At 42.6% G+C, this 57,671-nt stretch carries 52 protein-coding genes (1 of these 52 only partly in view); 29 read left to right on the forward strand and 23 right to left on the reverse strand.

What is annotated here, in order from left to right; translation table 11 throughout:
* Positions 1–1,874, forward strand: partial view of a poly-gamma-glutamate synthase PgsB gene (locus HUZ36_RS12015; RefSeq protein ID WP_176032967.1) — the 3' portion only. 2,191 nt of this gene lie to the left of the window's left edge; only the last 1,874 of its 4,065 coding nucleotides appear in the window; the start codon falls outside the window, past its left edge; its stop codon occupies positions 1,872–1,874.
* A gap of 15 nt (positions 1,875–1,889) precedes the next feature.
* Here the strand turns inward: HUZ36_RS12015 and HUZ36_RS12020 are convergent, their stop codons facing one another.
* Positions 1,890–2,069: a hypothetical protein gene (locus HUZ36_RS12020; protein WP_128732058.1), complete on the reverse strand. Its 180-nt coding sequence runs from the start codon at positions 2,067–2,069 to the stop codon at positions 1,890–1,892.
* Between the two features lie 149 nt (positions 2,070–2,218).
* Between HUZ36_RS12020 and HUZ36_RS12025 the strand changes: the two genes are divergently transcribed.
* Positions 2,219–3,280 (forward strand): NAD(P)H-dependent flavin oxidoreductase, encoded by a 1,062-nt coding sequence (locus HUZ36_RS12025; protein WP_286037147.1) that lies wholly within the window; start codon positions 2,219–2,221, stop codon positions 3,278–3,280.
* A 133-nt stretch (positions 3,281–3,413) separates the two neighbouring features.
* Complete coding sequence (locus HUZ36_RS12030) at positions 3,414–4,430, forward strand: UDP-N-acetylglucosamine 2-epimerase (RefSeq protein WP_176032969.1); 1,017 nt, start codon at positions 3,414–3,416, stop codon at positions 4,428–4,430.
* Positions 4,431–4,608: 178 nt separating this feature from the next.
* Here HUZ36_RS12030 and HUZ36_RS12035 read toward each other — a convergent pair whose 3' ends face one another.
* Both HUZ36_RS12035 and HUZ36_RS12040 read right to left on the reverse strand, forming a co-directional pair.
* Positions 4,609–4,767, reverse strand: coding sequence for a hypothetical protein (locus HUZ36_RS12035; protein WP_167508223.1), 159 nt, complete (start codon positions 4,765–4,767; stop codon positions 4,609–4,611).
* Between the two features lie 223 nt (positions 4,768–4,990).
* Positions 4,991–5,158: a hypothetical protein gene (locus tag HUZ36_RS12040; RefSeq protein WP_167508224.1), complete on the reverse strand. Its 168-nt coding sequence runs from the start codon at positions 5,156–5,158 to the stop codon at positions 4,991–4,993.
* A gap of 327 nt (positions 5,159–5,485) precedes the next feature.
* On the opposite strand from HUZ36_RS12040, the gene HUZ36_RS12045 reads away from it, so the two are divergent.
* Positions 5,486–8,035, forward strand: a complete 2,550-nt coding sequence (locus HUZ36_RS12045) for an Ig-like domain-containing protein (protein WP_176032970.1) — start codon at positions 5,486–5,488, stop codon at positions 8,033–8,035.
* A gap of 336 nt (positions 8,036–8,371) precedes the next feature.
* Here the strand turns inward: HUZ36_RS12045 and HUZ36_RS12050 are convergent, their stop codons facing one another.
* On the reverse strand, positions 8,372–9,277 hold the full coding sequence (locus tag HUZ36_RS12050) for a LysR family transcriptional regulator (RefSeq protein WP_176032971.1): 906 nt from the start codon (positions 9,275–9,277) through the stop codon (positions 8,372–8,374).
* A gap of 91 nt (positions 9,278–9,368) precedes the next feature.
* Here HUZ36_RS12050 and HUZ36_RS12055 point away from each other — a divergent pair, with 91 nt between their 5' ends.
* Together HUZ36_RS12055 and HUZ36_RS12060 are read left to right on the forward strand one after the other, a co-directional pair.
* Positions 9,369–10,139: an NAD(P)H-dependent oxidoreductase gene (locus HUZ36_RS12055; RefSeq protein WP_128732602.1), complete on the forward strand. Its 771-nt coding sequence runs from the start codon at positions 9,369–9,371 to the stop codon at positions 10,137–10,139.
* A 58-nt stretch (positions 10,140–10,197) separates the two neighbouring features.
* Positions 10,198–11,136: a hypothetical protein gene (locus tag HUZ36_RS12060; RefSeq protein ID WP_252095367.1), complete on the forward strand. Its 939-nt coding sequence runs from the start codon at positions 10,198–10,200 to the stop codon at positions 11,134–11,136.
* Positions 11,137–11,143: 7 nt separating this feature from the next.
* On the opposite strand, the gene HUZ36_RS12065 is transcribed toward HUZ36_RS12060, so the two are convergent.
* Positions 11,144–12,250: a helix-turn-helix domain-containing protein gene (locus HUZ36_RS12065; RefSeq protein WP_368659797.1), complete on the reverse strand. Its 1,107-nt coding sequence runs from the start codon at positions 12,248–12,250 to the stop codon at positions 11,144–11,146.
* Between the two features lie 176 nt (positions 12,251–12,426).
* On the opposite strand from HUZ36_RS12065, the gene HUZ36_RS12070 reads away from it, so the two are divergent.
* The 3 genes from HUZ36_RS12070 to HUZ36_RS12080 all read left to right on the forward strand — a co-directional run bounded on the left by HUZ36_RS12070 (position 12,427) and on the right by HUZ36_RS12080 (position 15,157).
* Positions 12,427–13,260 (forward strand): DUF2306 domain-containing protein, encoded by an 834-nt coding sequence (locus HUZ36_RS12070; protein WP_176032973.1) that lies wholly within the window; start codon positions 12,427–12,429, stop codon positions 13,258–13,260.
* Between the two features lie 30 nt (positions 13,261–13,290).
* Positions 13,291–13,860, forward strand: a complete 570-nt coding sequence (locus HUZ36_RS12075; protein WP_176032974.1) for a hypothetical protein — start codon at positions 13,291–13,293, stop codon at positions 13,858–13,860.
* 121 nt (positions 13,861–13,981) lie between these two features.
* Entirely contained in the window at positions 13,982–15,157 is a 1,176-nt protein-coding gene (locus HUZ36_RS12080; protein WP_176032975.1) for an alpha/beta hydrolase-fold protein, read from the forward strand.
* On the opposite strand, the gene HUZ36_RS12085 is transcribed toward HUZ36_RS12080, so the two are convergent.
* Positions 15,149–16,015, reverse strand: a complete 867-nt coding sequence (locus tag HUZ36_RS12085; protein WP_128732596.1) for an alpha/beta hydrolase — start codon at positions 16,013–16,015, stop codon at positions 15,149–15,151. The two genes, HUZ36_RS12080 and HUZ36_RS12085, sit on opposite strands and share 9 nt — an antisense overlap.
* Positions 16,016–16,301: 286 nt before the next feature.
* On the opposite strand from HUZ36_RS12085, the gene HUZ36_RS12090 reads away from it, so the two are divergent.
* Positions 16,302–16,541 (forward strand): hypothetical protein, encoded by a 240-nt coding sequence (locus HUZ36_RS12090; RefSeq protein ID WP_252095361.1) that lies wholly within the window; start codon positions 16,302–16,304, stop codon positions 16,539–16,541.
* 264 nt (positions 16,542–16,805) lie between these two features.
* Here HUZ36_RS12090 and HUZ36_RS12095 read toward each other — a convergent pair whose 3' ends face one another.
* The 5 genes from HUZ36_RS12095 to HUZ36_RS12115 form a co-directional block, all read right to left on the reverse strand.
* Positions 16,806–17,717, reverse strand: coding sequence for an endonuclease/exonuclease/phosphatase family protein (locus HUZ36_RS12095; protein WP_176032976.1), 912 nt, complete (start codon positions 17,715–17,717; stop codon positions 16,806–16,808).
* A 12-nt stretch (positions 17,718–17,729) separates the two neighbouring features.
* On the reverse strand, positions 17,730–18,362 hold the full coding sequence (locus HUZ36_RS12100) for a DUF1826 domain-containing protein (RefSeq protein ID WP_128732290.1): 633 nt from the start codon (positions 18,360–18,362) through the stop codon (positions 17,730–17,732).
* 25 nt (positions 18,363–18,387) lie between these two features.
* Complete coding sequence (locus HUZ36_RS12105; RefSeq protein WP_176032977.1) at positions 18,388–18,771, reverse strand: MerC domain-containing protein; 384 nt, start codon at positions 18,769–18,771, stop codon at positions 18,388–18,390.
* Positions 18,772–18,915: 144 nt separating this feature from the next.
* Entirely contained in the window at positions 18,916–19,452 is a 537-nt protein-coding gene (locus HUZ36_RS12110; RefSeq protein WP_176032978.1) for an AAA family ATPase, read from the reverse strand.
* Between the two features lie 437 nt (positions 19,453–19,889).
* Positions 19,890–20,258: a hypothetical protein gene (locus HUZ36_RS12115; protein WP_176032979.1), complete on the reverse strand. Its 369-nt coding sequence runs from the start codon at positions 20,256–20,258 to the stop codon at positions 19,890–19,892.
* Positions 20,259–20,443: 185 nt separating this feature from the next.
* Here HUZ36_RS12115 and blaDIM point away from each other — a divergent pair, with 185 nt between their 5' ends.
* Positions 20,444–21,169, forward strand: coding sequence for a DIM/SIM/IMP family subclass B1 metallo-beta-lactamase (gene blaDIM, locus HUZ36_RS12120; protein ID WP_176032980.1), 726 nt, complete (start codon positions 20,444–20,446; stop codon positions 21,167–21,169).
* 63 nt (positions 21,170–21,232) lie between these two features.
* Here blaDIM and HUZ36_RS12125 read toward each other — a convergent pair whose 3' ends face one another.
* The 3 genes from HUZ36_RS12125 to HUZ36_RS12135 form a co-directional block, all read right to left on the reverse strand.
* A complete protein-coding gene (locus HUZ36_RS12125) occupies positions 21,233–22,081 on the reverse strand; it encodes a DUF3859 domain-containing protein (RefSeq protein ID WP_176032981.1) in 849 nt (282 codons plus the stop codon).
* A gap of 413 nt (positions 22,082–22,494) precedes the next feature.
* Positions 22,495–22,977, reverse strand: coding sequence for a YbaK/EbsC family protein (locus HUZ36_RS12130; protein WP_176032982.1), 483 nt, complete (start codon positions 22,975–22,977; stop codon positions 22,495–22,497).
* A 244-nt stretch (positions 22,978–23,221) separates the two neighbouring features.
* The gene (locus HUZ36_RS12135) at positions 23,222–24,361 is read right to left on the reverse strand and encodes an EAL domain-containing protein (protein WP_176032983.1); all 1,140 of its coding nucleotides are present in this window, start codon (positions 24,359–24,361) and stop codon (positions 23,222–23,224) included.
* A gap of 130 nt (positions 24,362–24,491) precedes the next feature.
* Between HUZ36_RS12135 and HUZ36_RS12140 the strand changes: the two genes are divergently transcribed.
* Positions 24,492–25,799 (forward strand): ABC1 kinase family protein, encoded by a 1,308-nt coding sequence (locus tag HUZ36_RS12140; RefSeq protein WP_252095357.1) that lies wholly within the window; start codon positions 24,492–24,494, stop codon positions 25,797–25,799.
* A gap of 452 nt (positions 25,800–26,251) precedes the next feature.
* Here HUZ36_RS12140 and HUZ36_RS12145 read toward each other — a convergent pair whose 3' ends face one another.
* Both HUZ36_RS12145 and HUZ36_RS12150 read right to left on the reverse strand, forming a co-directional pair.
* On the reverse strand, positions 26,252–26,779 hold the full coding sequence (locus HUZ36_RS12145; protein WP_368659798.1) for a cytochrome b: 528 nt from the start codon (positions 26,777–26,779) through the stop codon (positions 26,252–26,254).
* A complete protein-coding gene (locus HUZ36_RS12150; protein ID WP_176032984.1) occupies positions 26,772–27,782 on the reverse strand; it encodes a catalase family peroxidase in 1,011 nt (336 codons plus the stop codon). Before HUZ36_RS12150 ends, HUZ36_RS12145 begins: the two co-directional genes overlap by 8 nt.
* A 203-nt stretch (positions 27,783–27,985) precedes the next feature.
* On the opposite strand from HUZ36_RS12150, the gene HUZ36_RS12155 reads away from it, so the two are divergent.
* From HUZ36_RS12155 to HUZ36_RS12195, 9 genes are all read left to right on the forward strand, one after another.
* Positions 27,986–28,660, forward strand: a complete 675-nt coding sequence (locus HUZ36_RS12155) for a response regulator transcription factor (protein ID WP_128732282.1) — start codon at positions 27,986–27,988, stop codon at positions 28,658–28,660.
* Position 28,661: 1 nt separating this feature from the next.
* On the forward strand, positions 28,662–30,038 hold the full coding sequence (locus tag HUZ36_RS12160; protein ID WP_176032985.1) for a sensor histidine kinase: 1,377 nt from the start codon (positions 28,662–28,664) through the stop codon (positions 30,036–30,038).
* Positions 30,039–30,165: 127 nt separating this feature from the next.
* Entirely contained in the window at positions 30,166–31,959 is a 1,794-nt protein-coding gene (locus HUZ36_RS12165; RefSeq protein ID WP_176032986.1) for a DUF1800 domain-containing protein, read from the forward strand.
* A gap of 11 nt (positions 31,960–31,970) precedes the next feature.
* A complete protein-coding gene (locus tag HUZ36_RS12170; protein ID WP_176032987.1) occupies positions 31,971–33,326 on the forward strand; it encodes a DUF1501 domain-containing protein in 1,356 nt (451 codons plus the stop codon).
* A 210-nt stretch (positions 33,327–33,536) separates the two neighbouring features.
* A complete protein-coding gene (locus tag HUZ36_RS12175; RefSeq protein ID WP_176032988.1) occupies positions 33,537–34,958 on the forward strand; it encodes a DEAD/DEAH box helicase in 1,422 nt (473 codons plus the stop codon).
* Between the two features lie 354 nt (positions 34,959–35,312).
* Complete coding sequence (locus HUZ36_RS21760; RefSeq protein ID WP_254879548.1) at positions 35,313–35,750, forward strand: fascin domain-containing protein; 438 nt, start codon at positions 35,313–35,315, stop codon at positions 35,748–35,750.
* Between the two features lie 99 nt (positions 35,751–35,849).
* Entirely contained in the window at positions 35,850–37,238 is a 1,389-nt protein-coding gene (dbpA, locus tag HUZ36_RS12185) for an ATP-dependent RNA helicase DbpA (RefSeq protein ID WP_125252236.1), read from the forward strand.
* 381 nt (positions 37,239–37,619) lie between these two features.
* Entirely contained in the window at positions 37,620–38,252 is a 633-nt protein-coding gene (locus HUZ36_RS12190) for an SDR family oxidoreductase (protein WP_176032989.1), read from the forward strand.
* Between the two features lie 370 nt (positions 38,253–38,622).
* On the forward strand, positions 38,623–38,793 hold the full coding sequence (locus HUZ36_RS12195) for a hypothetical protein (RefSeq protein ID WP_010370673.1): 171 nt from the start codon (positions 38,623–38,625) through the stop codon (positions 38,791–38,793).
* A gap of 78 nt (positions 38,794–38,871) precedes the next feature.
* Here HUZ36_RS12195 and HUZ36_RS12200 read toward each other — a convergent pair whose 3' ends face one another.
* The 4 genes from HUZ36_RS12200 to HUZ36_RS12215 form a co-directional block, all read right to left on the reverse strand.
* Entirely contained in the window at positions 38,872–39,120 is a 249-nt protein-coding gene (locus HUZ36_RS12200) for a DUF3297 family protein (protein WP_010370670.1), read from the reverse strand.
* Between the two features lie 103 nt (positions 39,121–39,223).
* Positions 39,224–40,210, reverse strand: coding sequence for an acrylyl-CoA reductase (NADPH) (gene acuI, locus HUZ36_RS12205; protein WP_176032990.1), 987 nt, complete (start codon positions 40,208–40,210; stop codon positions 39,224–39,226).
* Positions 40,211–40,286: 76 nt separating this feature from the next.
* Positions 40,287–40,925, reverse strand: coding sequence for an acrylate utilization transcriptional regulator AcuR (gene acuR, locus HUZ36_RS12210; protein ID WP_176032991.1), 639 nt, complete (start codon positions 40,923–40,925; stop codon positions 40,287–40,289).
* A 422-nt stretch (positions 40,926–41,347) separates the two neighbouring features.
* Positions 41,348–42,448 (reverse strand): TRAP transporter substrate-binding protein, encoded by a 1,101-nt coding sequence (locus HUZ36_RS12215; RefSeq protein WP_176032992.1) that lies wholly within the window; start codon positions 42,446–42,448, stop codon positions 41,348–41,350.
* A gap of 357 nt (positions 42,449–42,805) precedes the next feature.
* On the opposite strand from HUZ36_RS12215, the gene HUZ36_RS12220 reads away from it, so the two are divergent.
* The 6 genes from HUZ36_RS12220 (at position 42,806) to HUZ36_RS12245 (ending at position 50,418) form a co-directional block, all read left to right on the forward strand.
* The gene (locus tag HUZ36_RS12220; protein WP_176033015.1) at positions 42,806–44,296 is read left to right on the forward strand and encodes a cytochrome c peroxidase; all 1,491 of its coding nucleotides are present in this window, start codon (positions 42,806–42,808) and stop codon (positions 44,294–44,296) included.
* A gap of 20 nt (positions 44,297–44,316) precedes the next feature.
* The gene (locus tag HUZ36_RS12225; protein WP_176032993.1) at positions 44,317–45,780 is read left to right on the forward strand and encodes an ATP-binding protein; all 1,464 of its coding nucleotides are present in this window, start codon (positions 44,317–44,319) and stop codon (positions 45,778–45,780) included.
* A gap of 12 nt (positions 45,781–45,792) precedes the next feature.
* A complete protein-coding gene (locus HUZ36_RS12230; RefSeq protein WP_176032994.1) occupies positions 45,793–46,500 on the forward strand; it encodes a response regulator in 708 nt (235 codons plus the stop codon).
* Between the two features lie 337 nt (positions 46,501–46,837).
* Entirely contained in the window at positions 46,838–47,920 is a 1,083-nt protein-coding gene (locus HUZ36_RS12235) for an MBL fold metallo-hydrolase (RefSeq protein WP_176032995.1), read from the forward strand.
* Between the two features lie 128 nt (positions 47,921–48,048).
* On the forward strand, positions 48,049–48,279 hold the full coding sequence (locus HUZ36_RS12240) for a hypothetical protein (RefSeq protein ID WP_125250387.1): 231 nt from the start codon (positions 48,049–48,051) through the stop codon (positions 48,277–48,279).
* A 753-nt stretch (positions 48,280–49,032) separates the two neighbouring features.
* Positions 49,033–50,418: a hypothetical protein gene (locus HUZ36_RS12245; protein WP_147391055.1), complete on the forward strand. Its 1,386-nt coding sequence runs from the start codon at positions 49,033–49,035 to the stop codon at positions 50,416–50,418.
* Positions 50,419–50,548: 130 nt separating this feature from the next.
* Here the strand turns inward: HUZ36_RS12245 and HUZ36_RS12250 are convergent, their stop codons facing one another.
* The 3 genes from HUZ36_RS12250 to HUZ36_RS12260 all read right to left on the reverse strand — a co-directional run bounded on the left by HUZ36_RS12250 (position 50,549) and on the right by HUZ36_RS12260 (position 54,181).
* Entirely contained in the window at positions 50,549–50,797 is a 249-nt protein-coding gene (locus HUZ36_RS12250) for a hypothetical protein (protein ID WP_128732669.1), read from the reverse strand.
* 236 nt (positions 50,798–51,033) lie between these two features.
* Complete coding sequence (locus tag HUZ36_RS12255; RefSeq protein WP_176032996.1) at positions 51,034–53,352, reverse strand: TonB-dependent receptor; 2,319 nt, start codon at positions 53,350–53,352, stop codon at positions 51,034–51,036.
* Between the two features lie 247 nt (positions 53,353–53,599).
* Positions 53,600–54,181, reverse strand: a complete 582-nt coding sequence (locus HUZ36_RS12260) for a carbohydrate binding domain-containing protein (RefSeq protein ID WP_147391057.1) — start codon at positions 54,179–54,181, stop codon at positions 53,600–53,602.
* Positions 54,182–54,497: 316 nt separating this feature from the next.
* Here HUZ36_RS12260 and HUZ36_RS12265 point away from each other — a divergent pair, with 316 nt between their 5' ends.
* Entirely contained in the window at positions 54,498–55,508 is a 1,011-nt protein-coding gene (locus HUZ36_RS12265; protein WP_217704667.1) for a nucleoside hydrolase, read from the forward strand.
* A gap of 452 nt (positions 55,509–55,960) precedes the next feature.
* A complete protein-coding gene (locus tag HUZ36_RS12270) occupies positions 55,961–57,658 on the forward strand; it encodes a hypothetical protein (protein ID WP_176032998.1) in 1,698 nt (565 codons plus the stop codon).
* Positions 57,659–57,671 lie beyond the last annotated feature (13 nt).

The raw sequence follows: 57,671 nt of genomic DNA on the forward strand, positions 1-57,671 counted from the left end.
TATCAATCGGTGGCTGGGGGACTCGAGGAAAATCAGGTACAGAACGCCTTAAATCGGCACTTTTTAGCAGTATGGCGCTTAAAGTTGTCAGTAAAACAACTGGCTGTGAAGCCATGCTCATCTATTCCAAAATATCTGGTGAGCAATATGAAATCCCGCTCTTTCGACCTTTTGATAAAGCCAGTATTTGGGAGCAAGCCGATGTGCTGCACTTTGCCAAACAAGTCAAAGCAGACATTTTCTTATGGGAATGTATGGGATTAACACCGAGATACGTAAAAATTCTTGTGCGATGGATGAAAGACAATTTTGCCACCATTACCAATGCTTACCCAGATCATGAGGATATTTTGGGGCCAACTGGACTAGATGTGGCCAAAGAAATGTCGGCATTTCTTGGCTACAATACCCAAGTTTTTACCTCTGAGCAGAACATGGCATCAGTGCTCAATTTGGCGGCAGAACAAAAGAATACCTCTTTGATCCAAAACCACTGGGGGGATGGCTACCAAATCACCGCCGATATTCTTGCAAAATATCCCTATGTTGAACATCCTGACAACATCGCGTTGGTTTGTAAAATGGCGCAGTACATAGGCATCAATAAGGATTATGTGTACAAAGAAACCGCATCACGAGTTATTCCTGATGTGGGAGTATTACAACAGTTTACTCCCGCAAAATATGGCCACGTTAGCCAGACCTTCATTAATAGTATGTCGGCGAATGAAAAACTGGCAACCATCGAAAATTGGAAACGCTTAAATATTGTAGAACAAGGAAAAAACGGCCAAGTTATTGCCCTTATCAACAATAGAAACGATAGGGTTGCTCGCTCTCAGGTGTTTGCAAATATTCTTGCCAATGACTTACACATTGATCAGATTGTCATTATCGGTACAAATATTGATGGCTTCTTTAAATATTTTCTGACCGCGCTAGAAAATCTGTTAGAAAACATTTTTGTCAATAATGATAAACAAGCTCTGTATGCCCTACTTACACGTTTCAACCTCATCCAATCACCACAAACGTTAAGTGATTTAATTGAAAAGTTTGCCCCCAAGTGCAGTGACATATCACCCTCTGAGATTTCCGCTTTGAAGGCCAAGTTAGACTTAGAAACGCAGAATCATTATTTGCTGTTTAAGAAGATTGAAGCAAACGAGTTGGCCCAGTCGCTCTTAGCATGTGAAGATCTCACCACACAAAAACCGCTTGCCCATGACATCGCGCAGCAATTAGCAACCCGCAAATGTACTTTAGTTCAGAACAGTGATATTAAACCAGATAGCTTGAACCAAATCATTGCTCAACTCGCCTTACCTCAAACACACCAAATTATCGTTGGTATGCAAAATATTAAAGGGGCGGGTTTGGGGTATGTATACATGTGGCAAAAATGGCATCTGTTCCATCAGCATTGTGAACGCTTAACTCACCATAATATTACTCAAGCCGAATTTAGACATGGACTGAGTCGAATTTTACTGCAAGAGGAGCTGAGCGTGCTTGAGTGCCAGTACTTAGCGGAACATGTGGACATTCTGGCAAATCTACCAAATGCGCAAAGTGAATATAGCCAAGCCGAATTGAGTCAAATAAAAAGCAAACTTGCACAACAGCAATTACGTCTTGAAGAGCATAATGATACTCGTGAGCGCTCTGCAATATCACACTTTTTAAGTAAGCTTCTTGAATCGTTTTTAGATGCAGGAGCAGCAGTCAAACGAAAAAAAATTGCAGTGCAGATCTACAAAGATATTGCAGACTTTCGGATCACCATTGAAAAAGCGACTACTATTTTAAATGAGCTCAATCGCTCACAAAAGCCTGGCTGGCTAAAGCTACAGAACATCAAGCGTCGTAAATAGCGGTATTACAAAACATTACTCAACCAGCAGCATATATATAAACTTGATGACCAAGGTTACCATCAATAGCGGAAATACATATTTGCTGTATTTCTGCATTTTATCCAGCCCCATACGTTGCTGATGCTTCTCTAATAAAGGCACTAAAATCACTAAGGCTACGATTAAACACACTAATAGTACTATAACGTTCATCATCCCTCCGAGCCAAAAATTAACCATAAAAACGCAAAGTATTCAGGCAATATAACAGTATTACTCCTCAAAGTTTCAACAAGAGAGTATCTGCATGTTCACTTTACAGCAAATTCCAGCTATGCTCACCAACACATCAGACCAGTAGAATAAGAAAAATGAAAACCGCTATTACCGAATTATTTGCCATTGAAAAACCTATTATATTACCAGGAATGAGCTGGATTTCAGTACCCGAATTAGTTGCGGCAGTAAGTAATGCTGGTGGCTTAGGCATTCTGGCGACGGGCCCTCTCAGTCAAGACGAAACGCGTCAAGCTATCAAGAAAATACGCACACTCACCGATAAACCATTTGGTATTGGTGTTACCTTAATGATGCCCGGAGCAAAAGAAAACGCAAAAATCGCGCTCGAAGAACAAGTGCCTGTTATTAACTTTTCTCTCGGTAAAGGAGACTGGATAGTGCAAGCTGCTAAGCAGTATGGAGGGAAAGTTATTGCCACTGTGGTAACCCAAAAGCATGCTCTTGCGGCGCAAAAATCTGGGGTGGATGCCTTGCTTGTGACGGGACACGAAGCAGCAGCACATGGTGGTGCTGTGACTTCTCTGTGTCTTGTACCAAGTATCGTCGATATTGTTGACATTCCTGTTGTCGCTGCTGGTGGATTTGCTGATGGCAGAGGCTTAGTCGCTGCACTGGCTTTGGGTGCAAGTGGTGTAGCAATGGGCTCCCGCTTCGCAACATCCAAAGAAAGTCCGTTACACCAACATGTTAAAAATACAGTTGTGGAAAAAGATGTAGAGCAAACAATTTACTCAAAAAACTTTGATGGATTGTATGCTCGAGTAATGAAAACGCCCATGGCAGAAAAGGCAACGCGTCGCCCTATGCACTTTCTCGTCGCAGTAATGAAGTCATTTAAAGCGGCAAAAATGGTCGACATGCCACTTTGGAAACTACTCTTAGGTTTACTGTCTCAGTTCGACAAAATCAAATTGCTTTCGCTGTTTGGCGCGGCCACAGAAAAGCTTGAAGCAGCAACAATCCATGGTGACTTAGAGCACGGTGTGCAATTCATTGGTCAATCTCAAGGTCTAATACGAGAGATTGAGTCGGTACAGATACTCATGGATAAAATTATGCTAGAAGCAGCTCAAGTAGGGTTAGAAACACACCAGCGTTTTACAAGGACACCCGAGGTAAAGTAAGACCAAAGTCGAGCGTGAATGTAACGTGATTTCAAGTACGGTGGCTCTGTCAAAACTTTGTAATAAAGTGATAAAAACGGTATCATCAGCGGCGAAACTGCATTAATCAATTGATCTTTTAAAGTGACTTCCGATGCCTAAACACTACCTTTTTTATGTTGAACAGCCATATAGCTTTGCTATCTTGAGACCACTACAAGATGCGATCCGAGCAAATGGTGCAATCGTGAAGTGGTTTTTAAAAGGCCAAGAGGTGGCATCAAGTTCACTGCGTGATGATGAGCTTGAGCTCACTACTGTAGAAGCTGTAAAAGCGTTTAATCCAAGGGCGGTGTTTGTACCAGGCAACGTTGTACCTGACTTTTTCCCAGGGGCAAAAGTACAAGTCTTCCATGGTTTGGAGTACAAAAAGAAAGGGCATTTTGGGATCCGGGGCTTTTTTGATTTATATTGCACCCATGGTCCACTAACGACCAAACCGTTTGAAGCATTAGCGAAAAAACATGGCTACTTTTCTGTCATCGAAACCGGCTGGCCAAAACTTGACCCGTATTTTGATTACACCAAGTGTAATAACGAAAAGCCAGTATTACTTTACGCGCCAACATTCTCCCCAAATTTGAGCTCGTTAGAGGCACTATACGAACAGGTTAAGCAGCTTGCCAAATCTGGTGACTACAAAATCCAACTCAAGTTTCACCCAAAAACAAAAACGCAATGGCAAGAGTTATATACCCAACTTGAAGCCATCGATGATTTTGAAATTGCGGGTGATGATAACTTGATCCCACTTATCCAACAGGCAGATGTCGTAATTTCAGATACCTCAAGTGCGGTTGATGAATCTTTGTTAATAGGCAAACCTGTGATCACCTTTAACAATCATCAACCTCAAGACGCACTGATCAATATCACTGATCCACAGCAACTACCCGCTGCGGTAAAGCAAGCACTAACCCTATCAGACACGCAAAAGGCGCGGATCGAACAATATATCTTACAAGTTCATCCTTATCGTGACGGGCAAAGTGCTAATCGTGTGCTTGCAGCTACAGAAGCGGTTATTGATACAGGCTTAAAACGCAAACCCTTGAATTTGATTAGACGTTATAAAATACGTAAATCCTTAAATTATATGAAAATGAGTTAATCAAAGCGCTGAATAAGGAATCGGCTGGATATTGAGAGATATTCAACCCACTTGGCGGCTAAAACTGGCTGCTAGAAAGATATTAGTTATCTACAACTCAGGTTAATGAGGTATTCACCTTTATTTTTACCATCAAAAAAAGCTCACAGAGTGAGCTTTTTGTTATAAAAGCGAGCTATTAGCACTCACATTGCCAATATCTATTGCCTGTTTCAGACATTGGTGGGCGACAACGAAAACCACTCACACCACCTGCAACATTAGGGGTTTGCTGTTGTGGTAAATCCTGCTGTTTGTCTAATTGTTTTAACGCTGTTTTTTTAAATTTAAGTTTCATTTTCTTGTCCTTGATTTGTTATTTAAATTAATTGTGTTAGTGATTAAAAGATCTAATACCAATCATCTTAATTAAATGACCTATTTTGAGGCGAGGGGATCTTGTCGATAACATGGCAAAAACTTTTCTATTTAGTTGTTCTAAATCATAAGTTTTTACCGCAGTTAACGTCAGGTTTCTCCCCTCAGATTGAGCACGTGTTAAAACTAATTGGTATTACTCACTAACAACGACAATGGGCAAAATCACCCGTTAATGTTTCTGTTAAACGGCACGGGATCCTCGTATTTGGTTCAGCTCCCCCACCTACATTAGGGGTTTGCTGCAAGGGCAATACTTGCTGCTTCTCGTTAAGCTGCTTCAGCGATGATTTTTTTAATTTTAACTGCATAATCATTTCCTTGAAATAAGAGTTTAGTGTTTTGATTTTGTCATCAACTCTAACTTGTCACACAATCGATAAACATTCAACAAAAAAACAACAACAATAAAGAGAAAAATCATAAAAATTACAAAATTACCAATAGATATGCTTTAAACCTGAATGGACGATACGGCAAAAAATAACTAAAACATTGTTTTAAAAAGGTATAAAGCATTGTGGTGATATCACTACATTTAGCTCAGCACCTCTCACCCACCATATTGATTAACTATTTTTTTACCTATATGCTGTTACCGTTTTGCTTATAAAACATACAACATGTAAGGATTTAATATGAAACCAACTTCTATTCTTCAATTAGTATGGACGAGTAGTTTGTTGACCATTGCAGGCCAAGCTGCTGCATATGATTGCAGTACGTTAGCTAATTGGTCACAACAGCAGGTCTACAAAAAAGGCGCACTTGTTCAAACTCAAAACCAAGCATTTGAGGCCAAGTGGTATAGTCAAAACGAAGACCCGACGACATACTCAGGCCCCTATGATGTTTGGAAAAATCTCGGTATATGTAGCTCAGGTCAAGATCATCCACCAAGCATTACACTCACAAGCCCTAATGATGGCGCTGTGCTGGGTGAAAATGACAGCGCTGTTTTATCGGCAGATGCAAGTGATATCGATGGTGATTTATCTTATGTGGAATTTTTGGTCGATGGACAGAGTATTGCAGTTGATAATACCCCGCCTTTTCAAGCAACATGGCGCGCAGCACTGGGTGAACATAGTGTGAGTGCGATTGCGACAGACGCTCAAGGGCACTCCACAACTTCTCGTTCAGCAACCATTTCTGTCAAGACCAACGGTACAAACCTGCCTCCGGCGGTATCGGTAAACACCCCAACTAATGGCCAACAATTTTATCAAAACGACATAGTAAATATTGATGTTGCGGCTGAAGACACCGATGGCAGTATTACAGAAGTTATCATCAGTGCGAATAGCCAAACGATTTCAACCTTAACAGCTCCCCCATTCCAAGTTCAGTGGCAAGCGTTGCCGCTTGGTATTACTCAGCTCAATGTTAAAGTTAGGGATAACCAAGGACTTATCAGCGAAGCAAGTGTAGCGATTGAAGTGCTAAGCAAAACCGCAGGTGGTTGCCAAGGATTAAGATCCTATCGTGCTGGACAAAGTTATCGTGCTGGTGAGCTTGTCGCACACAATAATCACAAATACCGCTGTGATGTTTCAGGCTGGTGTAGTTCTAATGCGCTGTGGGCTTATGAACCTGGTACAGGCCAACATTGGCGTGATGCTTGGAGTGATTTAGGACTCTGCGCTATCGCACCGAACGTCACATTTACGACTCCCGACAATAATAGCACGGTGCTAATTAACACTCCGACAACTATATCCATCAATGCACAAGACCCCGATGGCAGCATCATTAATTTATCACTTTATGCTGACAACAGTCTGCTTTCGAGAGTGAGCCAACCCAGCTTAAACTATGAGTTTACACCTACAGCGGCCACGCCTGTGCTCCTAACAGCAAAAGCGATGGACAATGAAAACAACCAAAGTGAAGAAACCATTACTATTAATGTCACTGATCAGCCTATTGCAGTTGATCTATTGGCCCCCACTAGCGGTAGCCAGCTTACGCTTGGTAACTCAACCCAGTTAATTGCTCAAGCTACTGCTTTTGTAGGACAAGTAACACAAGTTCAATTTTATGCTGATGGTGTATTGCTCAATACTGACACCTCTGCGCCTTTTAAATATACTTATTCCCCCACGTCCATAGGCGCAAAAACCCTTCATGTAACAGCCACTAATGACAGCAACGAGCAGGTATCAAGCAGCGGTGTTACGCTTAAGGTTATTGATAAACCGATTGGGAAAAAACACAAGCTCATTGGTTACTGGCACAACTTTGTCAATCCAGCAGGCTGCCCCATTCCCCTTGATCAGATGTCACAGGCTTGGGATGTCATTGATATCGCTTTTGCAGAAAATGACAGAAGCTCAAATGGTACGGTACATTTTAAACCATTTGAAAAGGATATTCGCTCTAACTGCCCTCCTATCGATCCGGCTAAATTTAAGACAGATATGCAAGCACTACAGGCCCAAGGCAAAATTTTTGTATTAAGCCTAGGTGGAGCTGAAGGAACGATTACACTAAACACCGACGCGGATGAGGCAGCATTTGTGCGTAGCTTAACCGACATCATTCAGGAATGGGGATTTGATGGTTTGGATATTGATTTAGAAAGTGGCTCTAACCTCGTGCATGGGTCTCAGATCCAAGCAAGACTACCACGCGCAATCAAACAAATTGAACAAAATATTGGTGGCAACATGGTGCTAACCATGGCTCCGGAGCACCCTTATGTTCACGGCGGGATGATTGCCTACTCAGGTATTTGGGGAGCGTATATTCCTCTTATCAATGAGTTACGAGATACCTTAGATTTACTTCATGTCCAGCTTTACAATAATGGTGGATTACCTAACCCCTACGAGCCTGGCAGTGCGCCTGAAGGCTCGGTCAATATGATGGTGGCACATGCCAAAATGTTAATCGAGGGCTTTGACCTTGCTGATGGTAGCCGCTTTGCGCCGTTACGGGACGACCAAGTTGCAATAGGACTGCCTTCAGGACCACAATCCGCCAATTCAGGACAAGCACCTATCGGGAACATAATCAATGCCCTAGATTGCTTAACCAAAGGAGTAGACTGCGGAACGATTCAGCCGAGCAGAGCGTATCCAAACTTCGGTGGTGTCATGACTTGGTCAATCAACTGGGATAAATATGATGGCTACAACTTTTCTCGCCCGATTGGCGATAAATTAACGCAGATGGAGCAGCAATAACCGACATCAAAGCGATATAACATCTACTATGAGAGCCTAAGCAATGAGTATCACTTTTTTGTTTAGGCTTTTTTAGTTCGGTATGCATTCTCCTGAGCTTTGGGTATTTAGCCTAAACTATATGTGGATAGTTTGGTAAAAATGATACGCTGTAATGGATTTCACTCCTACCCCCTCCGCTCGATTAAAGACTCTGCTAACACAGTCAATTATTTTGGTCTCTTACTCCGCATCAAGCTTGGCTGGCACTGCAAGTTGTTGTTGAAGAAGACAGATATTACGATAACGATGGTGAGCTCCACAACAATGGGCAAAACGCTAAGCAAGGCTAACTAATTAAAAAACCTCAGCCATAGTCTGACTTATAAACGCTCGCAGCCAACGAAGTGCTGGATATTGGTGCTGCACTTCGTGCCATACCATTGCGACATCAAAAGTACAGTCTGGTATGGGATTGTCAACGATCGTAAAATCAGCTCCGAGCTTTGATGCCTGACGAGCTGGGATGAGCGCAACTAAGTCTGTATTTTTTACCAGTTCTGGAACCAATAAAAACGAGGGGACTGACGTCATTACCTGTCTCGATTTACCATATTGCTGCAAGATTGAGTCAACGAATGTAGAGGTGCTACTCCCTTCAAAAGAGACCACAATGTGTTCAAGCTTCACATAATCTGCAATTGTTATTTTTGGCTTTAGCTGCGGATGGAGCTTCCTGCCAATCAACACGTACTTCTCTTGATATAAGATTTTAAATCTTAACCAATCAGGCCCGCATTCCGGCGACATTAATGCCAAGTCAAGTTCTGAGTTTTGCAGCTGGACTGCAAGCGTTGCTATTTTCAAATGGCAAAGCACGACCTTGATATTAGGTGCCGCAACTTTTAAACGCTGTATCACCTTTGCCATCACCATCAGCTGTATATAGTCTGTACATGCCACTTTAAAAGTTAAATTGGCCGTTTCAGGGGTAAAATCTTGATGCTCTACTAACACATTACTCACTAGCTTCATCGCGGTGCGAAGTTCCGGCAGCAAAGCAATCGCTTTGGCAGTTGGTAGCATGCCTTTATGAATAGGGACTAATAACTGATCATCAAATAATCCTCGTAGCCGACTTAACTGAGTACTTACTGCTGGTTGGCTGAGGTTCAGCCTATCTGCCGCTTTGGTCACATTGCACTCTTCCAGTAGCACCACCAAAGTCTGAAGCAGATTTAAGTCCATCTTTTTACTATCCATTTAATTTATACCTTGAGTAAAAATATTCAATTTTATTTATAGCAAGATTACAGAGATAGTAACAACTCCTATTCGTTACAGAGTACTTATCATGACTAAATCCGCACTAGTGATATCGGCACATCCAGAGCCGACTTCCTTAACTCAGACACTCGCCAAGACAAGCGTCGAAACCTTAACGCGTATGGGCTTGCAAGTTCAAACTTCAAATCTATACCAAATGGACTGGAAGGCAGTAATTGATGCAACCGACTTCCCGCAAGATGACTCACAAGCACCACTTGCGATTATTGCAGCGTCTGGCAAAGCATATTACTCAAACACCCTAACCGAAGACGTTATTCAAGAGCAGCAAAAATTGTTGGCTGCCGACTTGGTTATTTTTCACTTTCCGCTTTGGTGGTACAGCGTGCCCGCCATACTCAAAGGCTGGTTCGATAGAGTCTATGCCTATGGCTTTGCTTACGGCTATCAAAACAAAGGAAACCAATTGCGCTACGGCGAGGGAATTTTACAGGGAAAACGAGCATTAATTTGTGTAACTACAGGTGGTGGCTATGAGGATTACTCACCTTTAGGGATAAACGGCACAATGGACGAATTACTATTCCCAATAACGCACGGGACTTTGTTTTTCCCAGGTATGGACGTTCTACAAAACCATGTTATTTTCGACGCCAAAGGCGAGCCTAATCAACGTATAGCTGATGAAGTTACCAGTTGGTCAAAGCGCTTAACACACGTATTTCGTGAAAAGCCAATCCCTTACCGAAAACAAAATAGTGGCGATTATATCAACGGCCAAATGCTAAAATCCGAAGTCGCGATGGGAAAGTCGGGTATTGCTGCACATATTGCTTAATCGAGGTGTTATCAGCTATGTTTATAGGATGTAGCTGATAATCAATGAGTATTGTAATTTGCAAAACATCTGGATTGCCTTTTTTGGCGTTGTGCTGCTCACAGCTTGTACCCGAGTCAATAGCTGCGAGCTTGCAGTACTTGATGGTAATGTCGTGCTCAATTCCTCAAAGGTGCAGCCTAAATGTCGTTTTAAACAAGATCAAACCGGCCAGTTGTCTGCTGCGGCTAAGTTCACCTCTGCGCTAACTCATCAAACGCCAAACGTTAAAATAAATCGGCTATCACAGAATCAAGCTCTGCAATCATGCAACATCGACGCTACACAAGATAGTTTGACGTGTACATTTAATGGCAAAAGCGACCATTTCACACTAACTAACACCGTTAAGCAGGGGAAAATCGCATCAACAAGCTGGCAGGATGATGACTATGTTTACCTTGGCTGGATGACTAAGGCTGAGGTATTAATGGGCTATATTGCGTTTGGCACACTTAACAAACGCAGCGCGCCCTTTTTCATTCCCGCCTCCCAGTTTTGCCAGTATGGTCTAAGCTCGTATATTATTGACCTTGGTAAAAGCGACTCACTATGCCAAAACCACGAAGGGTTTTGGTCTCACAGCCGTTTGCTCCCCCTACCCCAGCCCTGCAAACAACCACAGCAAATGATCCAAGATAAAGGTGGAATTTGGGCACTGGAGTTTATCGAAAGTAGCTATCAATGGCGGATCTGTAGATACAACGATAACGCAGGTAGCCTGTTAGCCGCATACGAGTACAGTATAGATTTAAAGGCAACACTGGCTCGGTATGGCTTACAGCCCAGTGATTACACCCAACTTACTTTTTTAACCAATGGCGATACTAACGCCATTGCGAATGCGGTAGAAATAGATAACGTTTTTCCGGTCAGTGATATTACACCAAATCTTGACCCGCAGACGATAGAATTGCCTATTCAGCAACTACAATACAAACTGACCAAGCTAGATTAATTGCCACTTACTCTTGTGCTTCACGTAACACTTGCATGTGGTTAGTTTGTTTTCTAAATTGATTTGGCGTGGTACCCGTGGTGATTTTAAATGCTCTAGTAAATGGTCCAACCGACGCAAAACCACTTTCCAGTCCAACAACAAGTACCGGCCAATGTTGTTTAGTGGGGTCTTGTAACAACACCTTAGCATGCTCAACTCTTAACTCATTGACCAATTGATTGAAATTTCGCGCCTGTAAGTTTTGTCGTATCACTCGGCTTATCTTATATTCCGGTTGATTAAATTGCTGAGCTAAATCAGCAACCTTTAACCCTTCTTTGAGGTATCCTTTTTGCGTAATAAGAAAGTGTTCGACCTGCTGCTGAAGTTCACTATCACCCTCGGCTTGCGTTGACTCACTTGATCTAGCGTACCTTACGGATGTTATTGTACGTTGAGATGAAAATCGCCAATACAGTAACACTTGCGCTGTCAATATGATGAGGATAGCTGCGCTTGTCACTGCCCATTCTTGAACCTCACGATTATCGGCAAAGCGATTTTCGGCCAATTTGGTGCCTGCGACACAAATAAAATAAGCGCATAAAAACAGCACTCTTTGTGCTTTTTCTGGCCCTTGAGACTGGGAGAATCCTCGACACCCTTCCCAAAATGCCAACATGAGCACACTAGATGACAACAATAGGGTAAGCTCATACGCCGCACTGTTAAGCCACTCCACGAATCCGCCAGTATTCATGTGTAACTGGCTGTCGATAAACAAATAGCCTTGTCGCCACACAACCAAAGCAGCAATGGCAGCTGCAAACACAATATGTCTCTGTAAAATGGCATTTTTTTCTCTAAATAATGCCCGAGCAAGCAACCAGAACCCATTACAGGTCACACAAGCACCAATGCCAATTAAATACTGATAACCATTTAAGGAATCTTGAGTTAGTTTTTTGGTCGTAGCCAGTGCTATTGAACCGCACACTAAAGCAAAGAGTAAATGTGCTGCTTTTTTTTCTTTTACAAAGAGCTGAGCAACAACCAAAGTACAACATAGGCTAAGCAGAAGTAGATAGTAATTTTCAATAGTCATGGTGATTGAAAGAATATTGATAGACACAGAAACTCTAACAGTCACACCAAAAGCATTCAAATTAACTTTGTAAGTAAACTTAACACCACCATTTTCAAAGTTTGGCCAACTTTCTTTGCTTTGATTTTCAAAATCAAAGCGACGAGATCGAAAAACCTTGTCATTTTATATATCAAATTTATTGATTTATAAGGATAAGTATTTTGTCTTCCCTCAACTTGACCAATTCAACAGGAGTTTCCTTAAACCCCTTTAGCGTATTGAATGGTGCTGCAAAGAGCTGGGTATGTGTTGCATTACTCGGGCAATGGATGTTTGCTGTTTACATCTTAAGCCTATATGCCATCCCGCTCATCACAGGGCTCACAGAGCAAAGTGCAGCTGCTTCACCTGCGAGTGGACACACGAAAAATGCCAAGGTATTTTTTAGCCATGTTTTACCCGCTGTGATTTTGGCCACCAGCGGCTTATTACAGCTTATTCCTACGGTACGAAAACACTTTCCACGCTTTCACCGCTACAACGGAAGAGTATTTTTTATTCTCGGTATTTCGGGCGCACTCACCGGGTTATACCTCACTTGGGTAACCGGCCTTAGGCTAAGCGATGTTGGTGCCATTGGTATCACACTCAACGGTATATTAATTCCCATTGCGATATTTTTTGCTTGGCGTACAGCCATACAAAAAAATATCGCTACACATCAACGCTATGCCGTACATAGTTTTTTCTTGGTTAATGGGGTGTGGACGTTTCGCCTTTATTTGTTTGGTTGGTACATGGTCAACCAAGGCTTCAATGGCAATACCGCAACCTTAGATGGCCCCGTCGATATATTTATTTCGTTTGCCTGCTATCTGCTACCAATGACACTCGCTGAACTCTACTTTTGGGCAAAACGCCAAACCAAAGCTAGCGCACCGGTGTGGATAATCGCGGTGATGATGAGCTTAGGTTTTGTGATCACCGCGATAGGCGTTTGCGCGGCCGCTGTCATGATGTGGTGGCCACGCATTTCAGCGGTCTTTTTTAGTTAAATTACAGTTTAATTAGTTAGGAGTAGAAACATGCTTTTAGTCAAAGCGAACAAAATCAACAAAGGCCTAATTACATCGGCAATCTTACTCGTGATATCAACGCTGATGTGGCAACATTTAAATGGCGGAATAGTGAGTCACTACTTACTTCAAAGAGCAGATCTTCCAGCAGTATCTAACGCATGGGGAATTATCATAATTCCCGCATTAGCTTGGCTTACTGCACTGCGGCTTCATAAAGCAAGTGGCACAGAGAGCATTAAAAAAACAGCCCCCGTAGTTATTCCTACTGAGTTTTTGGTCGCATTCCTTGTGATGTTAATCTTTAGCTTGTTGCAATCAGCCCTTTGGGAGTTCGGTTACCAAAGCCTCACCATGTATACAGCCTTAGGACTATTGATAGCTGGGTTATTTTATCCAATCTACCGCACAGAATGCATATTGGGACACGTAGTCGGTGCTAGTTTTACCTTTGGTTATGTTATTCCACTAATTGGCATTTTAGTGATGGCAATCGTTTCAGTGTTTTCTCTTTTTTGCTTAAAACCTATCTTTTCTAAACTACTAGAGAAGACGCAAGCACCAATAAGAATGGAGTAATAGTGACCTTGGAAAGCTCAAGACAAAACAAATAACCCCTAAGCGCCGCTATATAACTCGTTCCTTGTCGTTTTGACTCGTGTTAAATTAGCGATGACTGTTAAGAAAGGAACGAGCGGTTATGCAAACTAAGTTAGTTACTCACATTGTTATCGTGGCTATTTTTACATTGCTGTCAATTGGTAGCGCTGTTGCTAATAACTCAGCAGATCCGAACTCGACACTGCAGCTTTCGTCCGCTTATTTTTTGCAAAAAAGAACGGTTCATATCGTCCTGCCACCAAGCTATGAGCAAGGCAATACAAGCTATCCAGTGTTATATCTAACTGATGGTCAGAGCAATCTTGAACATACCGCTTCAGCGGCTCGCTTCTTGGCACAACAACATAAAATACCGGAACTTATCATTGTTGCGGTCGAAACCAACGAACACCGCACTCGAGATCTGACCCCATCTTATCGCAAAGGCAGCCTTGCGGTACTGGGACATTTTGCAGGTTCAACACGGCAGCAAAATCCGGGCGGTGCAGAAATGCTACTGCAATTTATCGACAAAGAACTCATCCCTTATGTAGACAAGCATTATCGAACATCAGGCTATCGCGCGTTAGCAGGACACTCATTTGGCGGGCTGTTTGCAACCTATGCGCTACTTGAGAAACCCGATTTATTTAATGGTGTGATGTTGGCAAGTCCAAGCCTCTGGTGGGATAAAGAGCGATTATTAAATGACTTACTGGCAAAAGCGTTAATCAACAAGTGTATCTACATCAGCATGGCAGACGAAAGTGCAATCATAACGCAGCCTTTTCAACGTCTTAATGATGCTTGGCGAAAGCCAAATGGAATTGACTTCAAAGCGCAGCACTTTAGCGGCGAAACCCATATGAGCGTCGTCTACCCGAGCTACTATCATGGTTTGCAGCACCTCTTTAACCATTATCAGCCATCCTTGAAAGTAGCGGCTGCCAGTGTCACTCAGCTGGAAAAGCATGTCGCCATCGCTAAGTCACTATATGGACTCAAGGCTTACCCCTACGACGCACTGACTTCGCTAGGGTATACCGCCCTATTCGAACGTAACTTCACAGCGGCCATCAACCTATTTAGCTTTGTGAGCCAGCACAACTCAGAATCCCTCAATGCACTGCAACAATTGGCAATGGCTTATCAGCAAAAAGGAGATAAGCCATCGCTACTAAAGACCTACCAAGCCATGCTTAAGCTTGAAGGGCTAAGTGAACGCGAACAAAAGCATTTATTCAATGAAATCAAATCATTGCAACACTTACATTAACTGATTTTTTCTAAAGTGATGATATTCACTTAACGCAAGTGGCACTGAAACCACAGGGTTTTGTGAGTGCCCTGCGCCCTCGCTAATGCTGTGCCCCCATCGCACATTAGCAGGCGCATGCTGTTCAAGTGCATCTAATAAGCCGTGAAATGAACCCGTAATGATGTCATTCTCAGCACCGCCAATGGAGAGATAAATATACTTAGGTTTGCTTTGAATATTGGCTAGGCTTTTTGCAAATTCTCTTACGACAACGGAGTCGTCGTACCACGCCGCAGGACTAAAAGCAAAGTAGCCATCAAAAAGCGTAGGTTTAGTCACCATGGTATAAAGTACAAAACTTCCACCGGCAGAGAATCCGCTTAAGATACGATTGTCATTAATTGAGTAGTTCTTTTCCAGATAAGGTAAAAGTTCGGTTTCAATGAACCGCAAAAACCTATCTGCACGACCAAAAATGGCAGGATCATTGTCACTCTCTGGACGGGCCTCAATCGCAACATCTTGTCGAGCATAAGGCGGCACTAAGTCGCGGTTGCGGGTCTGCGTCCAAAATTGATTGGGAATAGACACTAAAATGGCATCTTCTACCTTACCTTGTTCGGCAAGGCTGCTTAATACCTCATCCCAACGGGCGAGATTAAAGTTGCCGTCGGTGCGAATAATGAGTGGATAACTATGTGCCTTGTCATATCCTTTTGGGAGGCGAATAAAGACCTTGCGATCTTCATTAAGCACTTCTGAAGACAACACTACATCAACATAATCTGAAGTGTAATAAGACTGATACTGGGTAAACGTCCAACCAGCGGCGGCGATGACAATTAAACCTAAGAGGGAAAATAGATATCGTTTCATAAAACTTCCTGTCATTATTTTTATTATTATGGGTAATGTTACTCAAAGCCTGACTTATCCTACATTATACTGTCAAGAAACAACATAGCCTGTGGTTTTGATAATGAAGAAGACCAAGTTAACGCAAAAGATAGGCCATATGCTAATTCAAACTAGGCGTTCTACCCAAATCCAGCTCACATGGAGAAGCGCAAAGAGCTCTTTGCAGAAGGAGTGACACTAGACTTGGAGCTTATTTGCTTTCCCTGAGTGGAAAGCGACGCTAAGTCCTAGCTATGAGAATGATATGTTCAGATTTGGCGCTTCTACCAGCTATGTTGGCATGCAAAAACGTAAAGAAAATTATGACGCATCTTTCGCTATACCATTTAAGACGCCGACTATGATTTATACCGACTTAACGGCGTCTTATTTCTACAGTGACACTCTGCGTTTTAACCTTGGTGCGAATAACGTTCTTGATAAGAAACTACTTGGGAACCGACGGTGGCTTGTTCGATACGATAGGTCGAACCTATTTTGCTAACCTAAACTGGACGTTCTAATGCACTAGCATAGCTTGTGCAAAGTACGCTATCTACAGTAAATTGGCGCGCACAGATAATACTGTGCTCGCCTTTTTATACCAATTTGCTTAATTAAGTGGTCTATTTTGAGGCGAGAAAATCTTGTCGATAACTAGGCAAAAATTTTGCTATTTAGTTGTTCTAAATGAGAAATTTTTAACGCTGTTAGCGTCAGGTTTACTCCTTCAAATTGAGCAAGTATTAAGTCAAATTGGTATTATGTTTTATTGCACACGCATCGACACTGAAATAGCACAGTGATCACTTAGCATTTTGTCCTCTTGCATATCAGCAAAAAAATGCACGTTCGGTTCAATAGCAACTGAGCTTGCCAGCGCCTTGCTCACTAGAATATGGTCAATAGGCACAGGGTAACGCGGATGACAGCCCTGTAGAGGTTTTGTCACATTGACCAGCGGAGCTTGTTCTAGAGTTTGGTTATCAATCAGTTTTCGCCAAAAGACGTTACCGTCCTGACTCAAGCGGTGGTTAAAATCCCCCAGCACTACATACTGCTCGTCAGCATGCGCTTGGATCCATGATTTCAGCACTGGTAGTTGCTGAGCCAATAACTGACACGCTGGCCTATCAGAGTCTTGATAATCGGAGACAAAACAGCCGCTTTTGAGATGGACATTGAGTACTGATACTTCACCAGTTTGAGTCTGTAAAGTGACTTCTAGTCCATGCCTTAAACCTTCAACTCCCATCGCTAACGGCCCAAAGCTCTCTACATTGCTAAGTGCTATTTCTTTTTTTATTGCAAAAGCGGTTTTTTGTTGCGTCGATGTGTAACTACTTCCTCTACAGTCATACGTACGGCTATTTTCTCTCGCCGATAATACCAGCTGCCACTTTTGTGCAGGAAAAATTTGCTCCAAAGCAGCTACCGAATCTACTTCTTGGAGCGCAATAACGTCAGCATCTAAACCATCAGCATATTGGCGTAGCGCCAATATTTCGTCCTGACTTCTTGGTCTACACCCTGAACTTGCAGGGTAAGCTAAATGTTCAATATTCCACGACGCTATTTTGAGCGGTGCAACTGAAGTTGACCCCTCTTCTGTTGAGCTGCACCCAGCAACCGTTATCGAAGCGCTAAACGCGAGCAGTAATGCTTTTAGTGTTGTTGTCATAATTAACCTAGTTTATGCAATAAAATCTAACGTTAGCAGTAGTCTTTTCTGATGATTTGCCGTTTTAGGAGAGCGGTGTACTAGACCCTTGCCTTCATTTCCAGCCCACCGTTCCCCCTTTAAAAGCGCCACATCACCACATTCTAAAGACCTGACTGTTACATTAGAGTCAATGATCAGCCTGTCATTCTCTCTTTTAACTAAGTTATTATCAAGCCATTCGCTGCCAAGTCCAGCCAAAGTCGTGACCAATCTTACTGGTACTTTATCGACATGGAATTTAGGACACATCGCAGAATGTAAAGTTTTAAGTCGTAACCCAACCACGGTTAAGTCAAATAGACAACTAAACATGTCAACTATGCCGGTAATATAAACTAGAATCTCATCATCTATATGTAATCGACTGAGCGCATCTTTCATCTCAACAGCAATATTGTTAGCGGCAATTTGCGCTACTATGTCTATGTCAGGCGCCGTTTCTAAAAAGTCATTTATCTGTTTTTGTAATTGGCTTGATAGCGACTGCTGCCACACCGCAAGATTACACTCTGGCTGATAAATTTTGGTTAGCACGTTGGCTTGCTCAGCACTTTGGTAATGGCTTAGTTGGGTAGATCTATCTTGTGCTACACAATTGCTCATATTTGTTTCCCGATATAATGTATTTTTAGTCAATAAACTGGCGCAGCGAATAATTTTTGAAATGGCTATAAACTAAGGTTAAGGAGCCTATTACGGTCAAAAATACTTCAAGTGCTTCATTGACTCTATCCTCCCCGATTAGCCAAGGTGTGAGCAGCAAGGCTATACCTAAGACACCGACCAAAAATACTTTTGTAGATTTATGGCGCATGCAGCCAAGTGTAAGAATAGGTAGACTGATAGGTAAAATTGCCAGTAATAACCATTGATGAAACGACTCATCAAACAGTACCGCGGCACTTGCCATAACAGGTAGGGCGATGAACATTAATGGGAAAATTAAGCAATGAAAAATACACAGTATTGATAACCCAATTGCAATTTTATCTCCCAGAATTTGTCGTTTCATTCGCTTACTCCCATTGTTTCTTTGATACAATATAACATACCAGAATAAAAATGGGAGTAGTACCACTTTATTCAGCTATTGGTTTATCTTGAGCTATCGGGATCTTGTTGATAGTACGAGCGAAAGTAATTTGGGAATACACAGCTATTCGGTGTTGAGTCTATAAAGAGCCATCCTTTTTTCATTGTGAGCCACAATTAATCGATTCAGTTCTTGCTTACTTTGCTCTGGTGTTTTACCTGAGGTATCTAGCACGATACAAGCTGATTGCCATTGCTGGTATTTTCTTGACGTTACGCTTTCCCATGACGGCAATATAAGATTAGGAATATCTGACAGCCTTTTCTCTACACGCTCACGATGTATTTTTTGGTCAGAGCAAATCACTTCGATTTCGATATACGATGACTCTGCTGTGCGCGCAACATTCAACCATGCTTCCCGAGATGCGGCTACCGGATTGGTTGAATCAGCAATTACTGGAATACCATTTTTCAGATTTTCAAGTGCAAGGGCATAAGCAACTTTATAACCTTCATCGTAAAGATCACTAACACCACTATTTTTTAATGTTTGCTCTATTGTATCAACTCGTATGTGGACTGCACCGAACATTGATGAAAGAAATCTAGCAAGTTCAGTTTTACCAGTCGCAGGGAGACCTCCAAAAATATACAACATAATATTTTATTTAGCCTAAATTAAAAAATAAAAGAGAAACCTTAATTAAGATTACACAGGTATTATTTCTTGCCCGAAATCAATTAATAATTAGTGCATCAAATACTCAACACTTAAGCCTTTAGATCTCGGTTATATTGAAGCATTTAATGCTTGGTGGTGCAAAAAGAAATGCACTTAGCTTGTCTAACACTCCGTTATTTTCAATGAAACTAAGATATGCTTGATGGGACTCCTTGGATAGCCATATTTCATAGCAAAAAGCGCTTAGGGAGCACCAAAATACTGGACTGAGCGTGCTTGAAGATCGTTTTCGTTTTTATCATGGAGCTTGGTTTTTTCGGTTACATGACAAGCATAAATTAAACATTACTTAACACTGCCAATGAGCTAAGCACAACAACTAAGTCGTGGGTTTATTAAATTGTTTGCTGTGCTTACTCAGGATTATCAACTACTTCAACTGTTTGTGACTCTCGCATCACCCTCTTAATTAACGACTCTACTTCACTTCTAAAGTCAAATATATCACTTGAAGCCAATATATCGCCTCGGTAAAGTTTGTCACTCTTACTTAATTTAAAAAAGAAGCCTTCCTCCTCGTCCATTTTAATCACATGAAAGTTTATTTCATCACCAGCAAACTCTCTAATGTTATCAACTCTTGCTGCCAAATCTTCTTTTTTAGAAACAAAGCTAGTCAGCAATTCATCCTGGCCCAATTTCAACGATATATTATATCCATCACCGTATACTGGCTTTGATATTTCATAACGTGACTTAATCTCTTTTTTATCCAGCACCATGCTTTTACAGCTCCTATTTTTTAAAATAAAATTTAAAGCGATTTTTTAACGAAATATCTTTGTAACACGTCTACACCACATTAGCTTGTAATACCTGATTGTATTAAGTTTAATACCACTCAGGTTAAGCTTTGGTTCAATTTGTAATGAGGATAATGTTTTTCACATAAAAATAGGTCATGACTATGTATTACTTAATAATTATAACAATTTTATATAGCAGTTACACTGCTGCCAACGAAATAATACCTGAGCTAGAAATTGAACCGGTGACTCCGGGAGTATTTATTCATAAATCATATAGTCAGATTGCCGGCTGGGGTTTGGTAAGCGCAAACGGCTTAATTGTTGTTGAAGATAAGAAGGTATTTATTATCGATACCCCATGGTCTTCTCGAGATACGGAAAAGTTAGTTGATTGGATACACTCGCAGAAGTTTACTTTATTAGGGAGTATATCTACCCATTCTCATGATGACAGAGCCGCTGGTATTAAATGGCTCAATGAACATGGAGTCTCAACCTATGCAACAGACCTTACCAATAACTTGCTAGAAAAAGCAGGCAAGACCCAAGCTACGCACTCTATCAAGAAGAATAAATTTGTGTTAGCTGACGGCTTATTAGAAGTTTTTTATCCTGGTGGCGGGCATACAATTGATAACATCGTGGTTTGGCTACCAAAATCAAAATTGCTATTTGGAGGATGCTTTGTGCGTAGCCTTCAATCGCAGAGCTTAGGCTATACTGGAGAAGCTCAAATTGAGCAATGGCCGCATTCTGTTGCTGCTGTACTATCAAGATACCCTAATGTAGAGATCGTCGTTCCTGGTCACGGTGCGATTGGTAATATTGAATTGCTCAAGCACACAAAAAAATTGGCAAATAAAGCCACAAAAAGTGGGGGTTAGCTTGCATGACGAGGCAGGTGTTCCTGCCTCATACAAACTGATAGCGTATGAATCAAGTCGAGGTTAATTCAACCGATTTACTTCAATACAGCTATCCATATCTTTTAAATCACAACCTTTATGATAAAACGCATCGCGCTTTTCAGGGGTCGTTGCCATTTTTGCTGCTTGACGGCAACCTGAAATATCACCAAGTTCACAGCTTTTTGCATAATATAATGCCGCGCCTTTTTTATCTCGTATACGCTCTAGACCGCGCCATGCAAAGTTATAACATGCTTGTGCATCATTGTTCGTACAACATGCTGTATTTGCTTGCTGCAAAGCACGTGGAAACTTATCAATTTCGACTTGGCAAACTTGAGTCACTTTTTTTGGCATCTTTGGTGGTACACGCACAAAAAAGTTCTTGGTCGCGATTTCTTTCTGTTGATAAGCAACAGATATAGTCCACTTACCGTTAACAAGCTCATTCGCGTTTTCAAACTTCCACATCGCAAAATTATCACGGCCAAAATATAATGTATCTTCCCAAGAGGAGGTTGTTTCTGGTTTTCCATTGATCATGATCTCTGGATGCACAACCGTTACAGTAACTGGTACTTTAGTCGCAACATAGCTCGTACTGTTTGGATTTTCAGTCGTGCTATTGATTAGTTGATTTACCTGATAGCTAAAGCCAAAAAAGTTTCCTAGCTCAGCAGGTACGGCAAAGCCTTTTTTGAACTCATACCCCACAAGTTGGTTGTTTTGAAAAAGAGGCTGTGCATGACCTGATTTTTTAATCTCAGCACTGCCAAGCTCTATCGTATTTTTAACTACTTCTGTGCTTTCAGTGTTAGAAGCAGTTTTACAACCAGAAATAAAAATCGGTAATGTCGCTAAAAGGAGGGAAATGATGGTCTTTTTCATAATTTAATCCTTAAAAAAAGTGGCGCATTTTAAAAGAATTAAAAAGACATTGTCAAGTTACCATAATATATACAGACTGTTTTAAATTAATACCACTTGTTAATCCAACTATGCTTCTATTGGTATTATTTTTAATAATCATAATTCTTAAGCCTCGAATTTTTTAATTACTTCAAGTGACAAGTGATACTTCATCATTTTAAAAGTGCTTAGCAGCCATAGTTTTAAATATTTTCGACTAACCATAGAAAGCAGCTTTCCCAACGTTTTGTCACTGTAATAGACCGAATGCAAGCAATTGAAAGCAAACGGTCATCAACAAGCCATACCATTATTGGGTCAGCACACACAAATACCTATAAAAGGTAATTGCATTAATGAACAATATATAATCTTTTAGCGACTTGTAATATTTATTTTGCTAAATCTATCCATTGACCCTGAGTAAGCTCACTTAACTTCTGTGGATTTAGTTTAAACACTGAGTTAGGAGTTCCCGCCGCAGCCCAAATCTCAGAGTACTGATTCAAATCTTCGTCTAATACTGTATGAACTGATGAATTATGAGCGACTGGTGGCACGCCACCTATTGCATAACCAACTTTTTCACGTACAAAATTAGCATCAGCTTTGGTAAGCGTAATACCTGTTGCTTTTCTAACTTTGTCAGCGCATACCATGTTAGAACCAGAAGCAACAACGAGTACCGCTTCACCGGTTTCTCCATGTTTGAATATTAGTGACTTTGCGATTTGAGCAACTGTACACCCAATAGATGCTGCGGCATCTGAAGCTGTACGAGTTGAGCTAGGCATTTCCTGAACTACAAAGTCTTGACCATTTTTGGATAAAAACTCTTGCACTTTCATTGATGAAGGTTTCAATTCCTTTGACATATATTCTGTAACCTCATTAATTAAACTATAAATATAACGCCTTATTAACTATCAAAATACCTAAATAAACCGCTATGCTCTGGTATAATACTGACTAACAATTACACGACATTGTTACAAAGTAAACTGATAAATAGAAGCAAGAGAAATTTTCATCTTAATTATTTTATTTAGACATCGGCTACCTTGATAGGCTAAATACTACTAGCGCTAACTTCATAAGCTCCCCACCCTTGCTTGTCCATCACAACGTATCAAACTTGTGAGCTGCGTTCGATAGAGGCTTCACTCCTTGCGTAATTTCGTCTTCAAGATTGTTGGAGAACCGAGAACTCAATGCCGCTGGTTTTGCAAAGTAATAGCCTTGTAAAAAGTCAGCTCCAATTTCTCGTAGCACTTGCGCTTCATGTTGACTCTCTACACCCTCAGCTATCACGGCGATGCCGTTTTCATGAGCAAGCTGAATAAGATGAGAGACAATGTTTCTTTTGTGTTGATTGGAGTCTATGTGTCTTACTAATTCCATATCTATCTTTATATAGTCCGGTCTTAGTTGCGCCAACATATTTAAACTGGACCACCCAGAACCAATATCATCTAGTGCAACGCCAAAACCGCAACTTCGGTAGAATGCCAAAATACCTCTTAAGTGATTCATATCACGGGCTTGATGTGTCTCGGTGACCTCAAATACAATGTCGTGTGGCTGAAACCCAAGTTCGCTGATAGCAGAGGCTGTTGAACGTAAGCAATATGACGGATCGTAAATACTGGAAGGGTTGAAATTTATAAATATTTTTGAGTGTAAACCCGCCTTTGCGGCATGCTCTACAGCAGACTTTCGCGCGATTAAATCAAGAGAAAAGAGTAATCCGCTTTGCTCAGCTAAGTTAAAAACGAAGTTTGGCGGCACCATATTATTTTCATTATCGAATAGCCTAAATAACGCTTCATTGGCAAACACATCTAGGTTTCCCGGTTCTGAATATGCTCTCACAATAGGCTGGAACCAACTTTGGTAGGTCTCGTTGTCAACTGCCGTTTTTATCCAACGCGCTTGATAACGGCGCACGAATGTTTCGACACTTGCCACTCGACTAATCGCACTAATATCCGGATGACCATCATGTGCCATAGTCGTCACTTTAGATTGGCCAAATTCGGGGCCAGCTAAGCAACCGCCTATATTGTTTAAAAATGTACTAAGGCCGCGTTTTTCTACTACAACTTTCACACATTTGCTTTCTACCCCTTCTGGAGTTAAGGCCATTTCGGTACACATCTGCTTTAGGTTTTGCTCTGCATTACCAGTCGGTAAGAAAAACCAAAAATATGTTTTATCGAAAAAATACGACTCTATTGCTTCACAATCTGCGCACCACATAGCATCCTCCATAAATGGAAACTCATGTTATATACGCAGTCACGCTTTGATCCGTTCACTAAGAGGTGAACCCGAGATAAGGTTATGACGTATTGTGTAACCATAACGCTGTACCGCTAAGAGGTTAGGTTTGAAAAATCATTCGCGAAAGGTACCATCATCAAGGCTGAGTCGCCTTGCTCATTTGGGTGGATTGGCAGGTCAAGTTGCATCAAATATGTTATTTGAAGGCGCAAAGCAGGCGCTTCAAGGGCAACCTGTGAAACGAAACGATCTATTGCTACAGAGCAAAAATATTGATGCAGTTGCGAAGAAGCTGAGTCACTTGCGCGGTGCCGCAATGAAGTTAGGACAGTTACTTTCAATGGATGCTGGAGATCTGCTACCACCGGAACTTGCCATGCTGCTGACTCACCTACGTGCAGACGCTATGCCAATGCCACATAAGCAGCTCATTGGTGTCTTGGAGCATGAATTAGGGCAGGACTGGCTCGATAAGTTTAGTCATATTGAACTGAAAAGCTTTGCACAAGCGTCGATTGGGCAAGTGCACAAAGCAACCACCGAGAATGGGCAGCCTCTTGCAATCAAAATACAATATCCAGGAGTGGCTCAAAGTATTCATAGCGATGTAGACAATGTCGCGAGCCTAATCAAAATGACGGGGCTACTTCCTAAAGGGGTTAGTATTGCTCCTTTAATTGAGGAAGCAAAGTCGCAGCTTCTCGCGGAGACCAATTACCAATTAGAAGCAAATTATTTACAGCAATTTGCCAGAGGACTTTCTGATGACACGCGCTTTAAAGTCCCAGCTGTACATCAAGCGCTAAGTAGCCAGCATCTGCTGAGTATGGAATATGTCTGTGGCGCGCCGCTTGCAGAGACCGTTGCTTTACCACAATCTGTTCGCAATGACATAATGACTGCACTCATTGAGCTGTTCTTTATCGAAATGTTTGAGCTTAAATTGATACAAACAGATCCTAACTTTGGTAACTATTTATATAACAAAGACACCCACCAAATCGTGTTATTAGATTTTGGCGCGACGCGCATCGTCAACGATGCGATTAGTGTTGGGTATAAAAACCTGTTACGGGCAGCGAGAGAGCAAAACCGTGAAGCTGTTAAGCAGGCTGCATGTGACATTGGATATTTTGATACTGATATTGCACCCGAGTACTGTAACGCGGTTATTGAGCTGTTTTTACTTGCAACAACTCCACTTAGGTGTGACGGCCCATTTGATTTTGCTAACAGCCAGCTAAGTAAAGAGATAAGTGAAAAAGGACTGGCTTTAAATCGCTATTCCAACGAGTGGCACACACCACCTGTAGACGCTTTATTTATTCATCGAAAGCTGGCGGGGTTATATTTAATCGCAGCCAAATTGCAAGCCAAAGTAGACTTAACGCCACTGCAACGCTACTTAAGTTAGACTAAAGTAAGGAGGCTGTTGTTTGAGTAAAATACACAATCCAACAGCACAATACCACTAGAGCCGGCCGGATAATCATTACAACGCAAAGTCGCTGACACCCACCGCTAATATGTGTATACCAAAGCAACCGTCTACACTTTAAGCCTGCACTCAATGGATTGAGAGACAAATTATGACAACGGTCTGAAAAAGACCAGCTAGTTCAAATAACACATACAAGATATCCAAAACTTTTTTGGTTCTCGTTACTTAACACTCGTTATTTACCTTGTGCGACTCGACTTTGGCGCCCTGTGTGATGATAAAAACTCGCCAGAAACTGTGAAATAGCGCAGCGTTAGCGCCATTTAATAAACCATGTGCAACATGGGAGCGTTCGAGACCGATATTGCACATTAGTGTTATAGCGCAGTGATTAACTGTTTTTACGTACAACGACTCTGCGTCAATTACAGCATGCTTTTAAACACGCCATCTTTGCGTATAAAATGGTGGAAACATGCAGCACCAATATGAACGACCAGAACAAGTAACAGTAGTAGCACCGCAAAACCATGTCCCTCACGAAATACAGCAAAATACTCAATATTTGCCACCATTGCCGCTGGCATAGTCAATAGGTCGAACACGACAATTGGTCTTGCACCAAAGTACTGCATCAATAGACCGCTAACCGGTATGACTAACATTAAAAAATACAAAAGCCAGTGACTAAACTTTGCCAGCTTAACTTGAATAACGGGCATTGTTGATGGCAGCGCTGGGGCTATCGATTGTACTCGCACGATAAAACGCAATATCAGTAATATTAACGCCAGCACGCCAAATGACTTATGCAATCCAAGTAAGCTCAGTTGCCATGGCTCCAGTGAGCTCACCATGGCAAGTCCTGCACATACCATAGACAATATCAAAACCGCCATCGACCAGTGTAATAATCGCATAGTAAAAGTATAGCGAGTCACCAGCTTATTCACTTTCTTTCCCTCCCAATGCCACTATTAACTGTTCTTTCGCACGGCGTCTATAAGACTCAGCATAGGCGGCCGAACGTGCTCTTAAAATAGGATCGGCTGTTGCCGATAACCCCGTCGGTAAGATTAAAGGGTCAAAGTTCAGTGCATGGCACGCTCCTTCCAATTGTGGTTGCCACTGGGTAATGTTAATTTCCCCTGCGTTTACTTGAGCCCGATTACTTGGCCACTGAATAGCGGGGTTATTTTCATCATCAGCCGGTGCCGCAAGAGTAAACTGCCATGTAAAACGAACATTGCCCTGTGCAATTCTAGCCGCCAGCTCTTTTTGCAGCGCCGCACTGTCTGTAAACGGGTTTTTGCTCGCCTCGCCTAATGGTAACATTTGCCAACGTACGGCCTGCTTATTGCTTCGTGCATCATGTAAGTAAAAGGCATTGATGCTATGGTAAGTCTCGAGTGCCAAACTTTCAGTGGGTGTGTAACTTGCTTTCCATGCTAAAAAGTCTGCGCTTTCAGGATGCTTAGCAAAAAATGCCTTGATTGCATCACCACCCTGCTTTATGGCGACAAGTTGCTGATAAAAGTCATGCGGATTGCTCACAGCCATTACCGGAGGTGTATTCATGGCTATGTTCCAACGCTCTGAACCGGTAACAAAGCTGAGTGCAAAACTTCTAACAGGCGCACTCAACTCATCAGCATGTGGATTGTTACCAGCGATAGAAAACCGGCCAATAAAGGGGTGAACGCCTGCACTAAAAACTTCAGCATCCGAATAGTGCGTTAGCGACCCATTCGATACAAATTCTCCCGACACACAAACGCCTTTGGCATGCGCCCTTCTAAACCCGGGAAAGTGTGATTGCCCTTGTTGTAAATCAACAAATTGTTGGGCGGTAACTTTTGTGCTTGCCTGCGCCGGTTGCGTCAAAAATAGCACCGCGCCATACCAAGCGACGAACGCACTTATTCCATAAAACCTTGCCAAGGAATATCTAATCATAAAAATAAAAACCTCATTAAACCGAGCTTGAGATAACAAACTGCGCTGGCGAGTGCCGACTCGCTTATGGACAGCCACTCATCAGACCTTGGTTCCGGCAAAAAAATTTCACACCGCTACGCTCCAATAATCTTACAAAATTGTATTCTGAACCCGTTGAAAACTGCGTTATGCTATAGCTAAACGACCAAACAAACCGCACAATGAAGATATTGCTTGTAGAAGATGACCACGACACTGCAGAGTTTATTTGTAATGGCTTAAAGCAAGCTGGAGAATCTGTGGATCATACGCAGTGCCCAAAAGATGCAATAATAAAAGCCTCCACCACCTCATTCGATGCCATTATTTTTGATAGGCTACTGCCGTCGATGGATGGCCTAGACGCAGTAAAAATCCTTCGAGCAAGCCACATCTTAACTCCTATCATTATGCTAACGGCATTGAGTGACACCGCAGCACGGGTTGAAGGCTTGGAAGCTGGCGCAGACGACTACTTAGTTAAGCCCTTTGCATTTGTCGAGTTGCATGCAAGACTAAAAGCACTGTATCGACGCAAACCAGCTGCGCAAACCGTGAATGAATTACAAGTTGGTTGTGTAAAACTACTCAGAACATCAAGGCAAGTATTTAGAGGTGAAAACGAGATTGAGCTAATGCCAAAAGAGTATCAGATTTTGGAATTTTTAATGCTTCACCCTAATCAATTGGTTACCAAAACGATGCTGCTAGAACACGTGTGGGGGTTTAGTTTTGACCCAAAAACCAGTTTAGTTCAAACACATGTCAGCCGCTTACGTAACAAGTTAGACAAGCCTTTTAACAGTGAAGTTATCAAAACCATTCGTGGCAGTGGCTACTTACTTTCTGAACAATAATATGAAAACGAATACTCAAAAATACCATTTGGTACTGGCGTTTAAATTTTCTTTTCTATGTTGGATACTAACATGTGGTCTAGCACTTTTGGTATCGCACTTTGTGTCTCAAAGTGAACAGTCCAGACAACAAACCGAAATGCTTGAACTTATTGAGGAAGCCGTCGAGCTTTACCATAGTGATGGGTTGGAGTCTTTGGTAGAAGTATTTGAGTTAGCAGAAAATGAAACTTGGACCAAAGAAGAAGCGCAGGAGCATTGGCAAGAGGAAGGCTGGCTTATGGCGTTATACCAAAAGGACGTAACAATCGCTGGTGGCGATATAGGTTTTGAGCGAGCAAACACCGCAAATCCGCAGCTACAAACAGAAATAGATGAAGCAGCACAACACATTTTTTATCAGGCACAGCAAATCAACGATGGTCTTTATTTACATCTATGGCAGCGTCTTGACCACGATGTTGTTATTGCCCAGGACGCTAGAAAACAATTTATTGTGTGGCTAGCGATATTTTGCTGGCTGCCGCCTTTGCTCATCTTTGTCTATTTTAGACAAATGCAAGGCAATACCATTACCAAGCTGAGTCAACAACTCTCTTTAGTGGCTAAAGCACCTGAGCTGCATCGCACCGTCGCAAAAAGCGATGACCCACAGCTGCTACAATTATGCAGTGTGATCAACACGATGCTCGACGAAATTACCAAGCTCCATCACAATATTAAAACAATGTCTGTGGGAGTTGCCCATGACCTTAAAACGCCTCTAACCCGCGTTGCAAACCGGCTACAATCTATGGGTCAAGACATAGACGATCCGGTACAATTAGCCGTTCACCTTGAAAAGGCCTGTGAAGAATTAGAAAAAATCATCTCGACTTTTAATAATTTAATCCGCTTGAATAGTATTGAATCTGGAAAATATCAACAAGGCTTTAAACAGATTGACTTATCAACACTGCTTTTAGATCTAACTGATAGCTTCACTCCGGTTTTTGAAGACGCAGAAAAAACCTTATCCGTCTCGATATTGCCAAATATCAGCTGTTATGGAGATGCGGATTTGCTCGCGCAATTGGTCTGTAACCTGTTAGAAAATGCACTTGAATATACTAATCCAAGGGCGTCTGTATGGATCAGGCTGCAAAGTCACTCATCTGGCGTATTACTACAAATCGGTGATAATGGCCCTGGCATCGCAACATCAGACCAAGCACATATTTTCGAGCGCTTTTATCGTGCCGATACCAGCCGTTCCTCTTCAGGTAATGGGCTCGGGCTTAGCATTGTCAAAGCAATCTGTGACATACATGAGGCTCGGATTTATTTGCTTGAGGGTCAACCGGGCGCTGTGTTTAATATTGAAGTGCCAACTCATTAATAGATTGAGCTGAGCTTCGACTTGGTTAGTTTACAATTTTGTATGGTTTCGCACGCAAACTTGTAAAACACTAAAGTCAAAAATCATCCTACACTCATAGCTTATCGTTCACTATTTGAGTTAAGTTATGAGATCAGTCATTAAATACTTTTCAGTTTGGTGTGTGTTAACCCTATCAGCGACTGGCTGTGGCGGTGCGCAAGAAACCGAAGTCGCGCAAGCCAATCAGCAGCTCACTGACAACACTGAAATTACCGAGCCATCGCAGCCTATTGCAGTGGATAATGTGTTTGCGACACCACAAAGTACGGCCTCGTTTTTACACCAAACGACTTTTGGCGCTACACCACAACAGCTCAACACGCTTGTCGGCAAATCTGCTTCTAAATGGTTCATCGACCAAATAGCACTAAAACCAAGCTTGAAAATGAATTCAGTTGCAAAATATACCCCCGAAGACGGCGGTTTTAATACCCTATTCGTAGAATCAACAAGTATTGGGTTTTGGCAAGATGCCATCACTGGCGAAGATCAGCTGCGTCAGCGAGTAGCTTTCGCTTTATCTGAGATTTTGGTGGTTTCTAATGCCGGTGGTGACGAGCTCACTGACATCCCAGCGGCAGTAGCACGCTTTCAAGATATACTCATTGAGCACGCCTTTGGCAATTATCGAGAGCTGCTTCAGGCGGTAACTTACTCACCCGCGATGGGAACTTACTTAACATATTTAGGAAACCAAAAGGGAGACGAGCAAACAGGCAGGATGCCTGATGAGAATTATGCTCGGGAGATCTTACAGCTCTTTACTTTGGGTCTTGTTGAGTTAAACCCAGACGGTAGCGAGAAACGCGATAGCAATGACCAAGCCATTGAGTTGTATACCAATAAAGATATTACTGGTCTTGCCCGTGTTTTTACTGGGTTAGTGCTTGATGAGTCAGGCGCCGAACAAGCCGCTCAAGAGGAGTACGCGCTACCTATGGTCGCAGACCCTGAACTACATTCGACTAAAGCCAAATCCTTTTTAGGCTACACCATAGCTGCTGGCACCGATGTCAACCAATCAATCACGCTCGCATTAGATCATATCTTTTCGCATCCTAATGTTGGGCCATTTGTGGTTAAGCAGTTAATCCAACGTTTAGTAACATCAAACCCTTCATCTGGCTATGTCGCTCGGGCAGTAGAAAGCTTTGATTCTGGTAGCTACGTATTGCCCGACGGTACTAAAGTGGGCGCTAGCCAACGGGGAGATTTAACCGCAACGATTGCAGCAATTATCTTTGATAAAGAAGCTAGGAGCGAGAAAACAGCGCGCAGTGGCAAGTTAAGAGAGCCAATATTAAGATTTACGCAGTGGGCACGAGCCTTCGAGGTAAAAAATATTACGCCTGAGTATCAAGAGCCACTATGGGATACTCGTTCAGCAAACGCATTAAATCAACACCCCTATCGTTCAAGTAGCGTATTTAACTTTTTTCGCCCGGGTTACAGTGCACCAGGAACGCTAATATCGCAAAACCAACTGGTTGCACCTGAGTTCCAAATTACCAACGCCTCGTCAATCCCAGGTTATATTAACTTTATGACCTATTATATTTTTGGCTATCAACAAGATGTTGATGTGGCTGATTTACAAGCGGATTATGACGCCGAAAATATACCGCTTGATGCTCGTCAAGCTGTTTATAGCTTTCTTGCAGACTATGAATACGAACTCACTTTGGCAGATGACCCAAAAGCGCTATTGGCTCATTTAAATCTACTCCTAAGCGCAGATCAGCTCACTGAGCATACCGTGAATAAGATCACCCAAATTCTTGAGACACTACCGATGGAGGAACCACAAGATAGCCTTATTCGAGTGCAATGGGCGATTTTACTCGTGATGACCTCAGCAGATTATTTGATTCAAAAATAGGACTAGACAAGATGAAAAGACGTGATTTTTTGAAACTAAGCGGTGCGACCATGATGTCAACGTCCTTGCTTTCGTTGAGTCAAGCCGTTGTGGCAGCAGAACAAGGCGAAGATTATAAAGCTCTTGTTTGTGTATTTTTATACGGTGGAATGGACTGCCATGACACGATTATTCCTCTGGATGACAGTAACTATCAACAGTGGGCAAATCACAGATCCTCACTACTCAGTGCTTACCCTACGCCAAGAACACCACAAAATTTGCACGCCCTCAGTACTCCCTCTCGATTTAATCAACGCAAATTTGCCTTACCTCCAGAAATGGCGGGCCTTGCGAAACTCTACGATCAAGGACAACTGTCTGTAATTGGCAATGTTGGACCATTACTTGAACCTGTTAATACCTCGCATCTAGAACAAGCCACTGCAAGTGTGCCTCCTCGATTGTTTTCTCATAATGATCAGCAGTCAACTTGGATGTCTGGTAAAACGGAAGGGGCACAATTTGGTTGGGGCGGGTTAATTAATGATGCGCTTATCAATACAGGAAAAACGCAGCAGACGCCTTTTAATGCCATTACCACAGCCGAGGCTGATCTGTGGTTAACCGGCAGTAATACCTTTCCATACCATGTGAGTGATGGCAAAGCTGGAATAATAGAAATCTTAGAAGAGTTCGACAACAACCAAGGAATCGCTGACTACTTTGCGGGCAAAGAAAACAGTAGTAGCAATAATATACTTCAGCAAGACCTAGATACGCTTACTCGCAGCGCCATGGCGGCAAATTCGCAATACAATGATGCCATTGCCAATACCAGTTTTACCTTACCACAATTTCCTACCACACCATTGGCGCAACAGCTGAAGAATGTTTGCCAAAGTATTGCAACAAGGCAGCAACTCAACACCAAACGACAAGTGTATATTGTTGGCATGGGTGGATTTGATACTCACTCAGGTCAAGCTCAGAGCTTGCCTAAATTGCAATCAGCGCTTGATGGCGCACTTGTGGCGTTTAATACGGCCATTGCCAGCTTAGGGTTAGAGAAGCAAGTAACTTTATTTACCGCATCTGATTTTGGTCGTACCCTTGCTGTCAATGGTGATGGTACTGATCATGGCTGGGGCGCTCATCACTTTATTATGGGTGGTGCAGTCAATGGTGGCACTATTTTCGGCGATATCCCTCCTCCAGAATTAAACCATGCCTTTGATGCGGGTAGCGGCAGGCTCATTCCCACCACAGCTGTTGACCAACTGGCTGCAAGCCTTGGTAGCTGGATGGGGGTAGACGACAGTGCACTGCTGCAGATTTTCCCAAACCTTAAAAACTTCTCTGGTAAACTCAGTTTATTCAAAGGGTAGATTTTTATTCGAAATTAAGCACACAAGGATGTGCTGATATGCTCGAGAACGCTATCACTGATATAGGTGCGAGGAACAGCGTACTTTTAAACCCCAGTAATCTACTATACGTAGCTGAGAACACTTAACAGTAATTTAGGCGGTGGCAAAATTGCGTAACTGGTGTAAATACTGTACTCTTGCCCGCCGCCTACTACAGAGTAACAAATCATGAGCTTTAGCCACCTAGGTTTAGCCCCAGAAATAAATCAAGCCGTTGTTGAGCAAGGCTACGACCAGCCAACGCCGATCCAAGAACAAGCTATTCCCGCCATTTTAGCTGGGAAAGATGTGATGGCCGCAGCGCAAACCGGTACAGGCAAGACCGCTGGCTTTACGCTACCTTTGCTACAAAACTTGATGTCGGGCTCTAAACCAAAAGCCAACCATGTAAGGGCCTTGATCCTAACACCAACACGTGAGCTTGCTGATCAAGTATGGCAAAGTGTTAAACTCTACAGCAAGCACCTCCCTATCAGCTCTGAAGTCGTTTACGGCGGTGTGAAGATCAACCCGCAAATGATGAAGCTGCGTAAAGGCATTGATGTTTTAGTAGCGACACCTGGGCGATTACTAGACCTTTACCAACAGAATGCGGTCAAATTTGATGACCTTGAGGTACTGGTACTGGATGAAGCCGACCGCATGCTAGACATGGGCTTTATTCACGATATCAAACGCATCATCAAAGTACTACCCGCTCGTCGACAAAATTTGATGTTCTCTGCAACTTTCTCTGAAGAGATTAGAGCGTTAGCAAAAGGATTAATCCATGATCCTATAGAGGTTTCTGTGGCACCTGCTAATAGCACCGCCAAAAGTGTTACTCAGTGGGTGTATCCAGTAGATAAAAGTAAGCGCACCAACTTACTCAAACATTTAGTTCAAACGCATGACTGGCAACAAGTGTTGGTATTTACCCGCACAAAACACGGGGCGAACCGCTTGGTTAAGGATCTAGAAAAAGCCAAAATCAATGCCGCAGCAATCCATGGTAATAAAAGTCAAAGTGCTCGTATGAAAGCCCTTGCTGGTTTTAAAAACGGTGAAGTACGTGTGCTTGTTGCCACTGATATTGTAGCAAGAGGTTTGGATATTCAGGAACTGCCCTACGTGGTTAACTTTGACCTGCCAAATGTTTACGAAGATTATGTTCACCGTATCGGTAGAACTGGCCGTGCTGGTGCAACGGGTGAAGCTATCTCATTTGTTACCCAAGAAACCGCAAGCGATTTATTTGGTATTGAGCGACTAATTCAACAGCTGGTGCCGCGTAAAGTGGAACCTGGATTTGAACCGCAACTTGCCGTACCTGAGTCAAAGTTAGATACGCGCCCAATCAAGCCGAAAAAACCAAAGAAACCGAAAAAGCCAAAGACAACAGACGCTGAGCAAGCAGCTTCTGCTCAGCCGAAAAACAAACCCAAGCAAAATTCAGGTCCTCGTAATAATAAGCCAAGTGGTAACGGCAAACCTACTGGTAACAACAATGGCAACCGCAGGCGTCGCCCATCACAGTCTACCAATAAGCCAAAGAACCAACACGCTGGAGACAAGCGTGCACCACGCCATAAGCCCACTTCTGGCAATTAAAGGTGTAAGCAGGTGTAATAACATTTACGACACCTTCTCCTAAGCTAAAAAAGGCTGTTAATCGTAACAGCCTTTTTCGTCAAAGGAGCTAGGCTATGAATAAGTTCAAGTTACTACTATTGACTGCATTCAGCAGTACCTTTTTAGCGCACGCGGGTACACAGTATCTAACCCAACCTGCAAGCAACATCACCTGGAGTAAATGGCCCCGTAAGTGCTCAAATTTCAAACCTAAGCTGTGGGACTGAATACCATTTTCGCTTCCGTGGAGATCCAAAACCCCCACGCACCACAATCCAAGGTGAAGATCTTACTTTTACTACGCTGCCTTGTAGCCCCACTAGCTACGCGAATGTGTCGTTCGAAACTGGCGGACAATATTACTTTGTGGCTGAAGGTAACGGCGGCAGCACGGTCAACGCAAACCGGTTAGCCATAGGTCCTTGGGAGCAATTTACCCTGATAGATATTAATGGCGGAGACCTTAATAGCGGTGATGAAGTTCATATTCAGACTACATCTGGCTACTACTTTGTTGCCGAACAAGGTGGTGGAGGTGAACTCAACGCCAATAGAACCGCAGGCTCTATCTGGGAGACATTCACGATTGAACTGCCAAATAACCCCGGTGCGCTCATCCAAAGCGGTGATAAAGTAGCGCTCAAATCCGTCAACGGCTACTATGTGCAGGCTCTTGGTAATGGTGGCTCGGGCGCAAATGCAGAGCCGACGGTTATTGGTTGTAATGCAACCTACCCTTGCTCATGGGAAATGTTTAAAATCATTTTTTAACGCACTTGTCCGTGGTAAAAAATTTTATCACGGCCTTACACGCGCTATCCATTCGAGCCATGTTATAATTGCTGTTTTAGAACTACAGAGACAGCGACTTTGACTCAGCCACTTTTTTCCAGCACTCCACTTTCCAGCGCCTTACTTGATAACCTCACTTCGTTGGGTTATCACACCATGACTGACATTCAAGCACAAACCTTACCGCTTATCTTGGCAGGTAAAGATGTTATTGGCCAAGGTAAAACGGGGTCAGGTAAAACCGCCGCTTTCTCTTTGGGACTATTACATAATTTAAATGTGAAACGTTTTCGTGTGCAGGCTTTGGTCGTATGCCCAACTCGAGAGCTTGCCGATCAGGTTGCTGTTGAAATTCGCAAGCTTGCCCGTGCAATCCATAACATTAAAGTATTGGCACTGTGTGGTGGCGCACCTATGGGTCCGCAAATTGGTTCTCTTGAACACGGCGCGCACATCATTGTGGGTACGCCAGGACGCATTGAAGAGCATTTGCGCAAAGGTCGCTTGTCGCTAGATGAAGTCAATACCTTTGTACTAGATGAAGCCGACCGTATGCTGGAAATGGGTTTTGAAGAGTCATTACAATGTATCATTGACCACTGCCCTAAAACACGACAAAACCTGCTTTTTAGCGCAACTTACCCGCCAAAAATAGAACAGCTTGCGCAACATGTCATGAAAGATGCAGCTAAAATCACGGTTGAATCAACCCACGATGATAGCTCAATTGAACAGTACTTTTATGAAGTCGACAATAACGATGCAAGACTGCCTGCAGTCCAAAAACTGTTAATGCAATTTCAACCTAATTCTGCGGTTATCTTCTGCAACACCAAGGCAGAATGCCAGAACGTATGCGACAGCCTATATAGTTTAGGTTTTGATGCAGCAGCACTTCACGGTGATTTAGAGCAAAAAGACCGTGACCGCACACTGGTTCGCTTTGCGAATAAGAGCGTCACCATTTTATTAGCAACGGATGTCGCCGCACGAGGTATCGACGTCGATCACGTCGATATGGTGATCAACTACCATATCGCCCATGACCCAGAAGTACATGTTCACCGCGTTGGCAGAACTGGACGTGCAGGCAATAAAGGGGTGGCGTGCTCTTTGATGAGCTATAAGGAATCACATAAAGTAAACGCCCTCGAAGACTATTTAGGCAAAACCATTGAACCCAATACCTTGCCAAGCGATCAAGTATTAAATAACAAAATTAACCGAGCACCGATGGTAACCATTCAAATCGACGGCGGTAAGAAGGCAAAATTAAGACCGGGTGATATCTTAGGAGCACTGACCTCAAATCAAGCGTTAAAAGGTGATCAAATCGGCAAAATCAAAGTCACTGCGATGTCATCGTACGTTGCAGTTGAGCGCAGTGTTGCCAATGTGGCGCTTAAAACAATCTCAGAAGGGAAAATGAAAGGCCGTAACTTTAGAGCACGCAAAGTAACAAAATAACAGATAGCTTTGCTTTTCCTACGGTGGTCAATTTTTCCCTGACCACCGCAATTTTTAGATTAACTCAGCAATTTCTCGCCTATTTATAACTTATTTCACACTACAGGGGTTTAAATCTGCGCCACGATCCCAAGGTCTTATACCAGTTGTATTAAGTAAATGATCTATCTTGAAGCGGGGAAATAGCTTTAGTAGCACCGCTCTCGCGTCCTGCTACCGCTAAGGTACCTATATCCATATAGGCAAGGCAAAAATTTTGCTATTTAGTTGTTCTAAATGAGAAATTTTTAACGAAGCTAATATGCTATTTCACCCTTCAAATTGATTAGATAATTAATTCAATTGGTATTAGTTAGGCAAACACTTTAAAGGAGTTTATCTATGAAGACCTTAATCATTGGTGCCAGTGGTCAAATTGGAAAAATGACGACAAAGAAAATGCTGGAACAAGGCCACGACGTTGTGGCGTTAGTGCGTAATAAAGACAAGTTAGCAGATATTGAATCTGAGCAACTCACTATCACTGAGCAAGATCTTGAGAACGATTTTAGCGCTGCTTTTGACAACGTCGAGCAGGTAATATTTAGCGCAGGCTCTGGTGGGGAAACGGGTGCGGACAAAACCCTACCGATTGATTTATGGGCCGCCATTAAAGCTATTGATTATGCTGTGAAAGCAAACGTTAAACATTTTATTATGGTTAGCTCTATTGGTGCCGACGATCCTGATAACATTGAAAGTGAAATCAAACCGTACTTGGTAGCCAAACACATGGCCGACCAATACCTACAAAGAAGTATCGTAAACTACACCATCGTTCGACCTGGTACATTACTTAATGAGCCCGCAACTGGTGGATTCTCCACTTCACGCACTGCAAATAGAGAAGACGCTGTAATAAATCGAGAGAATGTCGCTGACGCACTAGCTTACCTTGCCACTTTGCATCCTCAGAATCTAACGTTTGAGCTATTTAATGGTGAACAACCTCTCAAACAAGCACTATGCCAATAAGTGGGTTATATCTCGGGGCTTAACGCCTCGGGATATATGTCGAAAACACTTCTTGCTGTACCGATATAAAAGCTTGCTTTTATAAGAACTATTCTGTACCATTCGAGACTTGCTTTATTAATTCCACTCTAGATAAAGCAAACCTCAAGTAATGCCTCCTTGCCCTGATCCAGTAAGTCCGCATAAAACATACAAACAGAGCTTAATATAGTCAGGCGAAATAAAATCCAACAGCATGTTGGTACAGACTGTCATACCCATATCGGGTCGTTGTGAGTACAGTATATCCTGTTCGCTAAACTGTAATGAAGCTCATCTACTATTAAAAGCATCAGCTAATTTGCTGTGCATTATAAAAGTGAGTTTTATTATGTCATATACATATAACGGAACAGAGATCCGTGTTGAGCAACCAATTCGCTCAATTTCGGTGAACAAATCTAAAGTGATCTTTGCTGACGGCACAGGCCGTAAGATCACACAATTCGCCAATGGCGGCGAAGCACGTCAGTTTCTGAGCTGGTTAACTTCAGCACATTGATTGTGTGGTAATACCAATTTGACTTAAAAAAATGCCGGACAACGTCCGGCATTTTTGTATCTTCAATATTTGTTAAGCTTAGCAATAGTAAGCTTCAACAGTCCCTTTTGACTTCAGTAGCAAAGGCTGACCACGACGGTCTAATGCCTTTGGTGATGCTACCTTAATCCAGCCTTCACTGATGCAGTATTCTTCAACATCAGTGCGCTCTTTACCATTAAAACGAATGCCAATGTGGTGTTCTAGTACTTCTTTTGCGTAATGTGGACTACGAGGGTTGATAGAAAGCCTATCTGGTAATGCTGGTTTTTCAGTTGAATCTGTCATTTTGTTTCTTCAATTATTTAAGCATGCTGTATTGTAGGTAATCGTATCGACCTGCTCAATAGCGGTCGACCTAAATTTTGACAAAACTCTGCTTAACCAAACATCAAGCGTTAACATCAACAATAACGCGCCCTCTTACTTTGCCATCAAGCAAGTCCGCTGCTGCGGCAATCACCTCATTCAACGTAATTTCATGGGCAATCATATTGAGTTTATTTAATTCAAGTTCGCTTGCTAATCGCTGCCATGCTTCAATTCTTAACGCTTTGGGGCACATCACACTGTCAATACCTGCCAACGTCACCCCTCGTAAAATAAAAGGCGCCACTGTGGCAGGTAAATCCATACCACCAGCTAACCCACAAGCAGCAACTACACCACCATATTGTGTGCTAGCACAGGCGTTTGCTAAAACGTGTGAACCAACTACATCTACCACACCAGCCCAACGCTCTTTTGCAAGCGGCTTTCCAGCTCCTTCTAACTCACTGCGATGGATCACATTTTGCGCACCAAGCTGGCTAAGAAATTGAGCTTCTTGCTCTACCCGCCCGCTTAGCGCCGTAACACTGTAGCCAAGCTTTGATAAAATAGCGACGGCAACACTTCCTACGCCCCCTGCTGCACCAGTCACAAGTACCTCCCCTCGTTCAGGTGTCACACCATGGCGTTCAAGCGCCATCACACATAACATTGCGGTATACCCTGCGGTGCCGATAGCCATCGCATCTTTTGCCTCAAATTGAGTCGGCAAAGGAACCAACCAGTCACCGTTCACTCGCGCTTTTTGTGCCAGACCTCCCCAGTGCTTTTCACCTACTCCCCAACCATTAAGGATCACAAGTTGTCCAGGCTGATAATCGGGATGCGACGAAGTAGACACTTTCCCCACAAAATCGATACCAGGAACCATAGGAAAGTGCCTAACTACGGGAGACTTGCCAGTAATAGCTAACGCATCTTTGTAGTTTAGCGTTGAGTACAACACGTCTATATCAACGTCTCCAGGCATGAGTTCTGATCCAGTTACCTCATTAAGTGTTGCGACGTAATTACCACCTTGTTTATCAATGACTATTGCTTTATACATATCGTCTCCATTAATTAGACCAATCGTCTATTAAATTACAAAAAAGCGGGGCATACCCTGCTCAGATGTAGCTTGGTTAATCCGGCATTTGAATCGAGCGAATAAAAAACGTTGAAAAGCGCTGAAGTGGTACACCACTTTGTTCAAGCTTGGCTCTCATAACTGCGCCTTCCCAACCATTCCAAAACATGTAGGCCAGTTCATCACAGTGGTGCTCAGTTGAAATCTGACCAAGCTGCTTGGCGTGCTCAAAGCATTGAGCGACCAAGATTTGCCACTCATTCAGAACGTCACCTAGTTTGTCTCTAAAAGATTCTGGTAGCTGAGCAATTTCTTGACTTAAATTGCCAACTAAACAGCCTCGTGTGTAATTATACTTCGCCATCGACCGCTCAGCTTGCTCCATAAATAGTGCAAGTCTGGCTAACGGCTCAAGACCCTCAGCGGATAAAGCTTTAGTGAGCTTTGCACTTAGAAACGATGAGTAATGTTCAATCAGTACTAAACCATATGCTTCTTTGCTCGCAAAGTAATGATAAAAAGACCCTTTTGGTACATTTACCGTTCGCAAAATGGCATCAATCCCAGTAGCAGCAAAACCTTTTTCGGTGAGAATTTCCATACCTGTTCGGATCAATGCCGCCTTAGTTTCACTAAAACCAGTTTGCTCTTTTTTTGGTCGGCCACGACGCCGCTTTATACTACTTTCATTCATAAATTGAATATTAGACCGATCGTCTAATTATGTAAATAGCCATTGTTATGTAAATTCAATTAGAATTTTTACCAAACGGTGATGTTTTCGTGTACAACAGCGCGCTACACCCACTGCTAATTTTTAGTACAACGAATCAGTTTTAACGCCGAGATTGGCGACTGAGTCACAAATAATTAACCTGAGGTTTGGATAAGGAATATTCCAACTCATTATTGCTAAAGCACAACTTAGTTTTTTCCTTGCCTAGCCAGAAAGTTTTAGGGAAAACACCGCTTCGCGTCCTGCTCTCGCTAAGGTACCTACATCCTGTAGGCAAGGCGAATTTACTCACCGATAGCTGGCCATTGGAAGTGAATTCAATGCAGTTAGCGCTAAAACTGGCTGCTAGAAAGGCATTAATTATACGCAGCTCAGCTTAATTAGTTATCACTGGAGCGCTGTTTTGTTGCATCAACAAGCTGCTGGAATGCCTGAGTACTACCCAAGAGCTCTCGTTTTATATCATTCCACTGAGCATTATGGTGACCAAATCGTTGCTGCCAGTCCTGCTTTTCATCCTCATTAAGATGGTAAATCTTAGCACCAAGTGCCATCAATGCTCGTTTGCAGCGCTGCTGGCGTTGTTCAAATTGCGCCACATGTGTACGAAACGTTTGTAACCCCGCTTCTTGGATTTCCAGTTTAATCTTATTAGGTAAATTATTGAGCCACTTTTGATTCGCAACTGTTACCCACGCATCTGGCACACTCTCAATCAGAGATACATGACCTATTTGATGCCTTAGTTTATCTGGACCGGCAAAAAGCCCAATCACACTGGGATCCATCACGTCAATATGATCAGTTCGCGCCATTTTAGCTACCTTGGCCCATGGTACATCTACAACATTAGCAGGCGTCATATTATAAAAGTGGTGTAATACTTTTGATGCAGGCACTCTGAGCACAACCCCTTCAAGCTTTTCAGGCAAATTAATTAACCGGTTAAAATGCTTGGTACTGGTTAAGGTTCTTGCTCCCACAATGTGATGTATCAGTACAGTCAGCTTCCCTTGTTGATTAATTGGATCAATCACCATGGATTGCCATTGTGGCGAGCAAATCAAATTAAGAAAGGCTTGATTGGCGCTTGCCCAAAATGGAATATTGAGAATATCTAATGCGGGTGCGGCTCTAGACAAGTTAGAGACTGAAATCAGTATCGCCTCTACTTGGCCTCTTGTCACCGCAGCCATTAATTCTCGTCCAGAGCCTAATACACCATTATGATGGATATCTACATACACTTTGCCATTAGTGAAACGTTCAACGAGAGATTTAAACTCAACGTGCATGTGTGGAATAAATTCGGATTGATAGATGGGATAAGGAGAAGCGAGGCGCAAGGTGTAAAGAGCACGCTGACGTTTAACTTTTTCTTCCAAATCCGACTCAGAGGACGCTTTTGCGCGCTCCGATAAGAGCAGGCTTGCACCTACTGCAAATGAAGCTTGTAAGAATTGACGTCTATTGGCAGGCACTGGCAAAACTATAACATAGGACTACTGTCTAAAAGATAGCTGAGACACATGCTATTGCAACTTTGCGGGCGCATTACTCCAGTTTAAGCCAAAGACTCACTCACAGACATTGACGTTAGCTTTTATCACTAATTTACCCCTCGAAATAATTGAGCGTCTAATAATCTATCTTTTTAAATCAAGTTACACAGCGACTTAGAAATAATAAGTATTTAACAGTCAGAAAGTTAACAGCTTGAGTCAATCACTAAGATATAAAGTTAGGATTTCTTATCTGTAAAAATTTCATTTTTCACATTCTCTGCACTTTTGCCTGCCACCTTAAAAGCTCAAAACACAATAGGGTTGGGAATAATGATGAATAAAGTCAACATCTTCGGTACAGCCGTGCTACTCACAGCACTCACTTGTTTACCTGTGTTAGCGCAACACAAACGCTTACCACCGCCACCAAAGCAAGCACCTTTATCAACATTGGATATTGAATTGTCTGCACTTATTGCTAATCATGGGATAACGGGTAAGGTACTCGGTACTGAGGAACTACCTAAAATATCAGAACCGATTGCGCAACTTGGCATGCAGTTGTTTTTTACCAAAGCGCTCGGAGGTGAAAAGTCCGTGGCGTGTGCAAGCTGTCATGACCCGAGGCTTGGTGGTGCCGACGGACTTTCTCTGCCAATTGGCACTAACGCACTAGATGTTGACGTGGTAGGTCCGGGACGTCAAGCGGTGAACGATGAAATTAATATTCCACGCAATTCTCCCACTATTTTTAACTCTGGGTTGGCAAACAGCGCGCTATTTTGGGATGGTCGTCTGCAACGGATCACCATAACTGATGAAGCCGGTAACGAAAGCAGCTTTATCAGCACACCGGATTCAGGCTTTAATCAACCAGACCCTAACGCCGCAGACTCCCTTGTAGCAACGCTATCTCGCTTTCCTGTGACCTCAAGAGAAGAAATGCGTGGCGAAGCGTTTGAAAACGCCACAACGAATGAACAAGTCAGAGCGCATATAGCACAACGGATCGGTGATTATGGCGAAGAAGCAGGTAGCCTCGCTACTAATGACTGGCTGCACGCGTTTAGAAAAGCATTTAACTCTCAAGCCGACGCGCAGAGCTTAATAACCTTTGATAGTATTGCCTTTGCTTTGGGACAATACCAAGCATCCTTTGTGATGGTCAACACCAGTTGGCACCGTTATGCCCGAGGCGATCGCTCAGCATTAAACGAGCAACAAAAACGGGGGGCGAAGCTATTTTTCACACCTGTCAACGAAGGCGGTGCAGGGTGTGTCGCTTGTCACAGTGGCGAACAGTTCACTAATAATGGCTTCTTTAATCTAGCCTTTCCACAGTATGGAATTGGCACGCAAGAAAATCGTGCCGATATTGGCCGAGCAGCGATTGACTCCACACCCCGTAATCTGTTTGCATTCAGAGTACCGAGCCTTATCAATATCGCATTAACGGCTCCTTATGGCCACGCTGGTGCCTATGAGACGCTAGAGCAAGTGGTGGATCATTATTCAAACCCTGAGCAAACCATTGAACGGTTTTTCCAACAGGGTGGCGCTTGTGGCTTAAAGCAGTTTGCCTTATCTGCTCAATGTGACACACTAAACCTCCAAGCTAGAGAAAATAGTGAAGCGGCTTTGACGTTATTAAGACAGTCCCCTTTTGTTGCTGCAAACTTAGCACCACAGCAAAAACAAGATCTCGTTGCATTTTTACATACACTCACAGACAAGTGTGCCAAGGATCTAAAATGTGTAAAAAGATGGGTACCAAACCGTAACACACCCGATCCTGATAACCTGCGCTTACGCGCGCACCACTAATAGGCGCAGTAGTAACAACTATGAAAATGACCATCCGCGTCAAACTTTTGCTAATCATTTTAATAGCCAACACTGCGTTAGTGCTGGCTATTTATATCGCCAATAAATTAGCATTTGAGAAAAGCTTCACCAGTTATCTAAGAAATACGACTCGCGTGCAACTTCAAGAGGTAGTCAATCAAGTTGCCGAAAACTATGAGCGTTATGGTTCGCTAAACTGGGTGTATCGCGGTTCAGAGTCATGGAATGATATTGTTCACCAATTTTATGATCTGCCAGATGACGCTCCTCCTAAAGCACGCTTTAGACCTCCACCACGCCACCGAGCGACTGCAACTGAGCGACCTAGACGGAAAGACCGACCACCGCGTATGGGTAACAAAAAACGCCTGTTACTCAAAGACCCGCAAGGCAATATCATCATGGGTAAGGCTCAGAGCATACATTCATCATTCTGGTTTCCTGTTTATCAAGGAGAGCATTTATCAGCGCCAAATCATGACCATGTGGTTGCATATCTTGGCGTCGAACAAAGTGCACTGATTAGTAACGAGTTCAATCAATTATTCGCTCAGCAACAACGACAGCAGTTTGTTGTCATCGCGCTTGTTGCATTACTGATCACGCTGATCATTGCAATACCGTTTAGTAAGTATATGGTGCGCCCCATCGTTCTGTTACGCCGTAATGCTAAAACACTTACACAGGGGAATTATGACTCACGAGTCGAGATTAACAGTAATGACGAGCTGGGATTACTGGCCCGAGATATGAATCGTCTCGCGGACACCTTGGCACAAAACCAAGTAGCAAGACAGCAGTGGATAGCTGATATTTCTCACGAGCTGCGCACGCCCATTGCTGTGCTTCGGGCAGAGCTTGAAGGTATGATTGATGGTGTTATCACCAGTGATCCTGAACAACTTATCTCACTCAATGAGGAAATTCAACGGCTCACTCGTTTAGTTGATGATTTACATCAACTATCAATGTCTGACCGTGGTGCACTTACTTACAACATGGATAGAGAAAATCTCCATGACCTATTGCAACATACTTTTAGCAAAGCTAGTCATCAAATTGACAAACATCACCTCACCTATTCGCTACAGTGTGATGATAATATTGAGATTGAATGTGATGCCCAACGATTCAGTCAACTATTTGATAATTTATTACAAAATACGCTGCGCTATACCGACTCCTCAGAGCAATGCCCTGGCATCGTAGAGGTTGAGGTCAAACAACAACAAGGGAAAACTGTCATTTACTGGCAAGACAGCGCCCCTGCGGTACCTTGTGAACAGTTAGATAAGCTATTTGATAGACTCTATCGTGTGGAAGAGGCAAGAAGCAGGAAAACAGGGGGTTCTGGTCTTGGGCTTGCGATTTGCCAGAGCATTGTTGCTGCACATAACGGAGAAATCACAGCAAACTTGAGCGAACTTGGTGGTCTAGCTATTATTATTACCCTGAAAAAATAATGGATACCTCCCGTGCCAAACAAACATATTTTAATTGTTGAAGACGAACCAAAGCTTGCTGATATATTAAGTAAATATCTTGCACAAGCTGAATATACCAGTCACCTCGTATACGATGGGGCATTGGCAGAAGAGGCTTTTAAGGAGCAACAACCTGCATTAATTTTGCTTGACTTGATGTTACCCAATGTAGATGGCATTGAGATCTGCAAACGGATCAGAGCACATTCAACGGTACCTATCATTATGATCACTGCAAAGGTTGAAGAAATCGACCGTTTGCTCGGCTTAGAGGTGGGTGCCGACGACTATGTGTGTAAGCCGTATAGTCCAAAAGAAGTCGTCGCTCGAGTAAAAGCAATTTTGCGACGAGTTGAGCTGAATCAACGCGGTGATATGTCGGAAACTGAAAGCAAACTCAAACTTGACGAAGAACGCTTGTTTGTCTCTTTTCAAGAGTCCAAAGCAACGCTTACTCATGTCGAGTTTATGTTATTAAAAGCCATGTATGGCCACCCCTGTCGCATTTACAGTCGCAATTTGTTGATGGACCATATTTACGACGATAGCCATATCGTTAGCGACAGAACCATCGACAGTCACATCAAGAATATTCGTAAAAAGCTGCAAAATATCGCCCCCAAGTATGACTTTATCCACTCGATTTATGGGGCTGGGTATAAATTTGAAGCCCAAGAACGTGGCACGGAAACAGGCTGACAACACAAGCGCCTGCGTATAGCATCGCTGGCGCTTGCTTTTATACCAATTATCTTAATTAAGTGGTCTATTTTGAGGCGAGAGAATCTTGTCGATAACCCCGCTACCGCGCCCTGCTCTCGCTAAGGTACCTACATCCATATAGGTAAGGCAAAAATTTTGCTATTTAGTTGCTCTAAATAAGAAATCTTTAACACGGTTAGCGTCAGATTTATTCCTGCAAATTGAGCAAGTATTAAGTCTAATAGGCATTATACTCCTCCCCTTTGATTTTTAGCGACTACACCACGCTCCCTTTTATTGGTAAACTCAAAAGCAAAAATAATAAGGAAAACCAATGAAAAAGCTGACTTTCGTCATCTTATTATCCTTAACAGGATGCAGTAACAACAATGTTGTGGAACGTATTACACCGCCATCTTCAGTGATAAAACATAGTGCTATCGAGGGCTATGAAGACAGGTACAGCAATCTATATAATTCGTTTGAAGCTTATCCTGCTACCTGTGAAGCACAGTGCTACCCTCCTACACCACGCATTACGTGTAAATCACAAATGCAAGATTGCACCTATGTTGGCGAAAATCCATCACTGTCACTGACAACTGGATTTACAATTCAATGGCTTGGGCATGCCAGTTTCAAGGTTAATTCACCAGACGGACAACAATTCCTATTTGACCCTGTAACGGCGCAATTTGATTGGCCTGTAAACTGGGCATTTCGCCTTTCAGAAGGATATAACCGCAACCTGCCAACCGCGCTAAGTAAAGCTGAGCTTCAACAAACTGATGCAGTTATGTATTCACATCTACATTACGATCATTTCAACAAAGATGATGTAAAAACCATTGGCACTAAGGCACAATTTTTAACGCCACTTGGATTTGCCGAGCATTTTCCTGATGATGGATACAAAGTTTCCGAAATGGCGTGGTATGCCAGTAAACAACTCGGTGATGTCACTGCACATTTTGTTCCCGCTAATCACTTCAGCAGCCGCATTTGGGTTCCTTTTCTGTATGAAGATCATGGCGCAGCATTGTGGGGTGGCTGGGTATTAGAGCATCAGGGCCACACATTATTTTTTGCCGGTGATACAGGATACTCTCCACACTTCAGAGATATTCAGCAAAAATACGGGGATATTGATATTTGTTTACTTCCGATTGCGTCATATCATAGTGAAGAACACCCTAAATGGTATCGCAAAGTACACACGACACCAGAAGATGCTCTAGTAGCCGCACAGGAACTAGGCTGCAAAGTAATGGTGCCATGGGGCTATGGTAATGCCAGTTGGAAAATGGGAGACCGGACATCACATTCAGCCTTATTCCGCCTATTAAAAATGCAAGATACACTCAAAACAGCCACCCCCATATACATATTAAACGAAGGGGATTCACTTAGTTTGTAAAAAGTCAATTTGGCGGCGCGGCGAAAAATTAAAATAATCTATAATGATGGCCACCGCCATGCTATCGTAACGTCTTTATAAATAAAGAGTTAAATATATAACACATCAATCAATGATAAAGAGTATCAATGAACATAGACGCTAATTTACTTGGTCAAGCGGTATTTATCCTCGCTATCGTATTTGCAGGTTTAGGGTTCTATTTGGGGAAGCGAAAAACCCAAACCCCCATTTTAGTCTCGGTTCTTGCTTTTTTCTCGGCTGTCGCCGCACCACTTGGTTTAATTTTTTTGATGGCGCTTACAATCAAGAACGATTTACCTAAAGCACAAAAGATAACTGATATTTCAGACAACTAAGGGGCTGAAGAAGTTAGTGAATCAGCTAATACCAATTTGCTTAATTAAGTGGTCTATTTTGAGGCGAGAAAATCTTGTCGATAACTCCGCTACCGCGTCCTGCTATCGCTAAGGTACCTACATCCATATAGGCAAGGCAAAAATTTTGCTATTTAGTTGTTCTAAATGAGAAATTTTTAACGCTGTTGGCGTCAGATTTACTCCTTCAAATTGAGCAAGTATTAAGTCAAATTGGTATAACACACCTACACTTCAAAGCGTAATACCACTCTAACTGCAAGCCATTTCTCAATATAAGGCAAATTTGTGCGTCCATAGCAGATAAATTTAGCGCTGTATTAAGAGATAGCAGCAACTAGAGAGCAAATTGTTATGCCAAGTTCAGGTTAATTTACTTAGCCTGAAGCTGGAATAAGGAATGATATAACCAATTGTTTTTAATGAATAAATTAAGTTGTATTCTTATCTAGCCAGACAATTTTGGGGATAACACCGCCCCCACATCCAGCTCTCACTAAAGTACCTACCTCCTGTAGGCAAGACGAATTTATTCCCAACAATGAACGATTGACGTGCAAGTTCACCTTGCCGACAGAGTATTGGTGCCAGTGCGTTGGCTGGACGTAATATCAAAGCCCCCCACCAAAAAGCTAAATCCAATTTAAAAACAACACGTTACAAGTATCAACATGCAAGTTTAGAGTTAGGTATGTTATACTCTAAACATACCAATCAAGGAGGTATCATACCCGAGTGAGTAGAGCTAAACTAAGCCAAGACGAAAGCCTATCTTTTAAAGTTAATTATCAACTTCTTCCCAAAGAGACAAATCAACTCGACCTGTATTTTTCGATCCCAACTGATATGGGGATCAATAGCAGCACCCTAAATGAAGTCGAATACTTTAATGCCAACATCAAAAGCCACAGCGCCTATTACTCAGAACAACTTCATCTACCCTTGGTGCGAAGCCGTTTTATCAGTCAAAGTAAAGGTCAGAAAACAGATTATCGAGTCAACTTAAATTTATTCTGCTATCAGATCCGTATTGCATTAGATGCTGATGTAAAGCAGACACTGAAGCTAAAAGAAGCCGATGAGTTTTATCCAGCCGCACAGTTATTAGTTGTAGAAACCGAGCGTTTGCTGAAGAAACTAAGGCGCTACACACCACCAGACAATAAACTACAACCTTATTATCAAAATGCCGATAACTACTTAAGCTGGCATACAGAGCAGGCTTTTTTGAAACTGCTGTCAACCGGTCCAAAATCCAGCGACTTTAGTCAAGAGCGCAGTGTCATTACGCAGTTTTGTCAACGTGAAAGCCAATATCGCGAGGAGCAACGCTATAACTCCCAAGTTACACTAAGCGATCCAAACCGCATTACCAACAAAATGAAGTTACTCGAGCGCCTAATCGAATATGGCGTGGTTTTTAATAAACAAACGATAGACTTAAGTACCAACCTAAAGCGCCTAGTGCGAGGGGTTGTCACAGGAATAATCATGGCATTTGTGATGTTTATCGTACTCAATGCTCGCTCTAACTTCCAAGAAGTTACAGTGGCGCTTATCGCGTTACTTGGGGTGATCTATGGCCTTAGAGAAACATTCAAAGAGGATTTAACGCAATGGGCATGGCGTTATATTCAACGTGGTCGGCCTAAATGGCGCAATAAGTTTAAAAACTCCGTTACGGATGCAATCGTTTGTACACAAACGATTTGGCTTGAACATATCCGTAAAAAAGATTTACCTGAAGATGTCGATAAGCTACTAAAAAAACGTCGTCAACAAAATAAACAAGCGGCACACCTCATGCACTTTTGCTGCAAAAACCAAGTGCAAATTGACAAGTTCCTCCCAGGTTATGAAGAGGTACAACAGCGTATTACGTTCAATATGAGCGCTTTCTCGCGCTACTTAAAAAAAGGCGCTGGTAAGTTATATAACCTAGATGGCAAAAAGGTATCGAAGAAGTCGGTAGAGCGACGCTATCAGATAAACTTAGTGATGCGTTTTCAATCATCAAAAGGGATCCAGCTTGAGCGTTATAAGTTAACAATGAACCGCTCTGAAATAGTCGCAATAGAACTTATGGCGAGTGACTCAGTGTATATTGAGAATGAACAATAACCACATAGAGACCACATTACTGGACGTGGCTTGCATCATAGCTTCCATAGCACACTAGCGAGCCACCTAATGGACGGCAAATCGTGGGCTAACAAAACTGAAAACCCACTTTGAAGTTGCTTTGAAGTAGTTAATGGGCTTTTTTTGGCCCATAACGTACCAAATCTTTACCATTTTCATACACAGCTTGAGATACCCAGCGACCCAATAGCAGCTGGTGATTATCATCAAGAACAGCAACAAACGGCCTGCCATCACTATTGTTAGTCGCCAATGCTACCCCTGCAACATTTTGAAGACCCAACCCACCGTTATCAATGAGCAATAAAAATGCTTCAAGCTCTTCTAAAGTTTCTATGACATCGTTATCGTTAATCATTTGCTCTATCTCAACTACCATAGTTGCCGCGCAGGATAACAGTTATGATACGTGGATTAAACCCATCATTAAAACAGGCTGATAGCAGGGGGTCGATATTTATTATCTCAAACTGAAGTACGCTACCCAGATCAGGCGGTCACTCCAAAGCCAAACACTGTAATGACACTAAGAAGCACACCCAACGCTCACTTTACAATAAACAACTTATTTTTATGACGCCTGTTCTTTAGCACTTAAAAATTAAGCGTCATGGTCACGCCTACTTCTCTTGGTGGTGCTAGCCAATACTCCGCAATACCAAATACTTCACGAAAATCATTAGCGCCAATAAAGTGATATTCGTCGGTTAGATTATTAGCATGTACACTAATACTTAGATGCTCACTGAAGTCCAATTGAACTCTTGCACTTAGCAACCTTAAGTGGTCAGTTTGTGCAAAGGGAGAATTAAAGACATCTGTATACATTTTACTGCGGTAGCTCCAATCCAATCGAGTATGTAGTCGCTTATTCCCACCTAGATACCAATTTTTCCAAATACTACTCGTTAATGACCACTTGGGTGTACGGATGGGGGTACTATCGAGTGTAACTTGAGTGGCATTGCCCACATCTACAAATTCAGAGCGGGTAAAAGCGCCTGAGATAGAGGCACCAACATCGTCATCAAGTAACCCTTCGAACTCCCACTCAACCCCTCTCGTCTTGGTCTTACCTACATTATCAATAAATATTTCGACTCCTTCTTGAGTCGACTCCCCTCCCCTCAACTGCATGTCTTTATGTTGCAAGTAGAAAGCGGAAATATTAATCCGCAAACGGTTATCAAGCCACTGCGAACGCAGGCCCGATTCATACGCGGTTAAATGCTCTGGTTCAAAAGGTCGGATTGCCGCAGCTGAACTGGGTAAGCCATTAAAACCACCGGACTTAAACCCTCTTGATCCCGTTAAATAAAACATTGCATGCTCATTGGGTTGATATTGAAGGCCAAGCATAGGGGAAAACACTTTCCAACTTGGTGTCACAGCTCCAGCTTCACTCTGGTTAGTGCGAGATAAAAGCAGCACGTCCGCCTCTAAGGCTAACCCTGTCACCTCTTGGCGTTTATCTTCACGGGTATACCTTGCACCTACAATGCCTGACCAAGTTGGTGAAAAGTGATAATTCATATGACCAAATATGGCATAGCTAGTATTTTCAATTTCATTTAAAAAGCGATTGTGGAAATCAAATGCAGCATTTAATGGGTTACCCGCACCGCCAATATCGGTTGGTGCAGATAAAGGTGAGCCATCAATCGGTGTCGGGATAGCTTCAAGCGCCTGAAATAATCCGTCAAAAAAGTTAAAGTCTGCACGATAACTGATATTTTCATCAAAATAATAGACACCAAGTAACCAATCATAATCGTCAAACTGTGCAGTTAGATTAAACTCTTGACTACGTTGGTTTTGCCATTGCCAGTCTTGAGTGACGCCAATATTAACAGGGTTGTTGTCGAAGTCTCGGCTATAAAAGGCATCTAGCGACCGGTAAGCGGTAATGGATTTGAGTGACATCGCATCAGTTAGCCGATAATCAGCCTGTAGCGAAATTCCTGTGTGCCTAAAGCTGTTACTGTTACTTTGCTCTGAGGCACTGAGATACTTATCATCAAAAACTTGTAGCGGCTCAATTGGCTCCACCCCACCACCAAGTTCTGCGAATATATTGTAAAGCTGGATTAAAATCGCATCATCATTTTTGGCAGCAAGTATAGAAGGTGCACTCCCCCGGCTCTGTGTTTGACGGCTATACTGCCAGCGAAAACTTAAGTCATCGCTTACCTGATAATGTAGCTTAGCTGACAAACTAAAATCATCTTCGCCTCCTTCTTGGCTACCATTTACACGGCGAACAAAGCCATCTTTGTCATATTTTGCCATTGCCACTCTTATCGCAATGTGGTCTGAGAGCGGTTGATTAACCACCATGGTTAGGTCTCGACGGTCAAATTCTCCAAGCGTTAGTGAGGTTTTAAAGATGGTTTCATCCACTACAGGGCTGGTACGAATATTAACAGCACCACCTATCGTATTTTTACCAAAAAGTGTCCCCTGAGGCCCCCGCAGTATTTCAATTTGTTCCACATCTAAAAATCGCGACATAGTACCTGCGGAGCGAGCAAGATAAACACCATCAACATATACACCAACACTGGGATCCGTTGTAGGTATCGGATCAACCTGACCCACCCCTCGTATGGTAATATTTGCACAATGGGTGCAGCCTGAATTCTCTCCTGTCGTTGTTACATCAACGTTGGGAATGAAATAACTCGCGCTCAATAAATCCGTGATATTGCGCTGTTGAATTTGTTGCTGTGATAAAACCGACACTGAAATTGGCGTGCGCTGTAAACTCTCAGTAACTTTTCTTGCCTCAACTTTTACCTCTAAAAGCTGGTCGAGTGACAATGAAAACAAGTCCTCCTCACTCGCCGATAATCCCGTGCAATTGAGCGATGCGAACAGTACGCTGGTGCCCATGATATAGTTGTGGCTAGACATAACAATGCAAACTCACTATTGACTGAGTTACTTAAGTTTAGTCAGAATTTCACATCTGTGGGAGTAAAGTTGAAACGCTTGATAATTTGTTCGTACCAGGAAGCTGTCTTGTATCATACTCATTCATCTTTGTACTAAAAAACAGTATGAGACCGAGCTAATCAATAAAAAAGAATTCAAAGAGAAGCGCTTTACGTTAAACGCAGCAGCACTGGTTTAAATTAAGCTCGCTATAACCCTTAACAACTCAGTTTTGCTTCACTGAGATATTCGTCAAGCGCAACTGCTCTATCTCTAGACGATTAACACTAAGCGTCGCCTCTCCACCAGTTGCGTCCTTGAGATCAGGCACAAAATAAAGCGCGGAAATATGCTCAAGTACAATCCCTTTATCTTTGGACCACTCAGGCGTCCAACTCGGCCTTTTAAAATCACTTAGAGAAAGCCGAACAACCTGCCAAGAATTTGAGGCTGGCAATACGCTTTGGTAATGGGCGTAGCTTTTATCGCCCAGCCTCCCATACTCTTGTTGTGAGAGTTTAACAATGACGGCTTTATCACTTTTATAGGCAAGGGTAACAATAAATGCGGGGGTTAACTGTTGGGGTAGATCGTATATCAACTCCACCCAAGAATTATTCGCTTTATCAACACGAGGAACCCGAGTAAAGTGCACCGAGACCACACCATTTTGTACTAACCCTTCATCATATTTAGCCTGGCTGCCATGTGGATCCGTTACATATCGCCACTGATTAGGTGTTAAAGTTTGGCTAGCAACAGTACATCCAGAAAGTAAAATAGCCACGACTAATATAAATAAACGCATACTGAGCATCCTTTAGCCCCCTCCTTAAGCAATATTGCTCAGTGTATTTATTGATGAGTGATATAACAACAACGGCTGATTGCTATTTTGATGACTATTAAAAGATTTCAAGTATTGCTTCTGACTAGCAAACACGAGCACTCGTTAAAATACACGAACTACCTATAAAATTAGCAACGCAGAAATTAAGATAATTAATTAACAAGAGCTGCTGTAACAGGCAAACATAGGTGTAATGCTATGTAACTCACTGTAATATCTTTACTGCTGTTTATTTTCTATATTCCTAACTCACTCAGTTAGACAGGAAATGAAAATGAGCAAATTAACAAAAGTTATCATTGATACCGACATGGACTTTGATGATTACATGGCATTAGCTTACCTACTACAACATCCACAAATAGAAGTATTAGCTATCAGCGTTACCGGCTGTGGCGCCGCTCACTTGTCTAAAGGGGTGGAAAATTTAGCTAACTTTTTGACCTTGTATAGCGATGAAACGCAAAAGCTTCCGATTCTAAAAGGTGCGAATGCACCACTGCGATATAGTAATGTTTTCCCAGCCAATGTCAGACAAGGTGCTGATAGCCATTACCAAGCCACATTCCCCCAAGAAAATAGGCAAGCAAATATATATGAGGCACAAGCATGGTTAACCGACTACTTTTTGTCCACATCAGATAAGGTGACTGTATTATCCATTGGAGGTGGAACAAACTTTGGGCAACTATTCCAAGCAGCCAAAACTGATAAACAGTTACAAACAGGTATTTTCAACGCCATAGAGCAAATAGTCATGATGGGCGGAAACCTTACTGATGAGTACATCACGCCTGGCGCAAGTGGTAACATACTCGATACTTTGGGCGACAACCCTTACTATTCAAATGCCGTGGCTGAATGGAATATTTTTATCGACCCGCTCGGTGCACAAGAGGTTATTGACTCTGGGATCCCTGTCACTTTGATTGCATTAAATGCAACACAGGATGTACCAATTGACAATGACTTTGTGACACAACTCAAGCGTATTCAGTCGCCGCAAGCCCAATTCTTATCTGAAGTACTTGACTATCCTGACAACAAAGAAGGGATCGGCAGCTTCTTATCTTTTTGGGATCCTCTTGCCGCCTGCGTTATTACCAATCCAGATATTGTTTCAACTCAGCCCTTTGCGATCTGCATCGAGCAAGCCATGAATGAAGAGCAAGATACTTCAGGAAAATTGATTGTAGATGAAGTAGATGGTACTAAGATAAACGTTGCAATTTCCGCAAATAAGTCTCTCGTTTACGAAACTTACCTTGCTGTATTCAACGATTAATCCGCTTATCAGTTTGCCCACTTGCTGTGGGCAAGCCCTCTGTAACGGTATAAAAACTCAATACCGCAAAAGCAAAGTGTAATCTAACGTAATCTCGTGTAATACCAAAGTGTTTCACTCAGCACTACAATTTACTCGAGTAATATCAACAAAACTCATTTCTGTCACCGATGATAACTACAGACAAGCTCAGCTTATAGCAATTACATTGAGCAAATGAGCTTTTTTGATGCGGGGAAGCCACGCTGTGCCATGGCTCGCTGCGGCAGAACTACCCATTCATGTTGGTAGGGCAAATATTATAACTTAATTTTTATAAATTAAGCCGTTAGCCAAGCGAGTATGGTACTTCCCCCCTTCAAATTGGTTTAAGCACTAATGCGATTACTATTCGTTTTGACTGGCGTGGCGAACGCTTTCTGTTTGTGTATCAAGTAACAAAAGGGAATATAATGAACATCAGTAACTCATCAACAGTAAAGGCGGCTGCACTAGTATTGTCTGCACTCGCGTCATATTCTGTAACAGCGAAAGCTGAACCTTGGTACAAACAATCAATGTATAAAGGTCAATATACAGAGCTAAATACCTGTACCCAAACATACCCTAGCTATTGGCAAGACCCTAACCCCAAATTCACAAAAATGTGGGAAGGCCAAACTATTTCTAATGTACCAACAACGCTATGGGATGAAGGAATATTCGCACTCTCAGATAAATACCCACGAGAGCTTGTTATTGAACCGAAGAAAAATCAGCCTTGGTATGATGCCAAGTTTGATGCACTATTCGATGAAAGTACCTCACAACGAGAAAAAAGCAAGCTTGCCAAAGAATACATAAAGCTTGTTTATGCCTATGGCCTTGAAGGAAATATTGCGGGCAAAGGAAGAGTTGCTTCAAGGGACTTTGATACTTGTGAAAATAAATATAGACCTTGGTTCCACATTCCATTTCAAACTTACGATCCACTTTCAGGGCGGGAGTACATTAGGGGCTTAACACGTGAAGCTCCAGTCACTTTTTCGGTGCAAGATAGCTCGGGTACAGATGCCTCGACCATGTGGGCTGTCGGCTTTTATAATGCTACAGCAGCATACACTTTAGGGGAAGTGTGGCAAGAAGATGGCACAGCTAAATTACCAAAAAAAGGCGTACGATTCCACGAAGGTGCCGTCATTATTAAGCCATTATTTAATACTTCAACTATCGCTCAAATACCTGTGTTAGCAGGATTACCAAGCTGGAATGCCAATATCTCAGATCCCGCTTACTGTGAATGTAAAGTAGCACCAGGAAGCAAAGATAAAGATGGTAACGAGCGCAAGGAATGTAACTTTATTGAAGAAAGTAAGCAATGTAAACGTAACAGTCAGGCTTGGGATGACGTAAAACTGCTTCAATTTGATGTCGCCGTCAGAGACGACAGAGCAAAAGATACAGGCTGGGTATACGGCACCTTTGTGGCGGACGGGCAACGCAAAGCAAAAGTCAAAAACCCATGGGAGAAGATGACATGGCTAGGGCTAATGTGGGGTAACGATACGCCTGCAAAAGGCCACTTAGCGTTTAATACACCAGTGAATCCAAGAGAGAAAGGCTTTTCAGAAGCAGTGATAAACTGGTCTTTAGTTGATGAACTTAACAAGTATAGTGGCAGTGCTATGACACGCCAAGTTGGACACCTTGGTTGTAACAATCGCTTGAATGGTCCTGCCGATAACACCAACAGCTCTTGTATGTCTTGCCATGGCACCGCTTCTTTACCTGATAGTGAGCGTAATACACCACTGATGATCTCACAGTTTGGAGAGCAAACGCCTGAATGTGCGGTACCGCTTATAAACAGCGACACATTGGGTAAAGATAGAGGTGGCGACACAGGTGAAATCCATGATGGCATTAACTTCGCACAAATCGATAGTCTGTACTTCGCCAATACGGGTGCTGGTGAATCCTTTAATATTCGTGTCGATGGTAAAAGCCTAGCTCAGCCTCATTATGACTTTGCGCCGGACAAGAAAGAATGGATCTCTTTGGATTACTCAATGCAGCTTTCTATTTCATTGCAGCAATGGCTAGAGTGGGTTGAAAATCAGCAGCTAGATCCTAACGATCATGTTTTAAAAGATTTCAGAGGCCGTAATTAATCTGACATTTTAG

The organism is Pseudoalteromonas sp. McH1-7, assembly GCF_013366255.1.
Taxonomy (GTDB): domain Bacteria; phylum Pseudomonadota; class Gammaproteobacteria; order Enterobacterales; family Alteromonadaceae; genus Pseudoalteromonas; species Pseudoalteromonas peptidolytica.

Excerpts from the sequence above, each read along its gene's own strand:
- HUZ36_RS12020 (WP_128732058.1), bottom strand. The coding sequence starts at position 2,069 with ATGAACGTTATAGTACTATTAGTGTGTTTAATCGTAGCCTTAGTGATT.
- HUZ36_RS12030 (WP_176032969.1), top strand. The coding sequence starts at position 3,414 with ATGCCTAAACACTACCTTTTTTATGTTGAACAGCCATATAGCTTTGCT.
- HUZ36_RS12035 (WP_167508223.1), bottom strand. The coding sequence starts at position 4,767 with ATGAAACTTAAATTTAAAAAAACAGCGTTAAAACAATTAGACAAACAG.
- HUZ36_RS12040 (WP_167508224.1), bottom strand. The coding sequence starts at position 5,158 with ATGCAGTTAAAATTAAAAAAATCATCGCTGAAGCAGCTTAACGAGAAG.
- HUZ36_RS12045 (WP_176032970.1), top strand. The coding sequence starts at position 5,486 with ATGAAACCAACTTCTATTCTTCAATTAGTATGGACGAGTAGTTTGTTG.
- HUZ36_RS12050 (WP_176032971.1), bottom strand. The coding sequence starts at position 9,277 with ATGGATAGTAAAAAGATGGACTTAAATCTGCTTCAGACTTTGGTGGTG.
- HUZ36_RS12055 (WP_128732602.1), top strand. The coding sequence starts at position 9,369 with ATGACTAAATCCGCACTAGTGATATCGGCACATCCAGAGCCGACTTCC.
- HUZ36_RS12075 (WP_176032974.1), top strand. The coding sequence starts at position 13,291 with ATGCTTTTAGTCAAAGCGAACAAAATCAACAAAGGCCTAATTACATCG.
- HUZ36_RS12080 (WP_176032975.1), top strand. The coding sequence starts at position 13,982 with ATGCAAACTAAGTTAGTTACTCACATTGTTATCGTGGCTATTTTTACA.
- HUZ36_RS12085 (WP_128732596.1), bottom strand. The coding sequence starts at position 16,015 with ATGAAACGATATCTATTTTCCCTCTTAGGTTTAATTGTCATCGCCGCC.
- HUZ36_RS12090 (WP_252095361.1), top strand. The coding sequence starts at position 16,302 with ATGTTCAGATTTGGCGCTTCTACCAGCTATGTTGGCATGCAAAAACGT.
- HUZ36_RS12095 (WP_176032976.1), bottom strand. The coding sequence starts at position 17,717 with ATGACAACAACACTAAAAGCATTACTGCTCGCGTTTAGCGCTTCGATA.
- HUZ36_RS12100 (WP_128732290.1), bottom strand. The coding sequence starts at position 18,362 with ATGAGCAATTGTGTAGCACAAGATAGATCTACCCAACTAAGCCATTAC.
- HUZ36_RS12105 (WP_176032977.1), bottom strand. The coding sequence starts at position 18,771 with ATGAAACGACAAATTCTGGGAGATAAAATTGCAATTGGGTTATCAATA.
- HUZ36_RS12110 (WP_176032978.1), bottom strand. The coding sequence starts at position 19,452 with ATGTTGTATATTTTTGGAGGTCTCCCTGCGACTGGTAAAACTGAACTT.
- HUZ36_RS12115 (WP_176032979.1), bottom strand. The coding sequence starts at position 20,258 with ATGGTGCTGGATAAAAAAGAGATTAAGTCACGTTATGAAATATCAAAG.
- blaDIM (WP_176032980.1), top strand. The coding sequence starts at position 20,444 with ATGTATTACTTAATAATTATAACAATTTTATATAGCAGTTACACTGCT.
- HUZ36_RS12125 (WP_176032981.1), bottom strand. The coding sequence starts at position 22,081 with ATGAAAAAGACCATCATTTCCCTCCTTTTAGCGACATTACCGATTTTT.
- HUZ36_RS12130 (WP_176032982.1), bottom strand. The coding sequence starts at position 22,977 with ATGTCAAAGGAATTGAAACCTTCATCAATGAAAGTGCAAGAGTTTTTA.
- HUZ36_RS12135 (WP_176032983.1), bottom strand. The coding sequence starts at position 24,361 with ATGTGGTGCGCAGATTGTGAAGCAATAGAGTCGTATTTTTTCGATAAA.
- HUZ36_RS12150 (WP_176032984.1), bottom strand. The coding sequence starts at position 27,782 with ATGATTAGATATTCCTTGGCAAGGTTTTATGGAATAAGTGCGTTCGTC.
- HUZ36_RS12155 (WP_128732282.1), top strand. The coding sequence starts at position 27,986 with ATGAAGATATTGCTTGTAGAAGATGACCACGACACTGCAGAGTTTATT.
- HUZ36_RS12160 (WP_176032985.1), top strand. The coding sequence starts at position 28,662 with ATGAAAACGAATACTCAAAAATACCATTTGGTACTGGCGTTTAAATTT.
- HUZ36_RS12165 (WP_176032986.1), top strand. The coding sequence starts at position 30,166 with ATGAGATCAGTCATTAAATACTTTTCAGTTTGGTGTGTGTTAACCCTA.
- HUZ36_RS12170 (WP_176032987.1), top strand. The coding sequence starts at position 31,971 with ATGAAAAGACGTGATTTTTTGAAACTAAGCGGTGCGACCATGATGTCA.
- HUZ36_RS12175 (WP_176032988.1), top strand. The coding sequence starts at position 33,537 with ATGAGCTTTAGCCACCTAGGTTTAGCCCCAGAAATAAATCAAGCCGTT.
- HUZ36_RS12190 (WP_176032989.1), top strand. The coding sequence starts at position 37,620 with ATGAAGACCTTAATCATTGGTGCCAGTGGTCAAATTGGAAAAATGACG.
- HUZ36_RS12195 (WP_010370673.1), top strand. The coding sequence starts at position 38,623 with ATGTCATATACATATAACGGAACAGAGATCCGTGTTGAGCAACCAATT.
- HUZ36_RS12200 (WP_010370670.1), bottom strand. The coding sequence starts at position 39,120 with ATGACAGATTCAACTGAAAAACCAGCATTACCAGATAGGCTTTCTATC.
- acuI (WP_176032990.1), bottom strand. The coding sequence starts at position 40,210 with ATGTATAAAGCAATAGTCATTGATAAACAAGGTGGTAATTACGTCGCA.
- acuR (WP_176032991.1), bottom strand. The coding sequence starts at position 40,925 with ATGAATGAAAGTAGTATAAAGCGGCGTCGTGGCCGACCAAAAAAAGAG.
- HUZ36_RS12220 (WP_176033015.1), top strand. The coding sequence starts at position 42,806 with ATGAATAAAGTCAACATCTTCGGTACAGCCGTGCTACTCACAGCACTC.
- HUZ36_RS12225 (WP_176032993.1), top strand. The coding sequence starts at position 44,317 with ATGAAAATGACCATCCGCGTCAAACTTTTGCTAATCATTTTAATAGCC.
- HUZ36_RS12235 (WP_176032995.1), top strand. The coding sequence starts at position 46,838 with ATGAAAAAGCTGACTTTCGTCATCTTATTATCCTTAACAGGATGCAGT.
- HUZ36_RS12240 (WP_125250387.1), top strand. The coding sequence starts at position 48,049 with ATGAACATAGACGCTAATTTACTTGGTCAAGCGGTATTTATCCTCGCT.
- HUZ36_RS12250 (WP_128732669.1), bottom strand. The coding sequence starts at position 50,797 with ATGATTAACGATAACGATGTCATAGAAACTTTAGAAGAGCTTGAAGCA.
- HUZ36_RS12255 (WP_176032996.1), bottom strand. The coding sequence starts at position 53,352 with ATGTCTAGCCACAACTATATCATGGGCACCAGCGTACTGTTCGCATCG.
- HUZ36_RS12260 (WP_147391057.1), bottom strand. The coding sequence starts at position 54,181 with ATGCGTTTATTTATATTAGTCGTGGCTATTTTACTTTCTGGATGTACT.
- HUZ36_RS12265 (WP_217704667.1), top strand. The coding sequence starts at position 54,498 with ATGAGCAAATTAACAAAAGTTATCATTGATACCGACATGGACTTTGAT.
- HUZ36_RS12270 (WP_176032998.1), top strand. The coding sequence starts at position 55,961 with ATGAACATCAGTAACTCATCAACAGTAAAGGCGGCTGCACTAGTATTG.